Origin of the sequence: Rhizobium beringeri (assembly GCF_004306515.1) — a bacterium.
GTDB lineage: Bacteria > Pseudomonadota > Alphaproteobacteria > Rhizobiales > Rhizobiaceae > Rhizobium > Rhizobium beringeri.
Genome location: NZ_SILG01000002.1, coordinates 745,471 through 803,141, shown reverse-complemented (window position 1 = coordinate 803,141; position 57,671 = coordinate 745,471). Strand labels below are relative to the sequence as shown.

Annotated in this window: 47 protein-coding genes and 1 pseudogene (1 of these 48 running past the window's edge); 27 read left to right on the top strand and 21 right to left on the bottom strand. The window is 60.7% G+C overall.

The window, feature by feature from the left end; translation table 11 throughout:
- Nucleotides 1-290: 290 nt before the first annotated feature.
- Nucleotides 291-4,898 (top strand): Ti-type conjugative transfer relaxase TraA, encoded by a 4,608-nt coding sequence (traA, locus tag ELH03_RS27340; RefSeq protein WP_130806825.1) that lies wholly within the window; start codon nt 291-293, stop codon nt 4,896-4,898.
- 198 nt (nt 4,899-5,096) lie between these two features.
- Here traA and ELH03_RS38895 read toward each other — a convergent pair whose 3' ends face one another.
- Nucleotides 5,097-5,345: a Y4oE-related protein gene (locus ELH03_RS38895; RefSeq protein ID WP_497006780.1), complete on the bottom strand. Its 249-nt coding sequence runs from the start codon at nt 5,343-5,345 to the stop codon at nt 5,097-5,099.
- Between the two features lie 325 nt (nt 5,346-5,670).
- Here ELH03_RS38895 and ELH03_RS27330 point away from each other — a divergent pair, with 325 nt between their 5' ends.
- Nucleotides 5,671-6,354: a winged helix-turn-helix transcriptional regulator gene (locus ELH03_RS27330; RefSeq protein WP_105008848.1), complete on the top strand. Its 684-nt coding sequence runs from the start codon at nt 5,671-5,673 to the stop codon at nt 6,352-6,354.
- A 124-nt stretch (nt 6,355-6,478) separates the two neighbouring features.
- Nucleotides 6,479-7,720 carry an 8-amino-7-oxononanoate synthase family protein gene (locus ELH03_RS27325; RefSeq protein ID WP_128403447.1) on the top strand — a complete coding sequence of 414 codons (1,242 nt, stop codon included), beginning with the start codon at nt 6,479-6,481 and terminating at the stop codon, nt 7,718-7,720.
- 49 nt (nt 7,721-7,769) lie between these two features.
- Here ELH03_RS27325 and ELH03_RS27320 read toward each other — a convergent pair whose 3' ends face one another.
- The 4 genes from ELH03_RS27320 to ELH03_RS27305 form a co-directional block, all read right to left on the bottom strand.
- A complete protein-coding gene (locus ELH03_RS27320; protein ID WP_128403446.1) occupies nt 7,770-8,828 on the bottom strand; it encodes an extracellular solute-binding protein in 1,059 nt (352 codons plus the stop codon).
- Between the two features lie 33 nt (nt 8,829-8,861).
- Nucleotides 8,862-9,632, bottom strand: a complete 771-nt coding sequence (locus ELH03_RS27315; RefSeq protein WP_128403451.1) for an ABC transporter permease — start codon at nt 9,630-9,632, stop codon at nt 8,862-8,864.
- 70 nt (nt 9,633-9,702) lie between these two features.
- Nucleotides 9,703-10,611, bottom strand: a complete 909-nt coding sequence (locus ELH03_RS27310; protein ID WP_128403445.1) for an ABC transporter permease — start codon at nt 10,609-10,611, stop codon at nt 9,703-9,705.
- A gap of 1 nt (nt 10,612) precedes the next feature.
- Entirely contained in the window at nt 10,613-11,722 is a 1,110-nt protein-coding gene (locus tag ELH03_RS27305) for an ABC transporter ATP-binding protein (RefSeq protein ID WP_130766949.1), read from the bottom strand.
- A gap of 242 nt (nt 11,723-11,964) precedes the next feature.
- Between ELH03_RS27305 and ELH03_RS27300 the strand changes: the two genes are divergently transcribed.
- The 5 genes from ELH03_RS27300 to ELH03_RS27280 all read left to right on the top strand — a co-directional run bounded on the left by ELH03_RS27300 (nt 11,965) and on the right by ELH03_RS27280 (nt 17,336).
- Nucleotides 11,965-12,663 carry a GntR family transcriptional regulator gene (locus ELH03_RS27300; protein ID WP_128403443.1) on the top strand — a complete coding sequence of 233 codons (699 nt, stop codon included), beginning with the start codon at nt 11,965-11,967 and terminating at the stop codon, nt 12,661-12,663.
- A 104-nt stretch (nt 12,664-12,767) separates the two neighbouring features.
- A complete protein-coding gene (locus ELH03_RS27295) occupies nt 12,768-14,129 on the top strand; it encodes an aspartate aminotransferase family protein (protein ID WP_128403442.1) in 1,362 nt (453 codons plus the stop codon).
- Between the two features lie 2 nt (nt 14,130-14,131).
- Entirely contained in the window at nt 14,132-15,841 is a 1,710-nt protein-coding gene (locus ELH03_RS27290; RefSeq protein ID WP_128403441.1) for an acetolactate synthase catalytic subunit, read from the top strand.
- Nucleotides 15,838-16,614, top strand: coding sequence for a 3-oxoacyl-ACP reductase FabG (gene fabG, locus ELH03_RS27285; protein ID WP_128403440.1), 777 nt, complete (start codon nt 15,838-15,840; stop codon nt 16,612-16,614). Before ELH03_RS27290 ends, fabG begins: the two co-directional genes overlap by 4 nt.
- 38 nt (nt 16,615-16,652) lie before the next feature.
- The gene (locus ELH03_RS27280) at nt 16,653-17,336 is read left to right on the top strand and encodes a response regulator transcription factor (RefSeq protein ID WP_128403439.1); all 684 of its coding nucleotides are present in this window, start codon (nt 16,653-16,655) and stop codon (nt 17,334-17,336) included.
- Between the two features lie 129 nt (nt 17,337-17,465).
- Here ELH03_RS27280 and ELH03_RS38805 read toward each other — a convergent pair.
- Nucleotides 17,466-17,593, bottom strand: a pseudogene (locus ELH03_RS38805) (DUF4142 domain-containing protein); the annotation flags it as partial.
- 149 nt (nt 17,594-17,742) lie between these two features.
- Nucleotides 17,743-18,090 carry a DUF488 domain-containing protein gene (locus tag ELH03_RS27275; RefSeq protein WP_128403438.1) on the bottom strand — a complete coding sequence of 116 codons (348 nt, stop codon included), beginning with the start codon at nt 18,088-18,090 and terminating at the stop codon, nt 17,743-17,745.
- Between the two features lie 276 nt (nt 18,091-18,366).
- On the opposite strand from ELH03_RS27275, the gene ELH03_RS27270 reads away from it, so the two are divergent.
- Nucleotides 18,367-19,506 (top strand): polysaccharide biosynthesis/export family protein, encoded by a 1,140-nt coding sequence (locus ELH03_RS27270; protein ID WP_128403437.1) that lies wholly within the window; start codon nt 18,367-18,369, stop codon nt 19,504-19,506.
- Here ELH03_RS27270 and ELH03_RS27265 read toward each other — a convergent pair.
- The 14 genes from ELH03_RS27265 to tssA all read right to left on the bottom strand — a co-directional run bounded on the left by ELH03_RS27265 (nt 19,503) and on the right by tssA (nt 38,177).
- Complete coding sequence (locus tag ELH03_RS27265) at nt 19,503-20,414, bottom strand: serine/threonine-protein kinase (protein ID WP_128403436.1); 912 nt, start codon at nt 20,412-20,414, stop codon at nt 19,503-19,505. The two genes, ELH03_RS27270 and ELH03_RS27265, sit on opposite strands and share 4 nt — an antisense overlap.
- Nucleotides 20,404-21,777 carry a type VI secretion system-associated protein TagF gene (gene tagF / locus ELH03_RS27260; RefSeq protein ID WP_128403435.1) on the bottom strand — a complete coding sequence of 458 codons (1,374 nt, stop codon included), beginning with the start codon at nt 21,775-21,777 and terminating at the stop codon, nt 20,404-20,406. Before tagF ends, ELH03_RS27265 begins: the two co-directional genes overlap by 11 nt.
- 10 nt (nt 21,778-21,787) lie before the next feature.
- The gene (gene tssM / locus ELH03_RS27255; protein WP_130766948.1) at nt 21,788-25,264 is read right to left on the bottom strand and encodes a type VI secretion system membrane subunit TssM; all 3,477 of its coding nucleotides are present in this window, start codon (nt 25,262-25,264) and stop codon (nt 21,788-21,790) included.
- Nucleotides 25,261-26,796: a type VI secretion system protein TssL, long form gene (gene tssL, locus ELH03_RS27250; RefSeq protein ID WP_128403433.1), complete on the bottom strand. Its 1,536-nt coding sequence runs from the start codon at nt 26,794-26,796 to the stop codon at nt 25,261-25,263. The genes tssM and tssL overlap by 4 nt, the downstream gene beginning before the upstream one ends.
- On the bottom strand, nt 26,793-28,133 hold the full coding sequence (gene tssK, locus ELH03_RS27245; protein WP_128403432.1) for a type VI secretion system baseplate subunit TssK: 1,341 nt from the start codon (nt 28,131-28,133) through the stop codon (nt 26,793-26,795). Before tssK ends, tssL begins: the two co-directional genes overlap by 4 nt.
- On the bottom strand, nt 28,123-29,319 hold the full coding sequence (locus ELH03_RS27240; protein ID WP_128403431.1) for a type VI secretion system-associated FHA domain protein: 1,197 nt from the start codon (nt 29,317-29,319) through the stop codon (nt 28,123-28,125). The genes tssK and ELH03_RS27240 overlap by 11 nt, the downstream gene beginning before the upstream one ends.
- Nucleotides 29,320-29,329: 10 nt before the next feature.
- Entirely contained in the window at nt 29,330-30,331 is a 1,002-nt protein-coding gene (gene tssG, locus ELH03_RS27235; protein ID WP_128403430.1) for a type VI secretion system baseplate subunit TssG, read from the bottom strand.
- Nucleotides 30,332-30,351: 20 nt separating this feature from the next.
- On the bottom strand, nt 30,352-32,133 hold the full coding sequence (gene tssF / locus ELH03_RS27230; RefSeq protein WP_128411122.1) for a type VI secretion system baseplate subunit TssF: 1,782 nt from the start codon (nt 32,131-32,133) through the stop codon (nt 30,352-30,354).
- Nucleotides 32,126-32,635, bottom strand: a complete 510-nt coding sequence (gene tssE / locus ELH03_RS27225) for a type VI secretion system baseplate subunit TssE (protein WP_128403428.1) — start codon at nt 32,633-32,635, stop codon at nt 32,126-32,128. The genes tssF and tssE overlap by 8 nt, the downstream gene beginning before the upstream one ends.
- The gene (locus tag ELH03_RS27220; protein WP_128403427.1) at nt 32,628-33,458 is read right to left on the bottom strand and encodes a type VI secretion system accessory protein TagJ; all 831 of its coding nucleotides are present in this window, start codon (nt 33,456-33,458) and stop codon (nt 32,628-32,630) included. Before ELH03_RS27220 ends, tssE begins: the two co-directional genes overlap by 8 nt.
- Nucleotides 33,455-34,843, bottom strand: a complete 1,389-nt coding sequence (gene tssC, locus ELH03_RS27215; protein ID WP_128403426.1) for a type VI secretion system contractile sheath large subunit — start codon at nt 34,841-34,843, stop codon at nt 33,455-33,457. The genes ELH03_RS27220 and tssC (ELH03_RS27215) overlap by 4 nt, the downstream gene beginning before the upstream one ends.
- Before the next feature lie 75 nt (nt 34,844-34,918).
- Nucleotides 34,919-36,400 carry a type VI secretion system contractile sheath large subunit gene (tssC, locus tag ELH03_RS27210; protein WP_128411123.1) on the bottom strand — a complete coding sequence of 494 codons (1,482 nt, stop codon included), beginning with the start codon at nt 36,398-36,400 and terminating at the stop codon, nt 34,919-34,921.
- Between the two features lie 130 nt (nt 36,401-36,530).
- Complete coding sequence (tssB, locus tag ELH03_RS27205; protein WP_128403424.1) at nt 36,531-37,055, bottom strand: type VI secretion system contractile sheath small subunit; 525 nt, start codon at nt 37,053-37,055, stop codon at nt 36,531-36,533.
- A 57-nt stretch (nt 37,056-37,112) separates the two neighbouring features.
- On the bottom strand, nt 37,113-38,177 hold the full coding sequence (tssA, locus tag ELH03_RS27200) for a type VI secretion system protein TssA (RefSeq protein ID WP_128411124.1): 1,065 nt from the start codon (nt 38,175-38,177) through the stop codon (nt 37,113-37,115).
- Between the two features lie 230 nt (nt 38,178-38,407).
- On the opposite strand from tssA, the gene tssH reads away from it, so the two are divergent.
- The 18 genes from tssH to ELH03_RS27110 all read left to right on the top strand — a co-directional run.
- On the top strand, nt 38,408-41,170 hold the full coding sequence (tssH, locus tag ELH03_RS27195) for a type VI secretion system ATPase TssH (protein ID WP_130766947.1): 2,763 nt from the start codon (nt 38,408-38,410) through the stop codon (nt 41,168-41,170).
- A 41-nt stretch (nt 41,171-41,211) separates the two neighbouring features.
- Entirely contained in the window at nt 41,212-41,688 is a 477-nt protein-coding gene (locus ELH03_RS27190) for an Hcp family type VI secretion system effector (RefSeq protein ID WP_003575677.1), read from the top strand.
- Between the two features lie 147 nt (nt 41,689-41,835).
- On the top strand, nt 41,836-42,912 hold the full coding sequence (locus ELH03_RS27185) for a hypothetical protein (RefSeq protein WP_128403421.1): 1,077 nt from the start codon (nt 41,836-41,838) through the stop codon (nt 42,910-42,912).
- A gap of 9 nt (nt 42,913-42,921) precedes the next feature.
- On the top strand, nt 42,922-43,854 hold the full coding sequence (locus ELH03_RS27180) for a hypothetical protein (protein WP_245461730.1): 933 nt from the start codon (nt 42,922-42,924) through the stop codon (nt 43,852-43,854).
- A 28-nt stretch (nt 43,855-43,882) separates the two neighbouring features.
- Nucleotides 43,883-46,147: a type VI secretion system tip protein TssI/VgrG gene (gene tssI, locus ELH03_RS27175; RefSeq protein ID WP_128403420.1), complete on the top strand. Its 2,265-nt coding sequence runs from the start codon at nt 43,883-43,885 to the stop codon at nt 46,145-46,147.
- Between the two features lie 10 nt (nt 46,148-46,157).
- A complete protein-coding gene (locus ELH03_RS27170; RefSeq protein WP_128403419.1) occupies nt 46,158-47,267 on the top strand; it encodes a DUF2169 family type VI secretion system accessory protein in 1,110 nt (369 codons plus the stop codon).
- Nucleotides 47,264-48,769, top strand: a complete 1,506-nt coding sequence (locus ELH03_RS27165; RefSeq protein WP_233943409.1) for a DUF4150 domain-containing protein — start codon at nt 47,264-47,266, stop codon at nt 48,767-48,769. The genes ELH03_RS27170 and ELH03_RS27165 overlap by 4 nt, the downstream gene beginning before the upstream one ends.
- A 22-nt stretch (nt 48,770-48,791) precedes the next feature.
- Nucleotides 48,792-49,775, top strand: a complete 984-nt coding sequence (locus tag ELH03_RS27160; protein WP_245461731.1) for a type VI immunity family protein — start codon at nt 48,792-48,794, stop codon at nt 49,773-49,775.
- 37 nt (nt 49,776-49,812) lie between these two features.
- Complete coding sequence (locus ELH03_RS27155) at nt 49,813-50,199, top strand: sulfurtransferase TusA family protein (RefSeq protein WP_128403417.1); 387 nt, start codon at nt 49,813-49,815, stop codon at nt 50,197-50,199.
- A gap of 133 nt (nt 50,200-50,332) precedes the next feature.
- The gene (locus ELH03_RS27150; protein WP_130766946.1) at nt 50,333-51,835 is read left to right on the top strand and encodes a DUF4150 domain-containing protein; all 1,503 of its coding nucleotides are present in this window, start codon (nt 50,333-50,335) and stop codon (nt 51,833-51,835) included.
- Complete coding sequence (locus ELH03_RS27145; RefSeq protein WP_128403415.1) at nt 51,835-52,947, top strand: hypothetical protein; 1,113 nt, start codon at nt 51,835-51,837, stop codon at nt 52,945-52,947. The genes ELH03_RS27150 and ELH03_RS27145 overlap by 1 nt, the downstream gene beginning before the upstream one ends.
- A gap of 515 nt (nt 52,948-53,462) precedes the next feature.
- On the top strand, nt 53,463-54,128 hold the full coding sequence (locus tag ELH03_RS27135) for a GAD-like domain-containing protein (protein WP_128403414.1): 666 nt from the start codon (nt 53,463-53,465) through the stop codon (nt 54,126-54,128).
- Between the two features lie 24 nt (nt 54,129-54,152).
- Nucleotides 54,153-54,605 carry a hypothetical protein gene (locus tag ELH03_RS27130; protein WP_128403413.1) on the top strand — a complete coding sequence of 151 codons (453 nt, stop codon included), beginning with the start codon at nt 54,153-54,155 and terminating at the stop codon, nt 54,603-54,605.
- A 127-nt stretch (nt 54,606-54,732) separates the two neighbouring features.
- Nucleotides 54,733-55,038 carry a hypothetical protein gene (locus ELH03_RS27125; protein WP_128403412.1) on the top strand — a complete coding sequence of 102 codons (306 nt, stop codon included), beginning with the start codon at nt 54,733-54,735 and terminating at the stop codon, nt 55,036-55,038.
- A gap of 268 nt (nt 55,039-55,306) precedes the next feature.
- Nucleotides 55,307-55,906, top strand: a complete 600-nt coding sequence (locus tag ELH03_RS27120) for a hypothetical protein (RefSeq protein ID WP_128403411.1) — start codon at nt 55,307-55,309, stop codon at nt 55,904-55,906.
- Between the two features lie 70 nt (nt 55,907-55,976).
- On the top strand, nt 55,977-56,888 hold the full coding sequence (locus ELH03_RS27115; protein WP_128411127.1) for a hypothetical protein: 912 nt from the start codon (nt 55,977-55,979) through the stop codon (nt 56,886-56,888).
- 208 nt (nt 56,889-57,096) lie between these two features.
- Nucleotides 57,097-57,243, top strand: coding sequence for a hypothetical protein (locus ELH03_RS37550; protein WP_164902115.1), 147 nt, complete (start codon nt 57,097-57,099; stop codon nt 57,241-57,243).
- Between the two features lie 10 nt (nt 57,244-57,253).
- Nucleotides 57,254-57,671, top strand: partial view of a type VI immunity family protein gene (locus ELH03_RS27110; protein WP_128403409.1) — the start only. It continues 572 nt past the right edge of the window; 418 of the gene's 990 nt are visible here — the first part of the coding sequence; its start codon is at nt 57,254-57,256; its stop codon lies off the right edge, out of view.

The following is a 57,671-nucleotide window of genomic DNA, read 5'->3' as shown; positions in this document are numbered from 1 at the left end:
CCGATCAGCAGTCGGCGCGCAAGCTGACGCGCCGGCTTTCCCGCGTTCGACCGTTTCGGTTGCTCAGCTTAGATGGTGCGAGAAGCCTTCACCCTGGCCATGGAAGACCTCACACGCCTACTGTTCCTTTTGTTTTCGATGAGCGATGCCAGGAAGCATACTAACTAGAATAAAATAGTAAAATGCGCTAGCGTGCAGCGGCAAAAGCGGCATCGGCCCTTCGGTCCGATCGGTTTGAGGGCGCAATATACGTCGCTATCGCGACGTGCTCGGATGATCAGGAGACGGCAGTGGCGATCATGTTCGTCAGAGCGCAGGTGATCAGCAGGGGAGCAGGACGCAGCATCGTCTCGGCCGCCGCCTATCGTCATCGCACCCGGATGATGGACGAACAGGCCGGTACGTCCTTCAGCTACAGGGGCGGGGCCTCCGAACTCGTTCATGAGGAACTGGCCCTGCCGGACCAGATGCCGACCTGGCTGCGGACGGCGATCGACGGCCGTTCCGTTGCCGGCGCCAGCGAGGCGCTCTGGAATGCGGTCGACGCCTTTGAGAAACGGGCAGACGCGCAGCTGGCGCGTGAGCTTATCATCGCGCTGCCGGAGGAACTGACGCGGGCCGAGAACATCGCGCTGGTGCGCGAGTTCGTGCGCGACAATCTCACCTCGAAGGGAATGGTCGCAGATTGGGTCTATCACGACAAGGACGGCAATCCGCACATCCATTTGATGACGACGCTGAGGTCTTTGACGGAGGAAGGCTTCGGGCCGAAGAAGGTGGCGGTGGCCGGCGAGGACGGAAAGCCGCTGCGGGTCGTCACCCCTGATCGGCCAAAGGGCAGGATCGTTTACAAGCTCTGGGCTGGCGACAAGGAAACCATGAAGGCCTGGAAGGTCGCCTGGGCGGAGACGGCCAACCGGCATCTGGCGCTTGCCGGCCACGAGATCCGGCTCGATGGCCGTCCCTATGCCGATCAGGGCCTTGATGGCATCGCCCAAAGACATCTCGGCCCGGAGAAGGCAGCACTCTCCCGCAGGGGTGCCGAGATGTATTTTGCTCCGGCCGATCTTGCCCGTCGCCAGGAGATGGCCGACCGGCTGCTGGCAGATCCTGCGCTTCTGCTGAAGCAGTTGAGCAATGAACGCTCCACCTTCGATGAGCGCGACATCGCCAAGGCGCTGCATCGCACCGTCGACGATCCCGCCGTCTTCGCCAATATCCGCGCGCGGCTGATGGCGTCGGACGATCTCATCATGCTGAAGCCGCAGCAGCTCGATGCCGAAACGGGCAAGGCGAGCGAACCCGCCGTCTTCACCACGCGCGAAGTCCTTCGCATCGAATACGACATGGCGCGGTCGGCGCAACTTTTGGCGGAGTGCCGCGGTTTCGGCGTCTCCGATCGGGTGGTTGCGGCCGCGATCAGACACGTCGAGACCCGGGATACGGAAAAGTCATTCCGGCTCGATCCGGAGCAGGTCGACGCCGTCCGTCATGTCACCGGCGACAATGGCATCACAGCCGTGGTCGGCCTTGCCGGCGCCGGCAAGTCGACCTTGCTTGCCGCAGCCCGCGTCGCCTGGGAAAGTGATGGCCGCCGGGTGATTGGTGCGGCCCTTGCCGGCAAAGCCGCCGAAGGGCTGGAAGACAGTTCCGGCATCAGGTCGCGGACACTGGCCGCCTGGGAACTCGCCTGGGCCAATGGACGCGAATTGCCCGAACGCGGCAACGTGCTTGTCATCGACGAGGCCGGCATGGTGTCGTCGCAGCAGTTGGCCCGCGTGCTTGACATCGCCGAGCAAGCGGAGGTGAAAGTCGTGCTGGTCGGCGATGCGATGCAGCTCCAACCGATCCAGGCCGGTGCGGCGTTCCGGGCGATCACCGAGCGCATCGGTTTTGCCGAACTTGCCGGTGTGCGCCGCCAGCGCCACCAATGGGCGCGCGAGGCGTCACGGCTTTTTGCGCGCGGTGAGGTCGAACAAGGCCTCGACGCTTATGCCCGACATGGCCACCTGATCGAGGCAGGGACACGGGACGAAGTCATCGGACGGATTGTTGGCGACTGGACAGATGCACGCCGACAGGCGATCCGGAACTCAGCCTCGGCCGGCAATGACGGTCGTCTTCGCGGTGATGAGCTTCTCGTGCTCGCCCACACCAACGAGGACGTAAAGCGTCTGAACGAGGCGCTGCGATCGGTGATGTCGCAAGAGGGCGCGCTCAGTGAGAACCGCGCTTTCCGGACCGAACGTGGTGCGCGGGAATTTGCCGTCGGCGACCGCATCATCTTCCTGGAGAATGCCCGCTTCCTCGAGCCACGTGCTCCCCGTCTCGGTCCGCAACATGTCAAGAACGGCATGCTCGGCACGGTCGTTTCCACCGGCGACAAACGTGGCGACACACTGCTGTCGGTCCGTCTCGACAATGGGCGTGATGTCGTCATCAGCGAGGACAGCTATCGCAATGTCGATCACGGCTACGCCGCGACCATCCACAAATCACAAGGTGCCACCGTCGACCGGACCTTGGTGCTTGCCACCGGCATGATGGACCAGCACCTGACCTATGTGTCGATGACCCGGCATCGCGACCGCGTCGATCTCTATGCGGCAAAGGAAGACTTTGAGGCGAAGCCGGAATGGGGACGGAAGCCGCGTGTCGATCATGCCGCCGGCGTCACCGGCGCGCTTGTGGAGTCGGGACAAGCCAAGTTCCGGCCGAATGACGAGGATGCCGACGATAGCCCCTATGCCGACGTAAAGACCGATGACGGAACCATCCATCGACTTTGGGGCGTGAGCCTGCCGAAGGCGCTCGAGGAAGGTGGCGTCTCGCAAGGAGATACAGTCACGTTGCGCAAGGACGGAGTGGAGCGGGTGACGATCAAGGTTGCGATCGTCGACGAACAAACCGGCCAGAAGCGGTTCGAGGAAAGAGAGGTCGACCGCAACGTCTGGACCGCCAAACGGATCGAAACCAGCGAAGCTCGCCAGCAACGCATCGAGCGGGAAAGCCATCGGCCTGACCTGTTCAAGCAGTTGGTAGAGCGCCTGTCGCGCTCCGGCGCCAAGACGACGACGCTCGATTTTGAAAGCGAGGCCGGTTATCGCGCCCAGGCGCAAGATTTTGCGCGGCGCCGCGGTCTCGATCATCTTTCGCTTGCCGCAGCCGCGGTGGAAGAAAGCCTTTCCCGGCGGTGGGCCGGGATTGCCGAGAGGCGCGAGCAACTGGCGAAGCTTTGGGAGCGGGCGGGCGTGGCGTTCGGCTTCACGATCGAGCGGGAACGACGGGTCGCCTACAATGAGGAACGGGCTGAACCCCAACCCGTGGAGGCGGACGTTGTTGGTAGCCGATATCTGATCCCGCCCGCCACAGGCTTCGCCAGGAGCGCTGATGAAGATGCGCTGTTGGCGCAGCTTGCGTCGCCAGCCTGGAAGGAACGGGAGGCGATCCTGCGGCCGCTGCTCGCAAAGATCTATCGTGACCCGGATGCAGCACTTGTCGCCCTGAACGCGCTTTCATCGGATACAAGCATCGAACCGCGCAGGCTTGCAGACGATCTTGCCAATGCACCCGATCGGCTCGGCCGCCTGCGTGGTTCCGATCTGATCATCGATGGTCGTGCGGCACGCGACGAACGAAATGCCGCGATCACCGCCTTGACGGACCTACTGCCGCTGGCCCGCGCCCATGCCACCGAGTTCCGCCGGAATGGCGAACGCTTCGATCTCGGTGAGCAGCGCCGCCGCACCCATATGTCATTGCCAATCCCGGCGCTCTCCGAAAAGGCGATGGCACGTCTTACGGAGATCGAGGCAGTGCGCCGGCAAGGAGGTGACGACGCCTACAAGACCGCCTTTGCGCTTGCCACCGAAGACCGCTCGATCGTCCAGGAGGTCAAGGCGGTCAGCGAGGCGCTGAGCGCTCGCTTCGGCTGGAGCGCTTTTACCGCGAAGGCCGATGCGGTTGCCGAACGCAACATGATCGAGCGTATGCCGGAAGACTTGACGAGTATCAGCGGTGAGAAGCTGACCCGGCTGTTCGAGGCCGTGAAGCGCTTTGCCGACGAACAGCATCTTGTCGAGCGGTGGGATCGTTCGAAGATCGTCGCGGCGGCCAGTGTCGATCCGCAGAAGGAGAATGTCCCCATGCTTGCCGCTGTCACCGAGTTCAAGACCCCTGTCGACGAGGAGGCGAGATCTCGCGCTCTGGCCACACCACTGTATCGCCACCAGCGCGCCGCGCTGGCGGCGGTGGCATCAACGATCTGGCGCGATCCGGCCGGCGCCGTCGGCAAGATCGAAGAGCTGCTTCAGAAGGGTTTTGCTGGCGAGCGCATCGCAGCCGCGGTGACCAACGATCCGGCCGCCTACGGTGCCCTGCGCGGCTCCGATCGCCTCGTGGACCGGATGCTGGCCGCCGGCCGGGAGCGGAAAGAGGTGGTGCAGGCCGTGCCTGAAGCCGGGGCCCGCCTGCGGGCGCTCGGTTCGGCCTACGTCAATCTGCTCGATGCCGAACGCCAGGCTACTACTGAAGAACGGCGGCGCATGGCAGTCGCCATTCCCGGTCTGTCGACCGCGGCGGAGGACGTGCTCATGCGGCTGACGGCCGAGGCGAAGAAAAATGGCCGCAAGTTGAGCGGATCTGCCGCTTCGCTCGGTCCCGACATTCGCCGGGAGTTTGCCGCAGTCAGCAGCGCGCTCGACGAGCGCTTCGGCCGTAGTGCCATCATTCGCGGCGAGAAGGATCTCAGCAACCGTGTGCCACCGGCACAGCACCGCGCCTTCGAGGTGATGCAGGAAAAGCTGAAAGTTCTGCAGCAGACGGTCCGCAGGGAAAGCAGTGAGCAGATCATCTCGGAACGGCGCCAACGCACCACCAACCGCAGCATTGATCTCTGAAGCCGATGAAGGAGACAAAGGAGTGGTCATCGCTCAGCGGGAGACCTCTTGCGACGCTACGCGTCCTGTCCTCGATACGGCTTTCTATCGAGCGGCGTGCACGATCGATGCGAAACCGGCTGACCTAAAAGGCCGGCCAGATTCATAGGGGTCGGAATGCTGTCGGACCGAAAATGCGTCCGACATAACGTTCATCGTCTATGACCCTCGCCCTTGTTTTCGGATTTTCACAACTTCCTCTGTCCCCAGATGCTCGAATACCCGGACCCAAAATTTGAAATCGCCTGAGCGACCGTCGGAGCGCGCGCCTACGGCACACCAGGCCGCCGCTGTTTTCGCATGTCGTCCGTAAAGCGAACGGACAGCAATACTTATGTCCCCAACATCTGCATCACTCCAAAAATCCGGTGTGGCCGCGGCGCAGCCGGTTGAAAACCTTTCGAACATTTCGCGCATTAAAAAGCCCCGTTACCGTCCGGAAACAGGCCATCAAATTATGCCGGACGTCGATCCCACCGAGTGGGCCACGATCACGTGTCGTCCCTGGCAAACATGCGCTTCTGTGCGAAGTGCTTCTCACGCCCAACATTATGTTGTAACAAAACTGAAACGCAAGTTATAAAAATACCCGCAATGAGAGCGCTTTCGCGATTCCTTTTCGCGAAAAGTTACGAATCAGGCTTGAGGTGCCACCGACAATGAGGCAATCAGGTGAGAGTTTTGTCATATCAAACTCAGATATGATGGGGTCAGCAGCTGGCGGAGCGAGCCGATGAGCGCACTTCTGGCGATCGTATCCCAGGATGCCGACTATTATTTGATGCTGTCATACATATTGAAGGGTGCCGGATACAGAACGGTGCTCGTCGATATTCCAAACGAGGCGGTGGCGACCGCAGAGGAACGCGGCGCTGCAGCCATCATCGTCGACTGCCAGCCGGGTTCACAAATTCTGGCTGATATCGTGTCGGCTCTGAAGGAAAGGGGACTTGCCAGCGACGTCACGCTCATAGCGCTCGTTGCCGAAAGGGCCGCCTATCTCGACATCCTGAAAGCCAACGTGGATGAGAGCTTTACAAGGCCAATGCCGCCGGAGCGGCTCCTGTCCTACCTTCACGGTGCAATAGGCAATTCCTCTGGCGAGGCGACTAGCCGTCTCGTTCCAATATTTGACGATGTGAAGCTGGACGTCAGTAGCCGGCGTGTTCTGGTGCGAGGCACGCCGGTCAATCTGAGCCCGATCGAGTTTCGTCTGTTGAGTGCCCTTATGGGTGACGCGGGGCGCGTTCTCAGCCGTGCGGAACTGATAGCCGTTGCCTGGCCACAGACGGTATTCGTCGAGCCGCGAACAGTAGATGTTCATATCGGCCGCCTCCGGAGTGCATTGAAACGGGTCCTTGGCCGCGATGTGATCCGCACCGTGCCGAAGGAAGGATACGCATTCGACATCTCCTGAAGCATATGAACTTCGTCACGTTCACATCTTCACGGGAACGTCTCAAAAATTTGCTGTCGCCTTTGTTGTATAAACGACGATCACGCGCATAGCGTGAAGTCCGTTGAACATTTGGGAGCACAACATGCAAGAGGCAGCTTCGGGCGCCGGATCCGCGAAAACATCCCATAGAAACACCGCGGGCCTGATCAGCCACGCGAGTCCCCACTTTGCCGCCGCCCATCTCGACGGCTTGATGGCCCTCTATGTCCATCCGTCTGACGGTCGAGCGGTGGAGCTGCCGATTTCGGAGCACCGATCGGAACGCGTCGTCGACTTCGTCCGCTGCTCGTATCTCGGCCTCGACAATCACCCCTCAATCATCGAGGGCGCAATCGAGACCGTTCGGCGCTACGGAACACTGCACTGGTCCTGCGCCCGGACGCGGCTCAATTTTGCAGTCCTCGGAGACCTCGAGGATGCTCTTTCTGATCTCTTCGGCGCAAGGGTTATCACCTACACAACAGTGCTTGCCGCCAATTTAAGCGCGCTTCCGCTGATTGCGTCTGGTGTTCTGACCGGCGGCAAAAAGCCAGTCATGGTATTCGACCGTCTCGCGCATGCAACGCTCGCCTTCAACAAGCCCGTCGTTGCCGAGGAATGCGAGGTGCGCACCATAGGCCACAACGATCTTCAGGCGCTCGAAGAAATTTGCCGCCGGAACGAGACGGTCGCCTATGTTTGCGACGGTGTCTATTCCATGGGCGGCTGTGCCCCGATCGAGGAGTTGCGGGAGCTTCAGAAGCAATACGGCCTCTTCCTTTACATCGATGATGCTCACGGCATATCCATCTTCGGAGAAAGAGGCGAGGGGTTTGCCCGTTCACAAATGCCAGAAGGTCTCGGTGAACGAACGATCATCGCAGCCTCGCTCGGGAAAGGCTTCGGAGCGTCGGGCGGCATGCTGATGCTCGCAACGGCGTTCCAGGAAGAGATCTTCCGGCGCTTTGCTCTCGCGCACGCCTTCTCGGCCTCCATCAATGTTGCCGCGATCGGCGCAGCCCTCGCCTCTCAGTCGCTCCATCGCACACCGGAACTCGGCGTGCGGCAAAGGGCACTCGCAGAACACATCTCTCTTTTCGACGAACTGGTGCCGACCGCACAGGCAGGGTCCCGACTCCCGATCAGAACCGTCGTCGTCGGTGACGAGCTTGCGGCAATCGGCGCTGCCAGACTGGTGCTTGATTCCGGTTACTATACGTCGGCCATCTTTTTCCCGACAGTGGCCAAGGGAAGGGCAGGGCTGCGGATATGCCCGACTGCCGGCCACACGGCTTCCGAAGTGCGTGACGTCGCAACTGCCATCAACCGTGCACTCAAGGGATAAAGATCCGGCTCAACATCTCCGGGCGGCAAGGCCGCCCGGAGATGGATCGTCATCGGATCCAGGCATTCCAACGCTCGAGCATCATCGCGGCATTGTCGTTGATCCATTTGGCGTCAGGGATGACGATGTAATCCCGGACGTCCTCGTCGCTCGGCAGTGCCGCGCGTGCAGCCGGCGACATCAAATCGATCGCCTTGCGGCTCGGCGGCGTGCAAAGGAGTTCGTCGCACACCCCAGCCTGCGCCTCCGGATGATCAAGCCAGTAGCCGATCAGCTTCAACGCATTTCCGCGGTTCGGCGCATCCTTGATGATCGTCAAGCGATCGCCGACGAGGAACGACGCCTGCTTGGACCAGGCGATCTGGCGTCCTTCCGCCTTCAGTGTATTTGCGCGCGTCAGCCAGATCTGCCCGATGCTGTAGTCGCCGTTGCGAAACCCCTGAACGCTCTGATCACCGGTCTTCCACCAGAGCGATATCGCCGGGCGAATCTCGTCGAGCTTGTTGAGGGCGCGATCGACGTCGAGCGGAAAGAGTTTATCGCGCGGAACTCCATCGGCGAGGAGCGCGGCAGCCATGACCCGCCACGGATCGTCGAAATTTGGAAACGAGCGACCACCGGGAAATTTTGTCTGGTTCCACATATCGGCCCAGCTCAACGGATTCCCATCCTTGAAGGCAGTCGGGTCGTAGGCCATCAGCGTTGCGGTCGAAAAAAGCCTTGCCCCGGCACTGACGCAGGCATCCTCCACCAGGTCTGGCCGGCCCCGGAAAGACTTGCAGAACTCGGTGAGATCTTCAGATGTCAGCCGATGCGCTTCAGCGCTCGCCTGGATCTCGCCGTCCGGGTAAAGGTCCCAGGTCACGTTGCCGGTCTTGACCATGGCCGCAGCTTTCGCCCGCATCTCGGCATTCGTTGCCGCGACCGATACAACCTTGATGCCGGTCCTTTCCGTGAACGGCTCGAACCAGAACTTTCGAAGCGCCGCGTCGTAGGCGCCACCGGTGGTCGCAATGATCACCTGCTCTTCGGCTTGCGCCGCACCCGCGCCAGCAAGCATGAGGCAAGCCGCAAGCAGCAAAGGCTTGATCTTTTTTCGCTTTTTCATCGGTTGTTCCTCTGTCCGATTGATATGATCACGTTAATCCTCCCCGCGGCCGGTAAGGAGATGAATGGCCCCCATGAGCAGCAGTGATACCGCGACGAGCAGCGTCGAAACCGCCGCTATGACAGGGGTGAGATTGAAATCGATGTCCTCGAACATCTTGCGGCTGATCGTCTTTCCGCCGGTGTCGGAAATGAAGAAGGCGACTGTTGCCTCATCGAACGACGCCAGAAACGCAAAGACCGAAGCCGCAGCCACCGCCGGCGCGATGTTCGGAAGCACAATGCTGAAAAAGGCCCGGCTCCGGCTTGCTCCGCAATTCAGTGCGGCAAGCTCGAGGGATGTGTCGAAGCGCTCGAGTGCTGCCGACACTGTGATGATCACGTAGGGAACAGCAAGCACGGTGTGCGCGATCAAGAAACCAGCGAAATTGCCGGTCAGGCTGAGCGGGGAAAAAACCAGATAAAGGGCGACGCCAAAGACGACATGGGGAACGATCATTGGCCCCAGCGACAATGCCTGCAGAAGGGTCTTTCCCGGCAGATTGCCGCGAACGAGCCCGATGGCGGCCAATGTCCCGATAACCGTCGAAGCGACCGTCGTCGCCAGCGCAATCTGCAGACTGAAGATCGTTGCCGCGCGCCAGTCCGGATCAGATAGAAAGTCGATATACCAGCGAAGCGTCAGGCCCTTCGGCGGGAACTCGATATAGCTGCTGTCGTTCAGCGAAATCGGGATGACGAGCAACGTCGGCAGGACCAGGAAGAACAGGATTGCTCCGATCAGGAAACCCCCAAGGAGCCGCAATCCCGCTTTGCCGTAAGGCCGATGGGTGCTGTTGACGGGAGAGGGGGCGAATGAGGCGGTGACTGCGGGCTCAATTGACACTGTTCATTCCTTTGCTAATGGAAAGCGCCTTGCGGAACACAAGGACAAAGATCAGCGTCGTGGTCAGAAGGACGGTCGCGAGCGCTGCGGCAAACGGCCAGTCAAGCAGAACGGTGGTTTGCTGGCCGATGAGTGTTGCCATCATCAATGCTCCAGGCCCGCCGACGAGTGCCGGCGTGATATAAAAACCGATCGCCAGGATGAAGCACATGACGCATCCGGCAAAGATTCCAGGCAGGCTGAGCGGCAAGGTCACGCGCCAGAACGCGCCAATCGGGCCGGCGCCGAGATTGCGGGCGGCCTGGGCGTACTCAGCAGGAATAGTGCGAAGAACGTTGTAGACCGGCAGGATCATGAAGGGCATGAGAACATGCGTCATCGCAAGGATCACCGCGCCTTCGGTGTAGATAAGCTTCAACGGACTGCTAATGAGGCCGCTCTCGATCAGCAGACCGTTAACGATGCCGTTTCGCTGCAGCAGCACGATCCAGGCGTAGGATCGCACCAGCACTGAGGTCCATAGTGGCACGAACACCGCGGCCGATACGATCATCGCCATCTTGCCTTTGGCACGCGCCATGAGGAAGGCAACCGGATATCCAAGCAGCAGGCTCGCCACTGTTACGATTACACCCGTCTGCAACGTGCGAAGCAGGACTTCCATGTAGAGTGGCTCGGTGACGATCCGCTCGTAATGCTCCAGCGTGAATCCCGGCGCCATTAGGCTCAAAGAGACGAGTCGGCCGATTGGATAGATGAAGCCTCCGGCCAGCAAGAGCAGCAATGGCGCAATAAGCAGGAGCGTCAGCGCGTGCGAATACTGGCGCGCCGAGCGTGAGAAAAACCAGCTTGCTGGACGGGTTGGTGCAAGGGGTAGGTTATCGACGGTCATGGTCATTTCATGCCTCCGCGACCGCAAAGAGCCGTAGGCCGTCGCGTTCGGCGATGACATCCACGAGTGCCCCCATTGCAAAGGGCACCCTCTTTCCATCAGCAGGGATCTGGACCTGAATGATCTCTCCGCTTCCGAAATCGGAGCGAACGAGATGAAGGTCGAAGGAGCCCCCAAAGACCGACGTTTCGATCCGGCCGGGGAGGGCGTTCTGTCCCCCCGCGCCACGCGCTGCAAGGCCAAGGCGCTCAGGCCGTAGCGCGAGCCGAACGCGATCACCTATCTTTGCCGAACCCTCGAAACCATGGGTAGCACCGGGTGTATCAATGACCACGTCGTCACCCAGTCTGATCGTCTGGCGGCCAGCGGTCTCGCCCAGGAATTCTCCGGTCAGGAAGTTCATCTTGCCGATGAAATCGGCAACAAAGGCAGTCTGCGGATTACAGTAAAGGTCGGCCGGGGTTCCGAGCTGCGCGAGTTGCCCCTTTGCCATAACGGCGATCCGGTCGGACATCGTCAACGCCTCCTCCTGATCGTGCGTCACGTAAATAACCGTTGCACCGAGACGCCGCTGAAGCTGCTTGATCTCGATCTGCATGGATTCGCGCAGCTTCTTGTCCAGTGCCCCGAGTGGCTCGTCCATCAAGAGAACAGGCGGTTCGAATACGATTGCTCGCGCAACCGCCACCCGTTGCTGCTGGCCGCCGGAAAGTTCGTGGGGATAGCGCTTGGCATAGTCCGGGAGTTGGACGAGGTCGAGCGCCCGGCCAACCCGTTCTGCTCTGACGTCTTTGCGAATGCCGCGCATCTTCAGGGGAAAGGCAATATTTTCGGCGACGGTCAAATGCGGGAACAAGGCATACCGCTGGAAGACCATCCCAATATTGCGGCGATCGGGCGATACGGCGGTGACCTCGAGCCCGTCGATGATGATGCGTCCGGCAGACGGGCTTTCGAAACCGGCGATCATTGTCAGAAGCGTCGTCTTGCCCGATCCGGAGGGACCGAGGATCGACAGGAATTCGCCTGCCGGAACATCCAGGGTCACTGCGCCAACGGCAGTCTGGCTGCCGTAGATCTTGCCTATGCGATCGATGAAAACAGGCGCACCAATCAAAATGATATCTCCTCATTTGCGTGCTTTGCCACGCATTGAAACCTCCCGGCTCCGCTCGTGCGGCGCCAGGTGCTGTGAGTGTCATGCCGGCAAGACCGGCAGCTGTTCGGGCATGGCCGTCCGGGGCCAAGGCGTTGCTAATATTCACGATACCGTTATGATGTCACATTACGGTATCAGTTTTCGTGAATTCATTTTTGTTGCAACAAAAATGTGAAGATGTCAACGCGTGAGGGTCAATTTTGAACGAAAATACAACTGGAGAGGAATTGTCGGCGTCGGATTTGCAGTCTGGGCGCCTCAGCGACTTCGCCTATTCATCCATCAAGGAGCAGCTCGCGCGGGGTGCTTACAAGCCCGGTCACAAGTTACCGATCCGTTCGGTTGCCGAAATGCTGAACGTTGGTGCCACACCGGCGCGCGAGGCCATCAACCGCCTGGTCTTTGAGGGCGCGCTCGTCATGGTGGGTCCTAAAACCGTCATCGTTCCGCATCTCGATCTTGCGGCACTTTACGAAGTCACGCAAATGCGGCTTGCGCTCGAAGGGTTGGCGACGGAGAAAGGCGCGCTTCGCGCGACCAATGATATAGTAGACAAGCTCTTGGCGCTGCAGGAGAAAATCACACTGTCGCTCGACGAAAAGCGCTACGGTGATGCTCTTCACGATAATAAGGAATTCCACTTTACCATCTATCGGTTGTGCGAGATGTCGCACCTCCTTTCGACCATTGAGGCTCTGTGGTTAAGGGTCGGCGCTTCATTCCACGACCTCTATCCAGAGTTTGCGGAAGCAAAATACGGTGTCCACAACCACCTGGCCGCGATTGAGGGGCTGGTGGATAAAGACCCCTCTGCGGTCCGCGCCGCAATGGAAAACGATATTCGAGACGGCTATCGGCGCCTCAAGAAAGCAGCGCAGGAGCGGCTCAAGCGGCAATAACATCGCGGCCGGATTTTTTTGTTGCAACTTCTTCTGGTTCATGATTTTTGTTATAACAAAATTATGAAGGGTTGCGCCGCGACCCGTTTGCCGGAGAAGATCGAATGTTTCGCCCTGATATCTTGCGCAATGGCCGGGGATTTCCCCGGTCGCGGTCCGAACATTTCTTCAAAAAGGGTCGCCGCGTGTTTCCGACCGGGATCACGCGGGTCACGGTGGATCACGAGCCCAGCCCGCTTTACATTTCGCGCGGGGAGGGAGCCTACCTCATTGATGTCGACGGCAATCGCCTCCTCGACCTGAATAATAATTTCACGACGCTGATACACGGCCACGGCTTCCTTCCCGTTGCCGACGCGGTTGCGGATCTGCTTCATCGCGGAACGTGTTTCTCCAACCCGACTGAGCACGAGATCACTCTGGCCGAGCTGTTGATCGAGCGCATTCCGGCGATCGAACATATTCGTTTCGTCAACAGCGGGACCGAAGCGGTAATGTTTTCGATCAAGGCCGCCCGCGCCTTCACCTGCCGGCCGGGCATCGCACGGATAGAAGGTGCCTATCACGGCGCCTATGATTGGGCGGAAACGGGGCAGGCAGTGTCGCCGGCAATATGGAATGACCCACTGCGGTCGCCGGCCGTACCAGCCTATCGCGGTATGCCGTCTTCGGTAGGTGAGGAGGTGACGGTTATCCGCTTCAACGACATCGCGGATCTGGAGCGCCGGATTGCTTCGGCCGCCCCTTCACTGGCCTGTATCCTGATCGATCCGATGCCGAGCCGCGCCGGGCTGATAGCTCCCGAACCGAGCTTTTTTGCCGCTGTCGAGGCGATCGCGAAGCAATACGGGATTCTCATCGTTGCCGACGAGGTCCTCAATCTGCGGCAGTCATATATGGGGGCTTCGGCCCGCTATGGTCTCCACCCCGACCTGGTCGCCGCCGGTAAAATCATCGGCGGAGGTTTTCCCGTCGGGGCGATCGGCGGGCGCAAGGAGGTAATGCGGGTGTTCGCAAGCGACAGTGGCAAGCCGCTACTGCCGCAAGGCGGAACGTTTTCGGCAAACCCCGTGTCGATGGTCGCAGGCCGGGTCGCTATGGAAGCGATGACGGATGGCGCATTCGCTTCACTCGAGAGCCTCGGCGACCGTATCCGGGCTGGGCTTCGAAAGGAAATCGAGCGCCACGGCGCAGCCTTCAGCGTGACGGGGGCGGCGTCCTTATTTCGCATCCATCCGAAAGGAAGGCAGCCAACGGACTTCCGCGAAGCGTATCTCGCGCCGGAAGAGGCCGAGTTGATGGGCCGACTCTCCAGACATTTCCTCAATTGCGGCATCCTGCTTCCCAATGGCGCTGCGGCGTGCCTTTCGACGGCAATGACGACAGCTGACGGTGATGCGGTCATCGCAGTCTTCGCAGACTTCCTTTCAATCCTCGAAGCAACTCCAACCGAAGCAGGCATGTGACCATGGCAACTGATCATACAACCGTCGCCGAGCGGATCGCTCTTTCCCTGAAAAGGCACGACGTCACCCATATCTTTGCTCAGAGCCTGCCTTCGGCGGTTATCCTTGCGGCCGAAGCAATCGGCATCCGTCAAGTCGCCTACCGTCAGGAAAACATGGGAGGGACCATGGCTGACGGCTACGCGCGCCTATCCGGCAAGGTCGGTGTGGTAGCAGCGCAGAACGGACCAGCCGCAACGCTTCTCGTTCCGCCGCTGGCCGAAGCGCTGAAGGCTAGCGTTCCGCTCGTTGCTCTCGTCCAGGATGTCGAGCGAGACCAGGCCGATCGTAATGCATTCCAGGAACTCGATCATCTTACCCTATTCCAATCCTGCACGAAGTGGGTGCGAAAGGTGCTCGTAGGGGAGCGCATCGACGATTATGTCGATGCGGCCTTCACGGCAGCCGCCTCGGGCCGGCCAGGACCGGCAGCTCTCCTGCTCCCCGCCGACCTCTTGCGGGAGCAGATAGCCCCTTCGCCCTTTCGACGTGAGGCTGTGCTAGGCCACTGGCCGCTCGATCGGTTGCGTCCGCGCGATAGCGACATCGAGCGCGCGGCCTCGATGATCGCCGCAGCCCACGCACCCATCGTCATCGCTGGAGGAGGCGTCCACGCAAGCCATGCCGCCGGCGAGCTTTCTGCACTACAGGACGAAGCCTCGCTTGCCGTCCTGACGACCAATATGGGAAAGGGCGCGGTCGACGAATACCATCCGCTGTCAGCAGGCGTTCTCGGCGCTCTCGTCGGGCCGAGATCGCTTGGACGGCACACGCTTGCCCTTGTCGAGGAAGCCGATCTCGTCATTCTGGTCGGGACGCGAACCAACCAGAATGGCACCGATAGTTGGCGCCAAATTCCTCGGTCCGCGTCAGTCATCCACATCGATGTCGATCCCACCGAAATCGGACGCACCTACGAAGCGATCAGATTGGCAGGCGATGCGGCCGAAACTATAAGCGCGCTGCGTAGCACGCTTGCCCGACGCGATCTGTCGCACCGCGCATCGCAGCGCGATAAGTTGACGGCTCGTATCGCTGGATTTTGGCGCTCGTTTGACATGGAGCGCCAATCTGTTGCTCGTTCAGAGAAAAGTCCGATCCGTCCCGAGCGGGTCATGTCCGACCTGCAAAAAGTGCTGACGGCAGATACGACCGTTGTTTCCGATGCGAGCTATTCTTCGATGTGGATAGCCGGCCAGTTGCGGGCTCTTTCCCCCGGTATGCGCTTCCTGTCGCCGCGCGGCCTTGCTGGACTCGGGTGGGGCTTACCACTTGCGCTCGGCGCAAAAGCGGCGAAGCCGGACAAGCCAGTTGTCACCATCGTGGGGGATGGCGGCTTCGCGCATAGCTGGGCGGAGTTGGAGACCATGGTGCGGAGCAAGCTACCCATACTCATCGTCGTTTTGAACAACGGGGTCCTTGGCTTCCAACGTGATGCTGAAACTGCGAAGTTCGGCAGCTTCACGACTGCCTGCAGCTTCGCCGACGTCGATCATCGGCGGATTGCCGAAGCTTGCGGCTGCCCGGCAGTCCGCATCTCCGATCCCGCGGATCTTCCTCGATACCTCGAGCGCGGCCTGCATGAAGAAGGTCCCTTGCTGATCGAGGTAATAACAGAAGCGGCCGCCCATCCGCCCCTTTCGCTGTTTGCTGCAATGGATCAAGCGGCATGAGCCCTGGTTGCATCCCACGAGTTGCGGTCGTCAGCGGTGGCACGACCGGGATCGGTCTTGCCACTGCGTTTCGTCTGCTCAGAGCCGGTCACCGGGTTGCCGTCTTCAGCCATGGCGAAGCCAGCGTTATGGCCGCGGGCGCCGCGCTTGCCGAGGCTTTTGGACCAGAGCGCTCGCTTGCGAGAAAGGTTGATCTCCGCGAACCGGCGGCAGTCGATTCCTTTTTCGGCGAAGTCGCCCGTGTCTTGGGCGCACCTGGGATCCTCGTCTGCAACGCGGGGATCTCGCCGAAGGGTCCCGATGGCCCTCTTCACGTCGCCGACCTTACCCTTGAAGAGTGGAACGACGTGCTCGCCGTCAACCTGACAGGGACGATGTTGTGCTGCCGGGCCGTTCTGCCTGCCATGAAGGAAAGCGGCTATGGACGCGTCATCTTCGTTGGGTCTATTGCGGGCCGGACGAGACCGCGGATCGCCGGCGCGAGCTATGCGACGTCCAAAGCCGCACTTTCAGGATTGTCCCGTGTGCTTGTCTCTCAATATGGCTTTTACGGAATAACATCGAATGTCGTGGCGCCAGGTCGCATCCTGACGCCTCTGACAGGCTCCCCGCAAAGCAAGACCAACATCGACGCGCTCGCTCGCATTCCGGGCGGTCGGCTCGGTGCTCCGGACGATGTCGCTGCCGTGATCGCGTTCTTGGCGTCAGAGGATGCCGGGTTCGTCAATGGAGCCATCATCGATGTCAACGGCGGCGAGTTCGCACCGAGTTGAGGCCTGCCGCCTCATCAAGCGACAAAAAGGCTGTCGACATGCCTCTGATCATTCTCATTTGCTCGCAGGACGCCGAGCTTTATCTGCTCCTCACGCACATTTTGCATAGCGAGGGCTTTCAGGCTCGTCTTGCTACCTGTGACGCCGATGTCGTGGACGCCTGCACATCAGCAGAGGTTTCTGCCGTCGTCCTGGATTGTGCAGGGTGGCCGAGTGACATTGCGCCCTTGTGTGCGCTCTTGAAGGATTCAGGACTTCCTGTGGGAGCACTTGTTGGCGAGGACACACGTGCCCAGCACTTGCAATTGATCAAGGCCGGGCTGGACGAAGGCATCACGCGTCCTTTGTCGCCCTCAAAGCTTCTCGCCTTTCTCCACGGCATAAGCCCGCGGTCGGAGGCTTCGACTCTGCCAAACTTTGCTGCCGCCGCCGACATTGTCTTTGATGCGCAAGCCGTCGTGGTTTCAGGCAAGAGAATAGCTCTTGCGCCTATCGAGATGAGAATACTTAGATTCCTATTCGAAAAACAGGGGCAGATCAGTACCCGCGAGCAACTCATCGAAGGTGTTTGGCCCGATCCACACGCTGTAGAAAGCCGCACGGTTGACGTGCATATCGGTCGGCTGCGAAGAGCGTTTGCAGGACTCCGCAATCTGAGGATTCGCACCGCATACGGGGCGGGTTACGCTCTCGAGACCACCATTGACCTCCGGATGTCTTAGCCTCTGACGGGCGACATTGACACAGGCGACTGGACCGCCTGCGGATATAAAGGCGGGGTCCCAAAAGGATCAGCGATAAGAAGGAGCCGTCGGTATCGGCACGAGTTTTTAGTGCTCCCCCGGAAAGCCGACATCAATCTGTCCCGCCGTATAGGCGATGTTGGCGATCTGAGGATCGGTCGGCTTGGTATCGACCGCATCGAAGCCGTGCCCCGTGAGACCGCCATCAGAGTGGCGCCGAGAATTCGTTTCAACATGATCTGTCTCCCTTGTGTCGTGACTGAATACGCTCCGGCGGCAACAGTGATGTGCCTTCGGAAGCGAGCATCGGATGCAGCTCGGACGAAAAGGTTCCCGGAAATTTCGGACCAGAGAAACAGCTTGTCATCGCGTTGTTACCGACGCGTCAGTTTTTGCCGACGAAGCGCTGAAGAACGATAGCGTGGTTGTGGTCCACGTCTTTCGCAGCGTAGAGAAGCGTCGTGTCCGCTTGTCCGATCTGGCGTTTCAGCTCCTCGACGGCGGACGGATTCTTCTCCAGCTCGTCCCGATACCGGCGCTGGAACTCGGTCCATTTGGCGGGGTCGTGGCCAAACCAACGGCGCAGCGCCGAGCTTGGCGCGATATCCTTCAACCAGATATCGACTGCTGCATCCAGCTTGCTCAATCCGCGCGGCCATAGACGATCGACCAGGATGCGCGTGCCTTCCTTGTCGTCTTTCGGTTCGTAGATTCGTTTGATGTGCAAGGCCATTTTGTCCACTCGCCATAAGTTCGAAAGCCAATCTCGATCGAATACGCGTGACAAGGTTTTGGTTCCAAGCTGGAGCTCTCAGGGAGCAGATCGAGCAGGTTGGCGGAACCGTTCAAACAGCCATCCATCGACTCAACTTAAGGAGCATAGTTGCCAATTAGCCACAGCTGTCCGCCTCTGAGCTGTCATAATTGATTTTTCGCGCGCAACTGGTATTGCTCGCTCGTCCGTCGCTGATATTTTTCGATTCTCTCAATATTGCCAAAAGGATACCTAATGCGAAAGCTGGCGCCGTTGGTCCTTGTCGCAGTTCTCACCGCATGCGCCCGGCCTTCGGATGGCCCAACTGCCGGTGGTTTCTACAATGCCACCTCCCCGCAGACGAACGACCGGATTCCTGTTGTCAGGCTCTCGGAAGCGCCGATGGGTCCGGATACGGTCACGCCCCTAGCCTATGCGGCCACCGATCCCGGGCTTAGCCTCATGCGCTCGAGCGGATTTGCTGATACGAGGCTGCGACGCGGCGACGTCATCGAGGTAACGATCCTCGACACCGGCGAAGAGGGGCTTTTTTCTTCAACCCAAAGCAAGACCCTCAATCTCGGCCGCTTCACCGTCGATTCCACGGGCAACGTGACCCTTCCCTTCGTCGGCAAACAGCGCGTGGTGGATTCTTCGACCGAGGCTCTGCAGACGCGCATCGTCACCGGCTTGAAGGGGTCGGCAGTCAATCCGCAAGCCGTCGTCACCGTGGTCGACAGGCCCTCCAGCGGTATCACCGTCAATGGCGACGTGCGTTCCGCTGGTCGCTTCCCGCTCACCGCCCGCAAGGAGCGTGTGCTCGATGCGGTCGCACTTGCCGGCGGCGCATCGTCTGCTCCGGGCTCTGCGACCGTCACGCTGATGCGCGGCAAGCAGCGCGCCACGGTGCCGCTCCAGCGCGTCATCGACGACAATAAGCAGAATGTCTACCTGCTGCCGGACGACCAGATCTATGTCGACAAGGATTCACCCACTTTCACCGCTTTCGGCGCCTTCAAGAGTGTTGGCGAGTTCGAATTCGAGCCGGGCAGGCTGACGCTTGCCCAGGCGCTCGGGCGAGCCGGTGGCTTGCTCGACGATCGTGCCGATGCGCGCAATTTCTATGTGCTGCGCAACCAGCCGGTCTATACGCAGGTTGCTGCCGCAAACGCCAAGACCCCCGTGCCGGCTGTGGTGAGCACCAAGCCGGTGATCTATCGCGTCAATCTGAAGGACGTTTCCAATCTGGCACTGATGCAGCGGTTCCAGATGATGGATGGCGATATCATCTACGCCAGCAATGCCAGCCTGGTGGACTTTGCCAAGCTCTTTAACGTGTACCAGAAAAGCGTGCCGACGGCCGCGGCACCAATCCCCGGTTCGAGCGGCAATTAAGCGTCGACAGGACGTTTTGGGGAGCCGCCGAGCAGATGCAAGGCAGCTCTTGCATTTTCAGGCCTGTCTTGCACGTCCTGTTGGGACAGATGGTTCGTCAATGCCTTCAAGGTTTTGGTACCGTCGCTCTCCTCGTGGCAACGGCTAAGCAGCAAGGACAGCAGAAGCCCGGCTGCGTAAAGATCGGACCGTTCGTCGAGCGGTTCACCGGCCAGCTGTTCGGGGGATGCGAAATCCGGCTGGCCGGCAAAGGCAAGATCGAATTGGCTATGCCGGGATCCGCGCTTAAGCGCGATGCCGAAATCGGCGATCTTCAAACGGGAGAGATCGCCGTCGGCGAGAAGGTTGAGCGGCGACAGGTCGCAATGCACGAAACCTGCAGCATGGATGGCCTCCAGGCCTGAAAGCACCGAGGTCATGACTGAGGTGATCTCGCCGAGGGACAGTGGCCTTTGCTGCAAAAGCTCCGCAAGCCGGCTGCCGATCCATTCCGTCACAAGGGCAGGACGCCCATCGGAAAGACGCAGAACGGTCTGGGTCGCGGCAATGTGGGAATGGCGGAGCCCCATGCCGATTTCCGCCTCGCGCAGCATCAGTTTCCTGAGAACCGGATCGTCGGCGTGGTCGGGCCGCGGCATCTTGATGGCATGAAACGTTCCGAGATCGCGATGGCGGGCGCGATAGACTCGGGTGGCCGCGCCGTCATTGATCAGTGCCTCAAGCACAAAACTGTTGGCGACGATGTCGCAATCCGCATCGCGGAGCCGGGCCTCGCCCCGATCGAGCGCGTCCCGGACGCGGTCTACCAGGATTTTCCGGGTCCCGGGTGAACCCTCATTCAACGCCTGCCAGAGATGCGAAAAACGTCGCGCGATCTCTTCGAAATCCGCGGGATGATCACGTGTCATCGGTCTTCACATCGATCACGATCGCGCTGAGGTTTTCGCGGCAATTGGCAATCAGTCCTTCCTGGACGAGGATATCGGCCACCTTTTCGATTTCTGCGGAAAGGAGGATTTCAGCGATGCTCCGCTCGGGGACGACGCTCGGCAGCGGCGCGCTGCAGAGCAGCAGCCTGTCGCCGGCCTGCAATCCGCCGGAACGGACTTCGGGAATGAGATGCCCCCGCATGCCGATGGCGCGCGAAAGCGTGCGCCGCAGGCCGATCTCCACATGGTCGCGGGTCAGGCAGCGCATCATGCCGTCCCTCAGAAGATAGCAGCGGGCGTCACCGACCCAGAGAAGAGCGCAGCTCTCATTAAGCGTGGCCAGCACGACGATGCTCGCGGCCGACGGTTCACGATCAGAGGAAAAATAGGCGGATTGCAGCAGGCCGTGGGCTCGGCCAAGCTTGCCTTTGATGTCCTGCACGAGAGCTTCGATCGTCTGTTGCGGGGCGGTTTCAGCCAGTACGTGGACGGCGATCCTGCCAACTTCGGCGGCAGCGTTGCCGTCGCCGACGCCATCGGCGACGGCAAAGAGCGAAGGGGTTTCCGAAACGAGCAGTGCATCGGCGTTGACGCTCAGCCGTGTGCCGGCATGCGTGGCATGGCTGTGGCGGATCACCAGAGGATGATGCTGTTCGACGATAACAGGGCGCGGCGTCTCTGATGTTTCGGGCTGCGGCCGTGCCGAAGCCGCGGGAGAATCGTTGTGCAGCAGCTTCGGAAAATCCTCGGGGTCCGGGGCGCCGCTGACGCGAAACCCCTTGGCTCGCCGATCCTCAGAATTAATCCGCCACCAGAGCGTGCCTCGGCCGGAAACGTTGTCCTGCAGCGTCTCGTTTTCCGCAAGATCGGCCGGGCGCAGGGTCCGCAGCCGCTTCAGACTAGCCGTGAAATGATTGATGTCGAAATCCCGCTTGGCCGAGCTTTCGCCGATCGCTTCGGCTGCCGTGAACCAGGTGTCGTCGAGGTAGAGTTGACGCGGATGCTCGGCAAAGCCGTGAAGCTGCGCGGCGATGACAAGCGGAAAACTACGCCCGACGCGGTCGAGGCTTGGAAGCAGAACGCCGGCAATGGTGGCCGATCCCCAAAGACCGCGTTCGACGATAAAACGCCATGCCGGCATCATACGAAACCGGCGTTCCCAATCCTCGCCGAGGTCCCGCTGCGCCGCTTGCAACCCCGACTGCAGCCAGGCGTCGAGTGCGGCCTGCAGGTTGCGGCCCAGTCCCATCGAAACAAAATCGCCGTGGCTCGGCAGCTTGCCGAAGAAGCCGATCCTGTCGGCTTCGGTCGGGCTTCGGTCCAGGGCGGCGCGCTCGTTCATGGCGGACCGGTCAGAATTGTGCCGGGCATGAGAAGGCGCCGAGCGCCTCCAGCCGGAATGGATTGAGCACCGAACCGAACTGCACGTCGAACTCCGCCGCCTGGCCGTTCTGCTGGAACTTTGCCCGGAAGAGGTCGTCGCCCTGTATGGCGAGGTCGGCATCGTCGAACAGCCGGAAGGGCGACCAGTCTCCGTTCTCCGTCAGCGCCTGCTGCCAGCCGCCCGGCTGGAAGGCGAGGCGCGAAACGTTACTGGCTTCCGCCGACGGCCAGGTGATCGATTTCGATTGGATCGGGCCGTGGAAATAGACCACCCGTTCACCCTCGATCTCCAGCATCACGGCGCTGGCCGCCTCGGTCAGCGATACCGGCTTGACGTTGATTGATATCGACGGGTTCTCGCTGCCGGCTGGGAAAAAGGCGCGGTTGATCTTGTCGGCATTCTCGAACTGGGCGATCGCCGCACTCGGAATGCTCGCTGCGCCGAATGTTCCCTTCCAGCCCCATGGCGAGGCGCTGGTGTCGACGAAAGCTTCGAGCTTTTCCTTGAAGAAGGTCTTGAACAGCCCCTCCGGTCCGAAGAGCCGGATGAAATCGCTCATCGCCACGTCGCGTGGAGATTTCCGGTCGAAGGGATAACGACCGGCGACAACATTCGAGCAGAAACCCGCGCCTTCGGCCGCCCAGGCGTCGCTGATACGCGAACGGGCGGATTTGACCGCCAGCGACCCGACATCCGCGGCCAGCCCCGCCATCCAGGTATCGACCGGCGCCGGCAGCTTGCGAGCCTGTTGCAACAGGTCCTGGTTGGCGTCCGTGAGCTGGCTGTCGACGTCGAAGACTTTCGCGACTTCGGCGGTCGACGTCGTGGCGCGCGAAAGCTGCTCCTGGACCTTCTGCAGGATCGGCTCGAGGTGCCCTATCTCGGATCGCGGTGCATCCTTCGGCTGGTCGGCTGGCGACGACTGGCTGGCCGGCGCCTTCAGGGCTTCGCGAAGACGGCCGAAGGGATCGGGCGCATTCGCTGCGCTGGCAAGTGCCGTGGTCGAGGCGGGCAGGCTGTCGCCGGCGGCCGAGGCGATTTCCGCCCCAGGCGCGCGCAGATCGGTGGCCGCGACGATCGATTTGGTGATCCTCTCGACCGGACCGGGCTTGCCCGCCAGGATGCGGGTGGTTTCCGCCGCATCGCCGATCGTCTGGGAGGGCTTCACCCTGATATCGGTGAGAATCGTCGACCAGCGCTGCTCGAAAGCGTCGAAATAAAGCTGCAGCGTCGCCTGGGCGATGGTGTCGACCGTGACGCCGGCGGGATTGGGATCGCCGCGGACCCATTGCTCGTCGAGCGCCTCGCGCGCGGCGTTGGTGATCCCAGGCAGGACGACGGTGCGATAGCCGGTCGCGGAGAAGAGGCCGGCAATGCCTTCGTTGAGCGGCGCCTTCGATTTCCGCTCGAAAGCCTGTTCGCCAAGCGGCCCCAGCGCGCCTGCGGGGCTCCAGGCGGGAAGCGCACGGGACTCGCGATATTCCGCCAGGATGTCATAGGCGCGGTTGGCGATGTTCTGCGAACGGATGACCTCGCGCGCCTTGGCGATCAGCGCCTTGTCCAGCTCGATCGGTGGCAGCGCGCCGCGCGCCATGACATCGGCATGGGCAATCAGCGCCTGCCGGGCCGCGGCCCTGCCTTCGTCTGGATAGAGCCTCGTGAACATGTCTTCTGCTTCCAGCGCGGCGAAGTCCGCATTCACCGGGCCGAGCCCGCCGAGCATGCCGCAGAGCTTCAACGCGTCGAAGGTTCGGGTGACATCTGTGGTCTCGGTGATTTCCTTCTGGAGCTGGACCAGCATGCGCGGCAGGAGCAGCGTGTTCAGCGCCCGCTGATAGGCCTCGCGCTGCCGGCTGGCGACCTTGTCTTCCTGGTCGAGGCCAAGGCTTATCGGCCAGACGCGGGTCTTCGAGAAGTCGGTGGTGACGGCGGCGAGATTGTCGAGCGCCGGCAGGATGCGCAGGAAGTCCGCATCCGAAACGTCGCGAACCGGCACGCCACGCACCAGTTGTTCGTAGGCGTCTATGCGTCTTTCCGCGCCGGCCAGCGCCGTGGTGTTCTGGATGTAGGTGGCCGTCCAGCTCGTCAGGACCACGGCAAGCAGCAGGACCGTGGCGGCATAGGCCGCGCGGCGGAAGAGCAACTGCCGCCCCGAAAGCCGCTTGTCGCGGGCGACCAGCGAGGCTTCGCCGAAGATCACCTCCTTAAAGAGGCGCGAAAGGAAATAGCTGCGGCGCATGCGGGGAACGGCGACCGTCTCCTCCCGCTGCGTGCCGGAGGCGAAATAGATGCCGCGCAGCAGCGGCGCCTCCACCAGCTTCGAACCCGAGCAAAGCTCGGTGACGACCTCGTGCAGACGCTCCTTCAAAGAGGTGAGCTCGGCCGGAAAGCGGAAGATGCGGCCGCGCAATTCCGGATTGGGCTCCTGCTGCAGGCGTTCGATCAGCATGGTATCGACGCGCTGCTGCAGCAGGGTGAATTCCTCCATGAAGCGTTCCGGCAGATTTGTCGCCTTGTAGCTCTCGTCGAGGCCGAACGTCGTGCCCCAGACCTGTTCGCGGTCGCTTTTGTTGAAGCCGTCGAAAAACTCCACGAAGCCGGTCAGCAGATCGGCCTTGGTCAGCAGCAGATAGACCGGCACACGCGCATGCAGGAGTTCATCGAGCTCGGAAAGCCGCTGGCGGATCGCCCTGATCTCCTCGCGCTGCGCCTCCGGATCCCGCGTCAGGAGATCGCCGATCGACAGCGTCACCAGCGCGCCGTTGATCGGCTGCGAACGCCGGTACTTGCGCAGCAGGCCGAGAAATCCTTCCCAGCCGGCTTTGGCGGTGCCGTTCAGATCGTCCTGGGTCGTATAGCGGCCGGCCGTATCGATGAGGATGGCCTCGTCGGTGAACCACCAATTGCAGTTGCGCGTGCCGCCGATCCCCTGCACCGAATTGCTGCCAAGCGCATCGCCGAGCGGGAATTTGAGGCCGGAATTGGTGAGTGCCGTCGTCTTGCCGGAACCCGGCGCGCCGAAGATGACGTACCATGGCAGCTCGTAGATATAGCCGAAGCGCTTCTTGGTGATGCGGCGGAGCAGTTGCAGCGCTTCCTTGAGCCGACCGTGGATCTCGCCGACCTCAGCCTGCTGGCTGGCCGCCGCTTCTGCTTCGGCGTCCCGCTCGATACCTTCGACGAGCTGTTTGTCGCGGCGGCGGTCGCGGATGGTCGTGAAGACGAGATAAACGAGCCAGGCGGCGAGGATGATGCCGATCAGCGTCAGCCGCGTGCTGGCGCTCGCCAGCGGCTTGAAATCGCCATAGGCGGCAAGATAGCCGTAAAACCAGATGACGACACAGATTGCCGCCACCCAGATGATCGAGATGAAGCGTCGGCCGATGAGGCCGGCATAGGCCTCTACATAGGAGCGGAGCGTATAGAAGTAACTGAGCGGGTTCATCGCGAACCACCTCCTGCGGCGGGCGCCGTCGGTTCATCCCGCATTTCGGCCTGACGCGGCGTCGTCAAACCCGCATCGTTCAGTCGCTCGCTTGGATCGGTCAGCACCAGGATCTCGGTGCGGCGGTTCATCTCCCGGCCCTCCGGCGTATCGTTGGCGGCGATCGGATCGGTGTCGGCACGCCCCTCGGTCAGGATCGCACCCGGCCCGGTGAAGGAGCCCAGGATTTCGCCGACCGCCTTGGCGCGGGCTTCGGAAAGGTGCCAATTGGAGGGGAACTGCACGGTGCGGATCGGCATATTGTCGGTATAACCCACCACCACGGCGCGGAAGTTCTCTGCGGCCAGCGCCCCGCCGATCCGCTGGAGAAGATCGTGGAATTTCTGGCTGACCTCCGCACTGCCGGTGGCAAACAGGCCGGAATTGCTGATCCGCACCAGCAACCTGCCATTCGAATCCGAGAGAGTGACGAGCTTCTTCTCGACCTCCGGCTGCAGGAAGGTGAGCAGATTGTCGAGCCGGCTCGGCGGCTTCACTTGCGGCTGCGGCGGGGGCGGTGGCGGCGTTTCGGCGACGACAACAGGCGGGCCCTGCCGAGGAGGCTCCGGTACCTTGACCAGCACGCTCGGCATATCGCGCGGCGGCAGCTTCGCAAGTCGCTCGAACGTTCCGTCGGAGGCGCGATTGAGCGAGAGCGTGAAGAACAGGTAGCCGAACGCCAGGATCAGCGTCAGAAGGGAAAGAAGCGTCCAGATCGCGGCGGCGGTGCGCAGCGGCTGGTGCCGGGCCGAAACACCCTTCCAATGCGGAGAAAGCTCTCGTTCGAAGACGCCGTACTGGCCAAGCAGGGTCTTGTAGAGACTGTCGCGGATGCGGCCGAGCTCCAGCCCGCCGCGCGGTGAAACGCGGGTGCGGCCCTCGAAGGCAAGCGACAGGCAGAGATAGATGAGGAGAAGCAGGTCCTTGTTGGCGCCGGGACTCTGGTGGAAATGGTCGAGCAGGTCGAACACCCGTTCGCCGCCGGTCACGTCCATATGGAAGGTGGAAACGAGCCCCGAGCGGGCCCAGCCGGCACGAACGCCCCAGGCCTTGCTGAGCACGACATCGTCGACCGTCGCACAGACGACGTAATGGGCGGCACGTGCGCGTTCGGGGCTGATGCGGGCGCTCGCCAGATCGCGCTCATAGCGGCCGACGGCTTCGATCGCCACCTGGCGCAACTCGTCGATCTCAGGCTGCTCCTCCGTGTAGCGCAGGGCGTGGGCCAGGTTGAGGAGGGGGGCGGCCGAGCGCACCAGCGTCGGCACGTCATCGGCCCCGAAGCGAAAATCCCGGACGAGCGTTTCGACGGAGGCTGCGCTCTTCGGACTCGATCCGACCGGCGCCTTTCCTCCCTCGCTTTCGGGAAAGTCGAGCACGTCGTCCAGCATCTCAGCCATCTTGCGGGCGGATCGTTTTTTCCTAGTGCCGTCCTCGGTGAGTTCGACGATGGTCGGCAGGTTCTGCCAGGTGGAGGCGGGTTCGGTCTTCATTCTCTAAGGGCCCACAATTCTATTTCGAGCCCGGGGAAATCGCCGGCGAGATGCACGGCGATGGCGCCCGAAGTATCGAGTTGTTTCCAAAGCGGATTCTTGGTGTCGAGTTCGAAATAGATGGTGCCGGAGCGATAGGGGAGCTGGCGCGGCAGCACCGGCAGCGGCCGCACAGGGATGCCCGGCAGCGCCACGTTGACGAGATCGGCGATGCGCTCGACAGGGCCGATCTTGATCTGTGCCGGCAGCTTGCGGCGCACATCTTCGGCCGGCATCTCGGCCCGGACCGCCAGCACGAAGCCGGCATCCCTCAGCAGCGAACGGTCGTTGATCGTGCCGATCCTGACGCCATGCCGGCGTTCGGCAAGCTCGATCGCCACCGCCGCCTGTTCGAGTACGGACGACAGCGAGGCGCGCAGATCGTCAAAGACGGCCGCGAACGTCGCCTTGAGGTCGTCGTGGCGGTAAGGCGGGAAGTCGCTCGCGCGCTTGCGGTCGGTCGTGAAGGTGGCGAGCTCGCCGGCAAGCTGGATGCAGGTCTCATAAAAGACCATGGGGTGAATCCGTGACGCATTCGCCGAAATGTGTTTCAGCATCGGATCCGCGCGGTTGAGCATCTGTAGCAGCAGGTAGTCGCCGACTTCCGCGGTCCCTCGAATGGTGGGATCGCCGATCCGTTCGGCGATGGCCTCGGCGCGATGGCGCACGATGCCGAGCAGCTCGGTGATCAGCTCGCCCAGCCGTGCTGCAGCCGTACAGTTGAGGCTCGGCACGATATAGTCCGGATCGAGGATCACCGCCCTGTCGGAACGCACTTCGATGATACGGGCAAGTCCGATAAGCTCGTAGCCGGCGAGCTCATCTCCGGTCCTGAGATAACGCAGGCTGAGACGGCCGACGTCGATCGGTGCCATGAAGTCGGTCTCGACGTTGGCATCCGGCGCTTCATAGGGCGAAGCGACGAGCCGGACGCTGTTGCGCGCGGCACCGCCGTTCAACGCCACGTCGGCCTTGCCCGGCTGGCGGGCGGGAAGCGCTAAATAGACGATTGCATTCTTGGTGTTTTCGTCGAGATCGAGCGGCGGCGGCAGGTCCGTATCGATCGGGGCTTCAAACGGCGTCCCGTCCGGCAATACGCCGCGCAGGTTCGACAGCGCGAATTGGCCGATCGCCAGTGCGCCGCGGTCAATGCCGATCTCCGCCACCCCCCAGGGATAGGGCGACAGGCCGTGCGTCGCGGTGCGCACGAGCCGCTCCGTCCAGCGGTCCGCCTGCTGGAAATGCTGCACGCGAAGGAACATGCCTTCGCTCCAGGCCACCCGGTTTTCATTCCTCATGATGCGCGTCTTTTCCTTCCTGCCCGTCTTGCGGACGAGACCCTGCCTGCGTGCCGTTCACCGCCGTCGTCATCGCGTGGCGGAAAACGTCATGAATCGATCGGCTCTTGCCGTCCTTTTCGAATTGTGCCCGGTAAGCCCGCCAATAAGCTTGGTCCCGGCGCCAGGGCAGGCGCCAGGCGCCCGTCTCCACCCGCGCCTCAAGGATGCGCGGCTCCAGCCGGCCTGCCGCCTGAACGAGAGCCTCGAGCGCGGAATTGAGCTTGAGCTGTTGCCCGAGCAGGGCCTCGATGCGGGCAAGAAGCGCTTCCTCTCTGCCGCCGGCCAGGAAATCCGGCTCGCTGGCGGAGGACGGCGCATTCAGCTCGAAAACGGCATAGCTATTCTCGACAGCCTCCTCGAGCCGGGCAAGTAACGGCTCCAGGCGATCGGCGAAGGCTTCGGGCCGGCCGATCGTCAGCGTCGGAAACTCCTCCAGCTCCGGCTCCGGCTGTGGATCGTTATCGGCGACGATCTCGATCAGTGGCGCCGGCTGGCGTTGAGCGAGAGGCACGGAAACATGAGTGGCGGAACCATGTTCCAGGTGGCTGCCGTATTCGGTCTCCTCGGAATTCCAGTCCTCCGGCAGAAGCTGGGTGACTGAACGGATCTCCGGAGGGCCACTCCAGCCGATCTCGACATTGCGGGATGAGGCCGTCGCTTTCTTGCCGCCCGTTTCGGGAAAAGCCCAGTCGTCGCTCGTACGCTCGCCAAGGATACCGTTTGCAGTGCGACCGCCCGGAGCGATATCGGCCAGGATTGCGGAAATGGTCAGCGGTTCGTCGCTCAGCACGAGATCGGCATCGGGATCCTCGATCTCGCGGTCTTTCTCGCCCGATATGTGGACGGAAAAGGCAAGTCCGCCCATCTCCAGCCGCGACCTGTCGGAAAGCCGCACGATCTGGCCCTCATGCACGGCGACGCCGTCGACCCGGGAGCCGTTTGCGCTCTGGTCGCGCAACAGGAAGCCTTCGCGGTCGCGCTCGATGATGCAATGGAGCTTCGAAACGGAGCGTCGATCCTCCGGCAGCCGCCAGTCGCAATCCGGTGCCCGGCCGAGCGTTCGCCGGCCGCGTTCGAAGAACCATTTCGACTGGCCCGATGGCGCGCTCGCGTCACTGGTGATCTCTTTCAGTTCAAGCCGCATCCTCGCCTCCTCACAGCGCCTGAACCGACAGGCGCTCGACGATCACCGCATCGCCGCTGTCGCTTGCAGCCGGCGCGACCCTCGCCCAACTGTTCCAGCCGAGGCGCGGCGGATCGCCAGCCTGTCCGAGCTGGCAGAAGGGAACATCCTCCTTCTTCAGGATGGCCTGTATGTCGAATTCGAGCGCCGCGCCGACATAGAGCCGCGTCAGGGCGAAGAGCTCGGTGATGGCGCGGCCGCCCGGCGCGAGCGAGAGGTAATCGGCATAGCCGAGCGGACCGATGACGATGCGAAAGCCGCCGCTGAAATCGTGGATCGCAGCACCTGCCGTCGCATTGACGCCAAGCTGGACGCCCTGCGGCTGGCCCATGCGGCTGCGCTCCACCTCCGGGATGGTCAGCCAGCGACCGCGGAACAATTCGATCTCCACCGGCAGGCCGCTGAATTCGCAGAGCATGGCGCGGAGATTGACGGCGTTTCGGTTGCGTGCGGCGAAGAAGCCCGAGAAACGCAGGATCAGTTCCTCGTCGACGCCGCTCTTTTCGACGAGACGCTTGGTGCCGAAGCCGGTGAGTGACAGAAGCGTGGTGACGAAGGCGTTGTTTGCCCATCTGCCGCCCCAGCGCAGCCGCCTGGCAATGCGGTATTTCTCGCAGGCGTCAGTGAAGAGTTCCGCCATCCGCGCGCTGAACAGGTCGAAGAAGCCCGCCAGCGCCCGCGACCTGTTCCGCTCCTCGCGCATGACGAGTTCGTTGTAGGCCGACGGCATGGAGCCGATCGCCCCGATGAGACCGGCAAGCGCACTGCGGACGGCGGCACCGCCGCCCTTGCGCTTGTATCCGCTGACGGCAAGAGGCGCCGGCGAGACGCCGACATGGGAGGCGACATCAAGCCGTCCTTCCTCCACCGAAGCCTGCGCGACGCGAAAGGCCGTCACCGGCTCGAAGCGGCCGGGGTCGCGTTCGAGCAGATCGGCAAGGGCGTCTGGCTTGCGGGCGACGGGGAGATCCATGGTTGGCTAGCGATCCTTCCTCAGAGAAGCGGGCGTTCGGCGGCGCGTGCCGGCCACCGGGCGATCGGCCTCGATTGCCCCTTCATCCCAATGGTGAGCCGGGTGAAGCTGTTGACCGAGGTGTAGAGACTGAAGAAGCGGTCGAGCACGCTGCTGAACAGGAAGGCCGAGGGCCGGTCGATGGCGGCCGGATCGAATTCAAGCGCGATCTCGGTGCCGGGCACCATGCCGCCGCTGCCGAGACGGGCGGTCGAATTGCCCGCCTTGATCCTAACGAGCGCATCGACGAATTGTTTGGTCTCGGGGCTGTCCCGAAAGGCGTAGAGCGACAGGATATCCTTTAGCGCCGCACCGTCATTGTCGAAGAGCGACAGGTGGTTGAGGATGAGATGCGACATCAGCCGCCAGTTCCGGCCCTCCTGATCGTTCATCCTGACCGACGGCGTTGGCGGGATCAGGGCTTCGACACTCGCGACCGCCTCATGACCGGAGGCGAGCTGCAGAAAAGGATGGCCGCCGCCGAAGGGAAGCTGTTCCGGCAGGTCGCGGTTCAGGCAGAGCGTATCGACGCTTGCGACCGCTTCGACAGGACCTGAAGAACGGCGCTGCCTGTCGACGAAAGCGATGTCCATATCGCTGGTTCGGTCGTCTTCGTCGAAACGGCGATAGGCCTGCCAGTAGGTCGCGCTCGTGCCTGCCCGTTGCGACCGTCCGAAGAACGGCTGGCAGAATTCCTCCTGGCCGCGCGATCCGGTCAGCAGAACCCGGTCGATCGAATAGATCTCGCGGGTCTTCTGGCGCCGCGCATCAGGCAGGAGACGGTATTCGGTGCGGGTGCCGTCGATGGCAATCGGCTCGCAGACCTGGCGAAAGAGGTTGACGACGGGCGTTGCGTTGAGCGCGAAGTCGCGGACCGAGACCGCGCGTTCGAGCTTGGCGTCGCTTTCCCCGAGGTAGACGAAGAGCTCCAGCGTCTCCCCCCGCCACGCATCGAGCCCTTCGATATCGAGAAAAAGAAACTTCTGCGGCAAAGCGAAAAATTCGGTCAGCAGCCGGTAGCCGGTGAAGCTCGGCGCCGGATAGGGCAGCATGGCCTCTTCAGGCTCGAAGCCGACCGGTTTGAGATTGCCCGCCGGCAGGAAGACCGGCGAACGGTCGTCCGCATGTTTGGCAAGCGCGATGCCGAGCGTGTGATTTGCAAGCAGCTCGTAGATCGCCACCGCCTGTTGCCAGGGAGACGGAATGTGCAGGCGCAGCCGGCTCATGCCAAGGCCGCCAAGCGGCTTTCGGGCATCGAGAGAGCGGATGGACAGCCTGAGGCAACCGGCAACGCCGGCATAGGGCGAAAGCGGCGCATTGATCGGCTGGCCGGAGAGATTAGCACCGGTGATTTCGATCGGCGCGATCTCGACATCCTGCGTGGTGCGGAAGCGGCAGGCTTCCCCTCGCACCGGCTCGGCCAGGATTTCCGTATGGCGCGGCACGGTCTGGACCGAGGCGAGCGTGTCGCTCGGGCGGAACTTGACGATGCTCATCGAGGGCAGCGGCGCCAGATAATGGGGGTAGAGCGTTTCGAGGAGGCCGTCGGTCAGCTCGGGAAACTCGTCGTCCAGCTTCTGGCGGACGCGGGCGGCCGAATAGGCGAAACTCTGGATCAGGCGTTCCACATGCGGGTCGTCGGCGACGTCGCCGGTCATGCGCAGGCGGCCGGCGATCTTCGGGAAGGCATCGGCAAAGCGCGCGGCCCGGCGGCGGAGCGCCAGCAATTCCTCATTGTAACGGTGCAGGAAACCTTCAGCCATGCGCTGTCTCCACGAGGAAGCGCTGGGTCGAGGGATCGATGGTCGACTCGAAGCTGATCGGCGGCATGCCTTCATGCAGGCGGAAGGTCGCCTGGATGCGCATGCGCAGCGCCCGTTCGGTCATCGTCCGGCTCTTGAGGATCGTCACTCGCACATCGGAAAGCCGGGTTTCGAAAAGCGCAATCCGCCTCTCGATCGCTTGCGCCAGCTTGAGCTTGGCCTGGTCGGTCATCAGATTTGCCGAGACGATGCCGTCGACGCCATAGCTCACCAGCGCGTCCTTGAGTTCAGAAAGCGCCGCCGGCGGCGTTGCCGGGCAGCGCCGCGTGTTGAGCAGCGCTTCGAGATCGCGGCGGATCGCCTCCCTGACGTCGCGGACCTGATCGACGAAGCTCATCGGCGGATCGGCGCTGCGATCCGGAGCCTCGTCGATCAACCTGTCGAGGATCGAGCGGGCAAGGACGCGGTCGCGCGACCGGTAGCGTTCGAGCGGGTCAACCATGCGCAACCTGCCTGCCGGCAGCCGTTGCCGGCACGATCTCCAGACTTTTGGTGTCATGGAAGGAAACCAGTTCGTCGCCGGCGAGGTAGCAGCGCTGGCCACGGCCGCTGGTGATGCCGGTCGTCTCCTCGATCCATTCGGTCTCGCGGCCAAGCCTGAGCGTCTCATCCTTGCCGGTGCCATGATAGACCGCCGGGAGAAGCACCGACGCGGCTGCGCCGTCGATCAGGGAGAGCTCGGCGCGGCGGAAGGCCAGATCGCGCGGCCGGGCAATCGGCTCTATCGAGAGGGCTGCGATCTTGGAAAAATCGATCCAGAGATAGCCGCCGCCGGTCATGATGACTTCGAGAGCGTGCGGTGTCCGGTCGTCGAGGTCGCGGAAATCGGAGACGGCCCTGCCGTTCCAGATCAACGGACGTTCGCCCCTCAGCTTCTCGAGCGCATCGAGCGTGGTCCTCGCCTCATCCGCATCCCCGCTGCGATGGGCGATGCCAAGGCGGACGGCAAGCTTGTCGAGTTCGCTCGGCCCCTGTGGAAATTCCGGCAGGGCGCCGCTCTCGAACCATGCGTCGCGCGCCGCCATCGCCCGAAGCTCATTGCGCAGCAAGGCGAAGCCCATTGTCGCGTCGGGAGAGAGGGTGGCAGCAAGGCTGCACTGATTGTCCGCCCGCTGGTAGTCGCCGGCAAGCACGAGAAGGTCGATATAGAGATGCCGCGCCTCCTGATCCGAAGGCTTGACCTTTAGATGCGCCTTAACCTGCTCGATCGCGTCATCGAGGGCGTCGTCGCTGAGCGATTGGGCGATGCTGGCGGAAAGCGTCATGCGGACATCCTCTCGGGTATGGCAAAGGGGCGGCTCAGGATCTGACCCGTGGTCGCGGTCTCGGCGATGAGATGGAAGCTCGTGGCAACGTCATCGAGCTGGAAATGCGGCTGCAGCCGCACCGTGCAGGAGAAGCTGCCGGGCTTGCCCGGAATCTCGGCGACGCCGATGCCGGCAGAGCGCAAGGGAAAGCGTGTGCGCAGCGCGACGTCGGCGTCGTCGTTGCCGAGCGTATAGGCTGTCAGCCAGTCCGCCAGCTTCCGCTCGATCGAGATCGCATCGGCAAGCTGGCCGATTTCGTCGCGCATGATGACCTTGAGATAATGCGAGAAGCGCGACGCGCAGAGCACATATTGCAGCATGGCGGCGAGGCGGGCGTTCTGGCGCGCATGTTCGTTGGAATAGTGCGGCGGCGCATGCAGCGACTGGTTGGAATTGAAAATCGCCGAAGAGGAGAGATAGGTGGTCGCGGCAGGGATGATGCCGAGCTCGCAGAGCTGCTGCTCCTGGCCGCTGGTCAAATGGATTTCCACCGGTGCCTGGGCTGATAGTCCGTTGCTTTCGGTGCCGAAATCGTAGGGCGGCAGCTCGGCTGCGCTCAGCAGGCCACCGTCGATGGCGTCCTGCGTGACGCCGCGGATATCCGCGAACCAGCCGGAATCGATGAAATTTCGGATGACGACGGTCGCAAAAGCGAAAGCGGCGTTGCCCCAGAGAAGCGAACTGCCGTCGGCGGCAATGCTTTCACGGAAGGGAAAGCCGTCGTTGCGATTGCGCGCATGAGGCGTCAGCGGCGAACGCATCAGGATGCGCGGCGCGACAAGTCCGAGGAAACGCGAATCCTCACGCGCGCGGAGACCGTTCCAACGGATGCGGGCCGTCTCATTGGCAAGCCAGGAAAAGTCGTTGACCCGGTTCAGCTCGTGAAAATCTTCAAGCCCGATCGCCAGCGGTGAGGCGCCTGCGACGAAGGGGCAGAAGGCGGCGGCCGCCACCATGCCGATCTGCGACAGCGTGCTGACTGGATCGCCGCCGGCCGGATCGGCCGGAGAAAGATAATAGTCGCCGACCAGCAGACCGAAGGGTTCGCCGCCCGGCATGCCGAACTCGCGGCTATAGATCAGTTCGAAGAGGTGGCTTTGGTCGAAGTCGCTGGCACGCTCCATGCTCCTCGTGAGCTCGCTCCAGCTGACGCCGAGAAGCTTGACTTTGACCTCGCCGCTGCGGCTTGCCTCGCGCACGAGCATGGCAAGGCCACGCCATCTCGCCTCCATCGCCTGAAAATCGGGATGGTGGAGGATGGCATTGACTTGCTTGTTCAGCGCTTCGTCGATCAGCGTAATCAGCTGATCCGCCCGGCGCCGCCATTCAGTGCTGGAACCCATCGTCAACCTGACACAGATGTTTCGAATGCAAGGGCCAAGCGCGGCGGCAACCCACCGCGCTTGGCCCCGCTTTCATCAGTTCTTCGAGGGAATCCGGGCGACCATGCGCAGCGAGGTGGTCAATTCCTCCATCTGCAGCCACGGGCGCATCCAGGCCACGGCGTTGTAGGCGCCCGGCCTGCCGGGGATTTCCTGTACGGTGACTTTTGCCTCACGCAGCGGATATTTCGCCCGCGACTCTTCGCCGGCGTCGTCATTGGCGTTGACATAGTTGGAGATCCAGCGATTGAGCCAGGCCTCGCAATCTTCCGCTTCCATGAAGGAGCCGATCTTATCGCGGCCCATGACCTTGAGATAATGGGCGAAGCGCGAGGTCGCCATCATATAGGGCAGACGGGCTGAAACGGCCGCATTGGCAGTGGCTTCGGGCCGGTCGTAGAGCTTCGGCTTATGCGCGGTCTGCGCCCCGAAGAACACGGCATAGTCGGTATTCTTGTAGTGGCAGAGCGGCAGGAAGCCAAGCTTGCCGAGTTCGGCGTCGCGGCGATCGGTGATACCGACTTCCGTCGGGCACTTCAGGTCCAGATCGCCGTCGTCGCTCGAGAAGATGTGCATCGGCAGCCCTTCGACCTTGCCGCCGTTTTCCGCCCCTCGAATGGCGGTGCACCAGCCGTTCTTGGAGAAGGCCTCGGTGAGACGCGTGCCCATCACATAGGCTGCGTTCATCCAGCAGTAGGAACCGTGCGACAGCTCGCCGGTCTTGGAGCCGCCGGTTTCGTCGAAGTTGAACTCCTCGATCGGGCTGGTCTTCGGGCCATAGGGCATGCGGGCGAGCACACGCGGCATGGCGAGCGTCACGAAGCGGGAATCATCGCTGTCGCGCAGGCTGCGCCACTTGGCGTATTCAACCGTCTCGAAGATCTTCTCGAGATCGCGGGGTTTTGCGAGCTCGCGGAAATCCTCGAAGCCGAACATGCGCGGGCTGGCGGCCGAGATGAACGGGGCGAAAGCAGCTGCAGCGATCATCGAGACGCCCTGCAGAAGCTGGACGTCGTCGAAGGAATTGTCGAATTCGTAATCGCCGATCAGCGCGCCCATCGGTTCGCCGCCCGGCGTGCCGAATTCGTCTTCATAGACCGACTTGAAGAGCCGCGACTGGTCGAATTCGACGGCCTTTGCCAGATCCTTGGCGACATCGCGCTTGGATGCATTGAGCACGCGGATCTTCAGATTGGCGCTGGTCTCGGTGTTCTTGACGAGATAGTTCAGGCCGCGCCAGGCTCCTTCGAGCTTGGTGAACTCAGGCGACTGCATGATCGCCGCAAGCTGGCTGGAAATTGCCTTGTCGATTTCAGCGATGGCATTGTTCAAGGTGATCGTCAGGTTGCGATCATAGGTGACGGTGCCCTTCAGGGCTTGATCGGTGAGGGTGCGCAGAAGGTCCTGCGCACGGTCGGGCTCGGTCTGGCGGGTTGCCGCAACGACCTTCGAGAGCAGGTTCTCATCAGGTGCGAACCCGGCTTCTTCCTTTGTCTGCAATTGCGTTTCAGCGGTCATCTATCGATCCTTTTTACGAAAGCGGCGGCCCTCGAAGCATGAGGGGTTCCCTTCAAAAGGGGCCGCTGCCGGACAACGACTCTTCGGGAATTGAGCGCGCGGGCCGCTATCGGCCCGCGATCCCAGGCACTCAGTTCAACACGTCCTTCGCGTCTTCGGCTTTGTCGCCGCCAAGCTGGGCCACCAGCTGCGAGAGATCAGCCTTGTTCTGCAGGATGTCCTCGAGCAGACGCTCGAGCTCTTCGGAGCGGTCCGCCTTGCTCATCAGGTCGCGCAGCTGGTTGCGTGCGTTGAGCAAGGCCTTCAGCACCGGCACCTGATCGACGACCGCTCCGGGTTCGAAATCGGCCATGCTTTCGAATTTCAGCGAAACGGGAAGCTCGGTTCCGTTTTTCTCGAGGGTGTTCTCGACAGAAATGGTGAGGCCCGGCGTCATGCGGCGCATGACATCGTCGAAGTTGTCGCGGTCGACCTGCACGAACTTGCGCTCGCCGAAAGGCTTGAGCTGCTGCGTGGGATTTCCGGAGAAATCGCCAAGCACGCCGACGACGAAGGGCAGTTCCTTCACCACCATCGCGCCTTCGGTTTCCACTTCGTATTTGATGTGGACCCGCGGTTTGCGAACCCGTTCCAGTTTTTCATGCACACTTGCCATCGAGATTCTCCTTCGTCTCATCGGCGGATTGTCAATTGAGGATGCTGCGGCGTGCCGTTAGCCTCCCTTGTCGGCTACGGGCTGGATGCCGGCTGCCGTCAGCACCGCGTTGCGCGTCTGCTGTTCCGGCAGGAGCTCGGCAAGAAGCTCGAAAAAGTCCATACGGCCGCGACGCACCAGCGTTTCGATCGACATGGAGATCGGTGAATGGGGCTCCGTGCGGCGGAAATAGCGCGCAACGGCGATCAGAAGTTCGAAGGCCTCTTCCCGCGAACGAATCATCTCGGCGCTGACAGGCTGCAGGCCGATGGCCTCGGCCTCGTCGGTTTCGCTTGCCTGCTGTGGCTCGGATCCTTGCGAGGCAAGGGCTTGTGGAGCGGCGAGCGGCGCTTCGATTCCGGCGAGCATCCGGATTGCAGATGCCGCCTCCTGCAACACATTGCGTGTATTCGAACTCGGCGGCGCCTGGTCGCCGCAGTGTATGTCAAGTATTTCGACCATGCGATCGAATGCGGCGATGCACCCGGTCAGCACGCCGAGATAGGCTGACATCTGAGCGACACCGGCTTCCGCCGCCGCCTGCTGCAATTCCTTGCGCCGTTCGGTTTCGTTCGGCCGTTGCGAAAGCTGGAAATCCCAAAGCGAAAACTGGGCGAACTTTCCGCCCGGGATCAACGATGTCAAACGAATAGCCTGGATGAGCGTCCCTTCGCCGCCAACACCGTTGAGACCCGCAAATGGCGCAAACCGTTCCTCGACATCACCATCTCCGATCGAATGCAAAGCGTCGAAATGCTTGTCTAAAAGCGACACGGTTGCGACATAGACGTCATGCAATCCAGAGAAGCCGCGCAGCCGCAGCTGTGCTTCTGCCAGCCATGCCAATACTTCGATGTCCTTGCTCTTCGAAGAAAGGATCTGCAATCCAAGATTGCTAACATCGTGCCAAGCAGGTGCAATCGTAATAGTCTCACCCGGGATAATACTACGTTCGGCTGTACGTGCGGCGTTTCTCGCGTCCTTAATTCTATAGTATATTTCACGAGATACAGTATTACTCCGCACGTTTTCTCCGCACGGATGATTTTGTTCAAGTGGATCTATAATTTCGCGAACATTCACGCGGTTAAATTCCTCAAAAACCAGAGCATAATGCGAATAATGGTCATTTTGGGCGGCTCATATTGGCTTGTCAACCATTGAAGAATGATGACGGATTTATGACGACTTTCGATATGCTCATTTTTCAAAATAGAGTCGTTTTTCTTCTGGACAAGGGTTTATGAGCGCCCTAGTTGTTTCTTCGCATCGGGAGAGCGTACTGAATTTCGACGTAAAGACAGGACTTACGGATGTCCCATATCGATCTCAATCGTCTGATAAGAACGCTTGAGCCCAATCTACGTGTCGGTCTTGAGACAGCGGCGTCGCTAGCCGTGCGTCATCAGCATGGCGTCGTGGATATCGCCCATTGGCTTCGCTCCCTTCTTGATATCGCAGGCTTTTCAGCCGTTTTCGAAGAGCTCAAGCTCTCCTCCGAGATACTGAGGACGGAGCTCGACGCGGCGATCGCCGACCTGCCGCGGGAGGATGGCGCCTCACTCGCGCTCTCCCCGAACCTGCTTGCCCTTGGGAGGGAATCTTTTCTGGTTGCATCGCTGCAATGCGGGCGGAATGTCGTGCTGCTGGCCGATCTGCTTGCCGCACTGATCAACGAGCCGGCGTTGCGGGCGGTGACGCGCGGCATTGCCCCGTCTATGCGCAATCTGGACAGAGCGGTGCTCGACAGCTTGCTGGAGAAGGCGCCGCCAGGCGCGTCGGAACAGCTTTCCGTGTCCGCCGCCCCGTCCGGAGACAATGAATTCCTGCGGCTCTACACCCACGACATGACCGCGGACGCCCGCGCGGGCCGCACCGACCCGGTCATCGGTCGCGATCGCGAGCTGCGACAGTTGATCGATATTCTGATGCGCCGGCGGCAGAACAATCCGATCCTCGTCGGCGAGGCGGGCGTCGGCAAGACGGCGGTGGCGGAAGCCCTTGCGCTGGAGATCGCCTCCGGCAACGTGCCGGCCCGGTTGAAGGACGTGAAGCTGCTGCTCTTGGACCTGAGCCTGCTGCAGGCCGGTGCCGGCGTCAAAGGCGAGTTCGAACGGCGGCTGCATGGCGTAGTCGATGCGGTGAAGACGTCACCGGAGCCGATCATTCTGTTCATTGACGAAGCGCATGGGCTGATCGGCGCCGGCGGACAGGCAGGGCAGGGCGATGCCGCCAATATCCTCAAGCCCGCTTTGGCGCGCGGGGAACTGCGGACGATCGCGGCGACGACCTGGAGCGAATACAAGCGCTTCATCGAAAAAGATGCCGCACTCACCCGCCGCTTCCAGACCGTGCATGTCCGCGAGCCGGACGAAGAAGCCGCCATCCGCATGCTGCGCGGCGTTGCGGAAGGCCTGAAAACCCACCACAAGGTCCGCATCCGCGACGAGGCGATCGTCGCCGCCGTCCGGCTTTCGGCGAGATATTTGCCGGACCGGCAGCTGCCCGACAAGGCGATCAGCCTGATCGACACGGCAGCCGCTGCGGTGGCGCTGGCGCGCCAGACGACGCCGGAGGCGCTGAAGCTGCTCGCCGACGAGCGCGATCTTCTGGAAACCGAGGCGAACTGGCTCGCACGCGAACCGGAGACGCCGGAAAAGCGCGCCCGGCTCGGCGAAATCGCAGGCAAGCAGCAGGAAATCATCCTGGAGATCGAGGCGCTCCGGTCGAAATTCGATGAAGAAAATCGGCTCGTCCGGGAGGCCGACCGGCTGGAGGAATTCTTCTCGCCCGACGACGCCGTCGTCCCGCTGGCGCCGGCCGACAAGACCGGCGACGGCACGAATGTGGCGCCTTTCCCGTCGCAGGCGATGACGGCGGAAAGCGCACGCGCTGCTCTTGCGGTCACCGAACGGAGCCTGGCGACAGTCGCGGACCAAACGCCGCTCCTGCCGCGCATCGTCGACAAGGAAATCGTTGCCGCCGTAGTTGCCCGCTGGACCGGAATTCCCGTCGGCAAGCTGCTGTCGGACCAGATCGAGACCGTCAAGACGCTCGATGCCCGCCTGAAGGAGAGGGTGCTTGGCCAGGACGCGGCGATCGAGCGGATCGCTTCGGCCATGCGGGCCGCCCGCGCCGGGCTTTCCGATCCGCGCCGGCCGCCGGCCGTCTTCCTGCTGGTCGGCATGTCCGGCACCGGCAAGACCGAAACTGCGCTTTCGCTCGCAGATATGCTCTATGGCGGCAGCCGGTACCTCACGACCATCAACATGTCCGAGTTCAAGGAGGAGCATAAGATTTCCATGCTCCTCGGCTCGCCCCCCGGTTATGTCGGTTACGGCGAAGGCGGCGTGCTCACCGAAGCGGTGAGGCGCAGGCCCTATGGGGTGCTGCTGCTCGACGAGATCGACAAGGCGCATCCGGGTGTCCAGGAGATCTTCTATCAGGTGTTCGACAAGGGAACGTTGCGCGACGGCGAAGGCCGGGACATCGATTTCAAGAATACCACCATCGTCATGACGGCAAACACCGGTTCGGAGATGATCGCCGCACTTGCCGCCGATCCTGACACGATGCCGGAGGCAGAGGCGCTCGAAGCGCTGCTGGCGCCGGAATTGCAGAAGCATTTCAAGCCGGCCTTCCTTGGCCGCACGACCGTGCTGCCCTTCATGCCGCTCGGCAACGAGACCCTTTCGGGCATCGTCGATATCCAGATCGGCCGTATCCGCGAGCGGGTCGAGGCGACCTACGGCACCAAGCTTTCATTGTCGCCGGAAGCCCGCGACGCGCTGATTTCGCGCGCCCGCACCAGCGAGGTGGGCGCCCGCGCCATCGAGATCATGATCGCCCGCGACCTCTTGCCTGATCTTTCGACCTTTTTCCTCGATGCCGTTGGCCAGGGGAAGAAAGTTACCGGGGTCGCCATCGGATACGACGGCCATCGCTTCGGCCTCGATGCCGAAGAGGCCGCCCCACAGGAATTCGACACGCCGGGGGAAAACCGGTTGTCGGATGAAGTAGCCCCGAACCGCAGGCGCACTCGGGGAGCAGCGAGAAGAAAGGCAACTACGCCTTAGACGCAACTAGGCACTCAACCGCCAACAGGAGAGCTGACAGCATGCCGATTTATCTTCAGATCGACGGTATCCAGGGGGATGCTACCCACGAGCAGCATCGCAAATGGATGGATATCGAAGCCATCCACTGGAATGTAGCCCGCAACATGAACACGTCCGCTGGTTCGGCGGCGAACCGTGAAGCTTCCGAGCCGACCGTTTCGGAAGTGATCCTCACCAAGGTCAGCGACTCCTCGTCGACCAAGCTTTTCCAGGAGGCCTGCTCGGGCCGTACCGGCAAGCGCTCCGTCATCCATCTCGTCACCACGGGCAATCCTGGCGACACCTATATCGAGTACTCCCTCGAAAATACGCTGATCGCCAGCTACTCGATCGATTCCAACGGCGACCGCCCGGTCGAGACGATCAAGCTGAACTTCACCAAGATGGAAGTGAAGTACACGCCGTACGACGACAAGCACTCGCCGCAGTCGCCGATGATCGCCTCTTACGATCTCGCGACCACCAAGGCCGCTTAAGGTTTCCTGACATCGGCAGTGCCAGCCATGGCTGGCACTGCACCTCATGTTTTCGGTTGCCTTTCTCATCTCGGGGAAGGGCAATCAACAGCTGTTTTCGCAGATGAGTTGAGAGACATCCTTGCGCTTTAGACAATGGAGATGATCGTGTCGGCTGCAACTGATCGTTTGAACGATATTCTTGTAGAATTGCCCAAGTACAAATCCCAATGGGAGACGAATGTCGCCAATCCCTATGTGCGGGCTTACGATCTCGCCATCGACAATTACCAGAAAACCACAAAGGCGCAGGAAGCCCGCGACCGGATGCTGGCCGAGCTCTTCGTATTTTCTGCCTCGGTCCTGACGGGCAGCATCATGATGGCCGCCTTCGCCACGACCTCGGTGCGTGTGCTGGCGGGGCGCACGGCGCTGCGCGTGATCTGCAACAACAATCTCAACCGCACCTTCGACCTGATGCATGCGGCAGCCACCAGCAAGCCGGTGATGTTTGCGCTCGGTGGCGTGCTCGACGAGGCCAAGAAGCTCGCCAACAAGCAGGTGACCAGCGCTGCGGAAAAGCTGACCAGCAGCGCGCCGATCGCCTCTGCGCCGACCGCCCTCAATTTCATGACGCGGATCGCCGATTTCATCGACACCAACCACATCTGCGTGCATGATTTCGTCAGGGGCGTGCAGCAGGACAATTCGATCAGCGAGGCCAACAAATCCAGGCTTGCCGATCTGGTCGGCAAGACGCCGTTCTGCAATCCGCCGGAGAGCCGACGCGTCGACGAAAACCGCCTGTCCCAGAAGATGGAGCTCTTGTTCTACATGAGCGCGGTTCTGGATTCCGACAAGCTCGTGACCTATGTGCCGGCCACCGGCGGCACCGTCGGAGGCATGGGCCGGGATATCGAATACAGCAAGAACGCCATTCCGCAGCTGCCTTCGGCATCGGATTATCCGAAGGCCACTTCGCCCCGCTTTATCGGCCGGCCGCTCCAGCCTTTCGAACCCGGTCAGCGTGTCGAATACGACAATATCGGATCGGTCGTGCGGGATCGCATCAATACGCTCAGCCGTCTTACCGGCAATTCATCCTTCTATCCCGAGCAGAATTTTGCCGAAAAGCTGCTGATCGACCCCACAGGCAGCGCGCAACTCGCGAAGGCGGAGCAGATCATCAACCGTCTGTCCACCGAAGCGCGGCCCAAGCAGCTCACCGACGTCAGAATGATCTGAGGGGTGTCGATGCTGTTGACGGATCTCCTGAAGCCGCACGGATTGATGGGTCGCATGCGCTGGCCGCTGGTTGCGGCCGCTCTCGTCTGCGCCATGGCCGCAAGTGCTGCCGGCATGGTTGGCGCGTCTGATACCACCGATCAATCCCTGCTTCAGATCGAGCAGGTGGCGTCGCGCCTTTCCGGCACGCCTGCCGCTGTCGAAAATGTTGCGAAGGCTGCCACCGATCGGGGCATTTCGGCGACTTCGGATGCGCAGCCGCTGCTTGAAACGGCGGCGCGGTCTTCCTTCAAGGCCGACAGCATGCTTGCCGAAGTATCGAAGGCCGTCGGTGAGGCAGGCGACGATGCCGTCGATCCGAAAGCCTTCGCCAAAGCGGCAACGGCGTTGGAAGAGGGGCAGGCGAAGACTGCGCGCATGTACGACGCGCAGGATCAATCGGCGGCGAAAGACATCGAAACGCGTCTTGCCGACCCGGACAACGGTCCGCGTATCAGTCGACTTGTCGATTTGATGGCCGGCCCGGATCTCGCCGTGGACACCGCTTTCACCGCACAGCTCATGTATCTCTGCCTTGAGGCTCTTTCCAATTCCGGTGTCGAGACACTGGCGTCCGCTCCAAAGAACAAGCTGCAATCCGAAATGCAGAGCGTGATCTCGTCGCTGCGTTCGAAGAGCGAAAACGAGAAGCCGGTTCCCAAGGCAATAGCGCGGGCGAACGAAAAGACGCGCCTGACCTTTGTGCTGGCCACTCTGTCTCCGGAAGACGTCTCGGTGCTCACGGATTTCTACGAGAGCTCAGGTGGAAAGGCCAAGCGCGACGCGCTCGTCGAAAGTTACAGGCAGGCGTCCGACCAAGCCAATTCCGAAATGCTGGGGCAGTATTTTTCGGCGCTGGCGGATTTTCTCAAAACCCATCCTCGGCCGCAACAGCAGCAGTAATTCGGCTCCCAAGACGGAACGTGATGTTATGGACGATTTGCAATCCCTCGCCGCCGATTTCATCCAGGCGAACCGTATTCTGAAGATCGTCTCGCCGCTCGGCGAGGACCAGCTTCTGCCGGAGCGAGTGACGATCGAGGAAGGTATTTCCTCGCTCTTTGAAATCAGACTTTCGGCCCGCGCCAAGAAGCCATCCGTCAAGCCGGAGGAGCTGATCGGCCGGCTGATGGATGTCTCCGTCGAGGTGCAGCAGGGCGAGGATGGCGGCGGCGTGCGCCGGCCGTTCAACGGCCTGGTGACCGAACTCAACGAGGGGCCGCCCATTACCCGCGGCCTCAGATCCTATTCCATGGTGCTGCGGCCGCAAATGTGGCTGCTGTCGCGCCGTTCCGACTGCCGCATCTGGATGGACAAGACCTCGGTCGATATCGTCGAGACGCTGTTCTCCGAGCACGGCATCCCGGCGCCCGATACATCAGGCGTGATTACGCCACCGCCGCCCCAGCATTATTCGGTGCAGTGGAACGAAACGGACCTTGCCTATCTCACGCGCCGTTTCGAGGAAGACGGCCTGTTCTACTGGTTCTCCCATGAGGACGGCAAACACAAGCTGCATGTGGCCGATGGCGCAAGATCTTGGCTCGGCCCGTCGCCCTCGGCGCAGGGCGAAGGGCGGGTTCGCCTGGCGCAGGGCTCGGCCGATCGCAACCACATCACCGAGTGGAGCCGGCGCTATTCCTATGTGCCGGGCCAGCGCGCCGGCGCCGACTGGAATTTCGAGACGCCGCGCATGGTGCCCGGCACCACGACCCCGTCGCTGGTGCAGATGCCGGAAGCGACCAGGCGCGAGCTTTACGAATATCCGGCGCGCATTTCGTCGGTGGCCGAGGCGGAGCGGGCGGAAAAACTCAGGATGCAGGCCTCCGAAGCCGATCACGACCGGGTCTTCGGCGGCTCCACATCCCGCATCCTGGAGGCAGGGCGCCGCTTCACCCCCTATGAAGTCGCCCATCCTGATCACGTCTATGAGGAACATGTGGTGGTCAAGGCGGTGCATACCGTCGTCGACCGCTCCTACGAGACGAACAGCAACGAGCCGGAATACACGAACACATTCGAGGCGGTGCCGTCGCGGGTGGCGATGACGCCGCATCGCGAGACGAAACGACCGCGGATTGAGGGCACCCAGGTGGCGATCGTCGCCGGCCCTTCCGGGGAAGAGATCCATCCCGACCAGTACGGTCGCATCAAGCTGTGGTTTCCCTGGGACCGCAAGGCCAAGAAAGACGGGTCCGACACCTGCTGGGTGCGCGTCAGCCAGGTCTGGGGCGGCGGGACCTGGGGTGCGCAGGTCATCCCGCGCATCGGCATGGAGGTGATGGTCGCCTTCGTCGACGGCGACCCCGACCGGCCGCTGGTCACCGGCGTGGTGCCCAATCCTTCCAATGCGGTCCCCTACGACCTGCCGGCCAACAAGACACGCATGGTCATGCGCTCCAATACCCATAAGGGCACCGGCTTCAACGAAATGACGTTCGAAGACGAGGCCGGCAGCGAGAACATGTTCTTCCATGCGCAGAAGGACCAGACGACACGCGTGCTGAACGACCGCACCAAGCGCATCGACCGGCACGAGGTTTCGGCGATCGGCGCCAACCGAACGGTCGAAGTGGGCGGCAACCAGAAACATGAAGTCGGCGGTTCGGTAAACACCGTCGTCGGCGGCACGGGGCCGATGGCCATGGCGCTGATGGGGGCGGTCAGCGGTCTCTCCGGACATACGGCCGGGCTGCTGGCGCAGGCCGGGCAAATTGCAGGCGGCGGTGGGCCGGGGCTCGCGGCCTTTGCCGGTACGCTTGCGTCGTCAGCGCTCGGTTTCCTTGGCGCAGGCGGACTGGGAAGCCGCGAGGGCGTTGTGTCCGGGCCGTCGCCCAGAGCGGATGCGGGCACGGCGCTGGCCGGCTCCGGCACGGGTGTCGGCGACGCGGCTTCAGGCCTCTTCCCTCTGCCCGGCATCATGAACACCATCGTCGGCTCGTTCAAATCGGACACGATCGGCATCGCTCGCGCTGAGCAGATCGGCATGAGCAAGGTGACCAATGTCGGCCAGACATCACTGGAGAGCGTCGGCAAGTTCAAGAAGATCGCGGTCGGCGAAGAATTCGTCATCGAATGCGGCGATTCCAAATTCATCATGAAGGCCAATGGCGAAGTGATCATCCTCGGCAAGACGTTCAACTTCGTCGCCACCGAACACTTCCAGATGCGCGGCAAGCCGATTGATCTGAACTGAGGAGGTTCGCTTGGAACTGATCAACCGGCTTCCCTTTCCGGCCATGGCCTTCCGGCAATTCGACGCGAACGGGGATTTGGATTGTGTGGTCTCGGTTCGCGGCACGTTCGAACACGTTCAAAACGGCAGATTGCGGTTGTGTCGCGAGCAGGAAGACTTCCAGTGGGAGGACGCCTATGACGGCGATCCCCATGCCGCGCCCCTGTTGCGCCAGTCCGACCTCACGCCGGAGAAGGCTGGAACCGACATTGCGTTTTTAGGCAATGCCTATGCGCCGAGTGGCGTTCCCGCATTGTCATGGCAGGTCGCCCTGCGCGTCGGGCAGCTCTCTAAAAGGCTCGAAGTCCATGGCGCGCGCTTTTGGCGCCCAGTGATCAAGGAAAAGTGGGCGGGCTTCTCGGCAAAGGAAGCCAAGCGAGTGCTGACGGATTGGCAGTTGAGCGAAGCCGAACAGGCATTGTCGGTACCGATGTGCTGGAGCAAGGCCTATGGTGGCCGAATTCCCGGTACGGGCGATCCGGAGACCGAAACGCCCGCCGATGTTGAAGCGCGCAATCCGCTCGGCTGCGGCGTCGTCAATCTCGACATGCCGACGAATCATGCAGCTGTCGCAGCACCGCAAATTACGTTGCCGGGACGGACGCTGAATTGGCGCGAGCCGGCCGAGCCCCAGGGACTGGGCTTGGTGTCGCCTTGGTGGCGATCTCGCCAGCAATATGCCGGGACCTATGACGATGCTTGGCTCAACGACCGTCACCCGCTTCTGCCGGAGGATTTCGACGAACGCTTCTGGCAATGCGCTCATCCGGATCTCATCGCCACGCCGTGGTTGGAGGGGAACGAGGAATATCTGTTGGAGAATCTGCACCCCAAGCTTTCCGTCGCCAAAGGGGCGCTGCCTGATGTGAAGCTTGGTGTTCATTGCCGGCGCGAAGACTGCGATGAATGGAATCTCCTCAATCTTGACGGCGTGCTTTTCGACTGGCGTAGCGACAGCCGAGTGGTTTTGACCTGGCGCACACGCTTTCCGCTGCCTGATGCAGGAGAAACGGTGCTGACGCTAAGCCGTGTTGTCCTGAAAAGTGACAAAAGCGGAGAAGCTGGAAGGGCGGCTGCATGAGCCTGCCTTCACCCCAGGACATCTATGCAGGAGAGCCGCAATACCCGTCTCCCTGGACGACACGTAAGCCGCGAGAGGGGCTTCGTGACAACGATTCCGCCCGCGTCATCTGCCTGGCACCGGATGTCTGTAAGACGCCCATAGGGTCCTCGATCGTCCCGATCCCTTATCAAGTCGTCGATTATTGCGGACATGACGCGCTTTATACTGACAGCGTGCGCTTTACCTCGCAGAAAGTCATGGTTTTGCGAGCGCACACGACCCATGTCCACGGCGACAAACCGGGGACGGCACGCGGAATAAAATCAGGAACCGTCGAGGACATATGCGAGCCGATAGGCCATGCGGCTCACGTTCGCGCCGAAGGTTCGCCCGTCATTCGTCATCTCGATCGTTTCAAGATGAACAACGGAAATACCGAAGGCGAGGCGATTTTCATTCGTGACACCGGAGTTTACACAGCGCCGTTTGACACCGATCCGGTGCGGGGATCATTGGCTTTTGCAAGCGCCGAATATGCGTCTCTCCCGGGATCGATGGACAATCCGCGTGCGTTGCCTCCCGGTTCCTACCAAGTCGCACAGAATTCCGGAAGCAGTGTCATCGATGCAGGCGGTGGCCTTTTCGACGGCGCATCTCGACGGGGCGCAACAACAACGAGCAGACCGCTCCAGGTGCCGTCGATGCGACGCACCGGAATCTGGGCTGCGATTGTCGATGCGCTGACCTCGGGTGGGGTCACACGCGCGCAAATAGGAACAATGCTGTCCGAGCTGGACTATTATGCCACCACCCCCGGAAAAGGTTTGACCTCGGCTCAGATGTCAGTGCTGGGTGCCGCTGCGGGCGAAATCCGCGGAACAGCGCTTCCCGCTGGAGACTACGACGCCGCGCAGGCGATCAAGGATCGAGCGTGGAACCGCGTCTTTGCAATGGCCAACAATCAGGATGCGGCGACGACTTCGGCGGAGAATGTACGCGTCACAGGCGCGAGGGCCGAGTGTGATGACATCTGCAAGCTCGCGTGCGAATGCATGCAAGACCGCGGTAGCGCGGCAACCTACACCGAATGTGTCGCGCGAAAGCTCCGCGAAAAACACTATGATCCGAACGGGCCACGACTCCCGGATGGAACGCCTCGCTATCCGAAAAGCCCGAACGCTGACGGACCGCGTCCCGAGGTCAGCTATGATCCGGCAAATGGCTACCGGCCAAACCCCAGCAACAATGTCGCGGGTATGCCATCCTCTCAATATCCCGTCAGAGGCATGCCCCGACCCGATATTTCCTGGTGGAAGGACGGTAAACTTTGGAAAATATTCGAACTGAAGTTTCCGACATCGAGCGGCGGCGTTGACGGCAATACACCAATGCAGGCAGCAGGCGAATACCTTAAGATTGCAGAGGAAAACGGTCTCGATCCAGACGAAGATTTGATTGACATCGATGTAGGTAAAGACTGCGATTGCGATACGGGCGCCGCAAAGCCGGGCCGATGCTGAGAACGGATGGAGTGTGGCGCAGATGGATTTTCCTCATGATCTTAAACTCGACCCGACCGACATAGAAAGGCGAGGCGTTCTGCGCGATCAGGAGACGAACCTGATCCGTTCGCGTGTCGGCATTCTTCTGTCTCTTTATTTTAAAGACGGCTATCTCCGGGAGAAGCGAAAGGAGCTCGTCGCAGCGCTTGGCGAATATATGGATGTTTTTGGAGAGCAGATCACCCATTTCAAGCATGGAGAAGATGGACGGCTACATAAGTATTCCGGAGACGGCATACCGGATGCCTATCTGCGTGATGTGGATCTTCCCGAGAACGAGATGTTCTATCTCCATGTCCGACATTACGATCCACGCGAGCAGAACGATCCATCGCTGTACATGTTCATGGCATTCGGGCACCAACGGGGCGACCAATGGCCATTGTCAGGCTTGAAGGTCCATATTCCGCCGAGTTTCGTTTTCGAACAGACTGAACGTTTTATGAAGCTTATCGCCCGGTGGTGCGATCGGCTTGATGTTGTTCACGGTTCCGGCGGGCTTGGCACCCTGTCTAATCCAGGGTCCGAGACATCAGGGGACGCCTATTATTACCCATGGTTAGCCGAATACCCCGCCCTAGAGTATGACGCTATGGGCAACTACTTTGCGACAACGTACAAAGGTGGTTTTGACAGGCCGCGCTCATCCAACTGGTTGACCATTTTGGGCGACGATAACGTTGCCAAGCTGGGAGGGGAAGCCGCTATAGCTGCGCAGCTTTCCGAGGATATATCGGTCATTCGCTTTAAATCGGGGATTATAATTCGCGCGGGCGCCCTCCCTGTATTGGGAAGTGCTGCTACGGGCGGAGTGCCGGAGGCCTATCGAATCGTTGCCCGAATCGTCAAACCGATCCGCTTCGAAGAATATCGATTCAGCATCTTCAAATTGCCAGCTCACCTCAATTCCGGAAAGGAGGCGAGGCTCGCAGAAAACCTCAAGTGGATCAGACGGTTTGATTGAAGAGGCGAGACCGGTGCCCTGCCACGGAGATCCGAAAATGAAGGAATTTGTTCCCGTTGAATTCGACGCTATTCCGGAACTGGTGAGTGACAATGAATTTCGTAGCCTAGTGGAGACTTACACTTCCGAAGGTTTGGAAGATTTCGCTGGCGATCTGGCTGAAGGCATCGTTCAGGGTGTCGCCGACGTGCGCGGTCGCCGCTGCCCCTATCCCGTGAGACGTATGAACAAAATGCTTAACTCGCTGCAGCAAGGAGAGCGGCTTCTGGTTCTCACCGATGATCCAGTTGCAAAGATTGACGTTCGGCACGCAGTGCGAACGAACGGCGATTATCTTAGGTGCGCGGTCTATGTCGGCAGTTTTGATGCATTCCTCGTGGAAAAGGGCGGAGCCCACATGCCGGATAGGGAAGCGCTGTCGTGAAGTGCGGGTTGAGGCAGTCTGCTCGATCAAAACTCGCCCCGTTCGTGCCCCCGCTGTTAGTGTCTGGTAATCTCTGGCTTGCGCGGGCGGAGATCAAAGTAGCGGCTGACGCTCCCGCGGGCAGAGCAGTGACATGAGCATCCCACGCGACAACTATGTCGGGGAGCCCGACTATCCAGCGCCCTGGACGACGAAGCAGCCGCGCGAAGGTTTGCGTGATCTTGACGAGGCAAAGATCGTCTCGCTGTCGCCGGATGTTTGCCTGACGCCGGTCGGCTCTTCGATCGTTCCTATTCCATACCCGATCGTCGACTATTGCGGGCATGACTCGGGATATACGCCTTCCGTCCGCTTCACCGGCAAGAAGGCCATGGTCATGCGATCCCGGACGACGCACGTCCATGGCGATGCGCCGGGAACGAGAAAGGGTGTCAAATCCGGCACCGTCGAAGATGTTTGCGAGCCGATCGGTCATGCCGACCAGGTGCGCGCCGAGAGTTCTCATGTTATCCGGCATCTCGACCGCTTCTGGATGAACAATCGGAATACGCAGGGCGAAGCGATCTTCGTGCGTGGGACGCAGACATATGCGCCGCTGGAAGACGACGATCCTGTGCGGGGATCGCTGCGCTGGAACGGCAGCGATGAAGGCAAGATCATGAGCGATGCCTCGCCGGAGCCGCTGGTGATGGGCGCACAATATGCGCAGGCAGCACCGGCGACGGTACCTCAAACGGTTCCTGCGCCAGTTCGACCCGCCCCGGTGCCGCGACCACCGGGGCAGGTCATCCGGCCGAATGTTCCACAGTGGAATAGGCCTCCACCCCGGCCGACCATCAAAGTCGGTAAATGGGTCGGAAGGCTCGGCCGATTTGGTAGGGCAATGACTGGTATCGGAGCTTTTATCGAGGGTATGTGGCCAACCTCGACGGCAATGCCGTGGTATGATGAAATGCCACAAGATGATTTCGAACGGGCGCTTTTCCGGAAGGCACGCGAACTTGAGGAGCAAGGCGTCGACGTTGATGACGTTCAGGAGTGGTTCCGATCCGAGCGCGCAGAGAACGCACGACGCCGGAGGCAGCAGGAGACAGAAGAACGGCAGCAACCGCAACCTCTACCCCAGACGCAGGGTGCGCGCGTTGATGAGGAAGGCTCACAACGTCGATGCATTGTTGGCCCCTACGAGGAGATCGAGCCGATATGTCGAGGCAATGCTCACCATATCGTTCCTGATATGGCCTATCGATTAGGGCGGCGACCTGCCAAATCCGAATATGATTCCACAGAGAATCGTATTCCCAACGCACCGACGCTTAACCAGGGGATGTCGATTTGTTTGCTAAGTCGGCAGCACGGAAGCGATAGCGAAGGATTGCATGGAATACTTCGACAACGGTTTGCAGAACTCGCAAGCCCTGTACCGGGGACAGCGCCTATGGGGGCAATATTAGCTGAAAGTATCAAAGTGATCGAGGATATTCCGGATTTGCCGGAAGAATGCAAAGCGCTAGCTACAGCCATGGCAACAGGCCAGGTCGCGTCAAAAACCGGATTTGCCGCTCCTGGGCGAACGAGGGAACGGCCACTTCCGTCCGGCGATGCCGAAACAGTACTGAGAAGGGGACATTATTGATGAACGGCAGTGACTGGAAGGCAACAATTCAAGCCGCTGTGGCATTTGATGTCGACCGCTTTGCGATATGTCTTGGCGAGCTTGAATACGATGATCCATTTACTGCGATCATTTCCTATGATGGGCGATTTTCTCAGCCGTGGAGCAGAACGGATGTTCAGCGCGAGATCGTCGATATCAGCTATATGGAAGCCGATCCTACGGAAGGCCATGTACCGGTAGCGCTCAGCAACGAGGGCGACGTCTATGTGTTGAAGGACGAGCATGCGGAGCGATCGAAGATCCCCGGAGCTGGGATTCTCAGCGAAGATGCTGAGGGGTTTGGGGCAGTCCATACGCTGGTCGTAGATGGACATAGCCAATATGTCGTCGGGGATAGCCGTCAACTCTATCGCAGAGAGGGCTTTGGAACATGGCAACGGCTTTCTGCGAACAAATCCCGCGAGGACGGTTATGAGGCCGAACATTTTGGAAAGGCGATTTCCTTGGACGGTTCGCTCATCGTCGAAAGTGTTCAAAGACCTTATTCTGCACCAAGCGCTGCGCAGCTCGATCCCAAAAGCTGGGAAAATGTCAGCCCGGAGCAGTTCCTGAAGATGATGAAGGAGCAACGGTCCGAGCGCGTTACAAGGCCACGCATCCAACGCGTCTATCATTATCTCGACGGCGGTTTCTCACGATTATCCCTCCCCGAAGATTGCGTGATTAGAGGGCTATACCGCGACCCGGAGCAGCGCATTTGGCTTTTGGGCGTGGCAGGTCTGATCCTGCAGGGAACCATCGAAGGAGGATTTGAGAAGGTCGGCTTCCTCGGGGATACGGAAACGTTGTTCAGCGCCGCGTGGTGTCGTTCCGAGCTGTTTGCGGCCACAGACGACGGTCTTCGCCGATTTGACGGCCATAAGCTTGGCATCGTGAAACCCAAACTAAATTCCGCAGCTATAAACCGAAATATTCCTGCACCTCTGAAAATTCAATCTTTCGATAACACGCTGATATATTTCGACAGGAAGCATGGCGTGTGCAGGTGGGACGGGCAATCCTGGGATTGGTACGAGATCCCGCCGTCACTTCTCCAACGCGAGTTCAAAGGCTTGCCTGCCAGACAATAGGGCTCGTCTATCGTATCCTTGCAGCCATACCTGTTCATGGGCGGAAATCGTCAGTACAGCCACCGGGATGCGGAGAAGTCCCTGATCGCGATTTGAAGGAGGTACGACTGATCGCAGCGGTGTTTTTTGAGGCGCGAGGCAAACCCCACGAGGCCAGGAGGATTTCCGAGGCCGAAGCGGAAATTACCGCCACTGACGACGAAGATTTCGAGGAGCTTTACGGAGCATGGGAGCCGACGCTTTACGCTGCGGCTATGGCCGATGACCGATATTTTGCGCTTCTGGTCGGCGGCCCGCGCTGGGATGACCATGCCGCTCGTTGGCAGCGGCGGCGGGCGCGTTGCCAGCAAGAAGAAGTAGATGCGAGTGGAAGAGATTGAGCCTATCAGGAAAGTCTAGAGGTAGTGATAGCCAAGTTCATTGCCGGTGGGACCGAGGAGGAGCGAGTTGATCCCGGCAATGCTCCGATGTCATAATATTGCCCAGTGCATCTGTCGGTTCTAAATGGAGGCACCGTGAAGGATTATCAGGTAAGGCTTGCTTCAATCGTCGAGGATTTCGGTACTCCGCAGGGCGGGGAAGCGGCCGTCGATGTGGAGCGATACCGCGGCAGGGTTCCCGATGCGGTGATCGAGTTCTGGCAGCAGAACGGGACCGGGATCATATTGAATGGTTATTTCCAGTTCTGCGATCCCGACGCCTATGCATCGATCATGAAGTTCGTCTTTAGCGGCGATTCGCAGATTGACGCCGAGCAGACGCATGTGCTGGGCTTTGGCGCATTCGGAACGATCATCGCGTGGAACGAAGTTCATCAGAATGTGACCATCGATCTTGTGAATGGGCAGGTATCGTGCCAGGCGCTGGTCAACGGCAAGACCTACGATCCCAATGTTGCCGTTACCAGCGAGTTGATGTTGCTCGATAGCCCGACAATCGATGAATACGATGCAGAGGCTGAAAAGCTTTTCAAGCCGGCGCGTTCAAAGCTGGGAAAGCTCGGCGTAGGGCAGATCTACGGGTTCAGGCCCATCCTCGCGCTCGGCGGGAACAGGGCTCTGGCCAGCCTGACGATCTACGAAGCATCGCCGCATATGGCGATCCTGGCGCAGGCGCATGAGCTGCAATTGATGGACAATGCTCCTTTCCCGCCGCAGCCGGTACGCGTGATTGGAAGCTGATGCGAGCCGCAAAGTGAGTTGCTTATGAACCGGAAAAAGCAAATCGAGCCCACCATCAGGAAGCGCATCGACGAACTACTGGAGGCATCTGGCAAGAAGTTCTCGTCCGGTGACCTCAGAGGGTCGCTGGATGTCGCTTTGCAAGCTTGGGACCTAATTCCCGAGCCCAAGTCGGACTGGGACTATTGTCCCCAAAGCCTCTCGGTGGGATTTGTTCAAGATTTCGCTGATTTGGGAGACAAGGAGAGCGTATCCAAGTGGTCGCAGATTATGGCGGAGATGTATGGCGATCCGAATCACGAGGACCAATTGGTGCTCATGACAGAAGGTGAGGCTATGTACAAACTAGGCGACAAGGATCGTGCCTATTACATTTTCGGACGGATTCACGAGATCTACGGTCAACGCGGCTTCTCGGGCGACCAATCAGTGTATTTTGAGTTCTACAGGAAAGAAAAGGCTGCTCGCGGTGAATAGCTGAGAAGAAGAACTTCCCGAGGCCATCTACGACCGCGTCACGCTGCTCTCTGAGCAGGGGAACGATTTCCTTGATCGCGGAGATGCAAAAGCGGCAATTTCGACATGGCGCTCGGCTCTAAAGTTATTGCCTGAACCGCGGCGTAAATGGGACGCGGCGATCTGGCTTCATGCTTCCATTGGTGACGCGCAAAGAGAAGACGGCGATCTCATCGGAGCGCTAGAATCCTTTCAGCAAGCTGCGGCTAGCAGCGACGGCTATGCCAACAGCTTCGTCCAACTTGGTATAGGCACATGCCTTTACGATCTTGGCCGTCAGGAGGAAAGCACTGACCCGTTGTTGCGAGCCTATATGGGGGAAGGTGAGGAAATCTTCGAGGAATCCAACCCAGAGTATCTCGACCATTTGCGCGAGCGGAAGCTGATTGGCTGAGCCGTCACAGACTTAGCTTGAGGGTGCGCCGGCCTTGGCCATCTGAAAGCGCCTCTTTCAGCAAGTGCTGGGTGAATTCGCGCCGCTCAAAGATGGTACGACGGTCAGCTACGGGCTGAGAGCTATTGTGGAAAACTGCTGACGCCATGATAGATTTCTGGATCGAATATAGTCGCGGGGTGGCGCAGGGAGCTGGTTGGCGGTGCCGCCGGAGTTGCTGTTGAAGGCGCCATAGGGGCGGGGGACGTCGCGGAATGGGGATTGGAAAATGAATGAATCCCAACATTGGCGGATCGAGCCAAAAATCGGCCTTGGCAAGTTGAGGTTTGGGATGAGCCGGTCACAGGTCGATCGCTTCAGTTCCATCTACGGAACCTCGAAAGGGATTTCTTCCGACAAAATTCCAGATGATATACTTCAGTCTACCTTAGCTGAATTGGGAGAGGGTCTGACTGCTGAAGAAAAGCAGGAAATTCTTTCTGTCTATCAAGAAAGTGGACCTTCCGCCGCCGGCGAAACGGAAGTGCGTGGGGATAATAATCCACTTGTTCTGACCTACGACTCTGATCGTCTGGTGGAAATATTGGTGGACACAAAAGTGCGGAGCTTGAAATACCGCGGTATCTCTGTGTTCGAGGAAAGGCCCCGCGATGTGATTAAACATATTGCGGAGACTCTGGGAGAGAACCCCCTTATCCTGAACGAAGAAGTCGCCTTTCCAGCCAATTTCATATTCCTGTTCGAATTCGTACGGGAAGCTGGAAGCGCATACGCGGAGGGCAGTCGAACCGATCGGTCCATCATATGGCGATCCGGACCGCGAGAAGGCGGGGTTGATCTCTCCGAGTATAAACCGATGAAAATTTGAGGATGGCGGGGCTCCCCGCCCCGATACAATGGACATGTTTTGACAGCGAAATTTTTGTAAGAGATTGAAAATGCCATCGGTCGCGCAGACGATTACAGCAAACCTGAACCAAGAGAAGCGCAACATCCGGGACTGGGTCGAGGATTCCTTCAACAAGGAAATTCTCTACGACGAACCGCTTTCTGAAACGATCGAGCCATTCATTCGTGACGGGAAGAGCGAAAAGAAGCTGGTTCCGGATGCGCTCGGTTCCATCGCAAGCTGGCATATGCGGATGGCGATGAACAAGAGCCTTAACGAAGCCCTTTATCCTGCCGACGAGATTGCGCGGTCCGGCATTTACCGGTTCTGGCACTACGAATGTGCGCATGCGGTCATGGAATCGGACGATCCGGCCGGCTACAAATTTCCAATGCGGCCGTTCACCGAAGTTTCCACCATGCTGGCGCTTGGTTGGCTGAGCCATGCAAACCGCCTGGCCGAGACGATTTTCGACCGGTGGGACGCACAGACCGACGGTAACGGCGCTGTCGCGTGGAAAGGTCTGCCGCAATATCTGCCATGGCTTTCAGTCAAACTCTACAAGGCGTGGCGGGGGAGCGACGAGGCCTATGATCTGGAGCCGGATGACGGAGAAATGGGTGAATTTTCCCCATTGCTCGAAACGCTCTTCGATCCGCGACCCCATACATTCGGCGAGGCATTGGCAAAAGCTGCGGACTTCCATGCATCGGGGTGTGGGACGGATGACTACGACGTCGTCAACGAAGAAGAATTGTGGTTCTTCCCGGTCGAATTGCTAGCCGCATGCCGGCTCCGCCAGCAACGTGGCCTGGATCTGCCGCCGCTGGATTACCCCCTGTTCAACGCCACGCCGCTTTGCCGCTTCCAGAATGCGCTGCCGGTTCCGTTTGACGAAACCTTGGCAAAACTTCTGCCGGCTTACGCAGCCGCGACCAACAAGTTCGATCTGAAAGTCTGAACGGGCAGTGGTATGCGATGCCGAATACAATGCGGAATTCGATGGACATGCCGAGTGTCGACTTCCTCGTGGATGGCTAGATTACCGCGCCGGAGGAGCAATCGGTCAACAAGGATCACGTGGGCTGTGAACTCGCCGGCCATGCCAAGTGTGCCGTGGCATTCGGTGCGCAGCAAACTCAACCTGTAACAGCCCCCAGGAGGAAGGTATGAGTAACTGGCAAAAGGCCGGTGTTGCGCTCGGCGTAACAGTAGCAGGCATCGGCGCTGTCGCTTGCGCGATTCTGGAGCCATGCGGCGCGGTCGCGCTCGGAGCTTTGGGACTCGGAACAGCAACAACGCTTGCAACGCAGTGAGGGTATTTCCTTGAGTGACGCAATGCATTTAACCAAGGAACTCGCCGCTCAGATCGACGGCTTCTCATTTGCCAATGGCCATGGTTTTGTGGAGACCCGCATCGGTTTTGCGGTGGAGCTGTTCTTTCTGGGCGGAAGCGAAAGCCGAACTAGACTGATACTCTGCGACATGCTCCGTCAATATCATGCGCTGTTTACGGATGCGCTGTCGCATTTTCTCAAGCTGAATACGAGCCGCCTTACGAAAATCACTGGCAGCGATTACTTGGACTATTATGAAAATATCGCGCGGAAGCTGAGTTCAACCGAACCCATGGACGCAATGGTGTTCGGATATCCTGGCAAAAAAGTTGTCGATGAGCCGACGCCTTTAAGCATTTCTTTCAAGTGTGCCGGCCCCGATCCCATGAGCCTGCTTGGAAGATCGA

What these genes read in the sequence shown, in the direction of transcription:
- ELH03_RS38895 (WP_497006780.1), bottom strand. Translation starts at nt 5,345, where the DNA reads ATGTTCGAAAGGTTTTCAACCGGCTGCGCCGCGGCCACACCGGATTTT.
- ELH03_RS27330 (WP_105008848.1), top strand. Translation starts at nt 5,671, where the DNA reads ATGAGCGCACTTCTGGCGATCGTATCCCAGGATGCCGACTATTATTTG.
- ELH03_RS27325 (WP_128403447.1), top strand. Translation starts at nt 6,479, where the DNA reads ATGCAAGAGGCAGCTTCGGGCGCCGGATCCGCGAAAACATCCCATAGA.
- ELH03_RS27320 (WP_128403446.1), bottom strand. Translation starts at nt 8,828, where the DNA reads ATGAAAAAGCGAAAAAAGATCAAGCCTTTGCTGCTTGCGGCTTGCCTC.
- ELH03_RS27310 (WP_128403445.1), bottom strand. Translation starts at nt 10,611, where the DNA reads ATGACCATGACCGTCGATAACCTACCCCTTGCACCAACCCGTCCAGCA.
- ELH03_RS27295 (WP_128403442.1), top strand. Translation starts at nt 12,768, where the DNA reads ATGTTTCGCCCTGATATCTTGCGCAATGGCCGGGGATTTCCCCGGTCG.
- ELH03_RS27290 (WP_128403441.1), top strand. Translation starts at nt 14,132, where the DNA reads ATGGCAACTGATCATACAACCGTCGCCGAGCGGATCGCTCTTTCCCTG.
- fabG (WP_128403440.1), top strand. Translation starts at nt 15,838, where the DNA reads ATGAGCCCTGGTTGCATCCCACGAGTTGCGGTCGTCAGCGGTGGCACG.
- ELH03_RS27280 (WP_128403439.1), top strand. Translation starts at nt 16,653, where the DNA reads ATGCCTCTGATCATTCTCATTTGCTCGCAGGACGCCGAGCTTTATCTG.
- ELH03_RS27275 (WP_128403438.1), bottom strand. Translation starts at nt 18,090, where the DNA reads ATGGCCTTGCACATCAAACGAATCTACGAACCGAAAGACGACAAGGAA.
- ELH03_RS27270 (WP_128403437.1), top strand. Translation starts at nt 18,367, where the DNA reads ATGCGAAAGCTGGCGCCGTTGGTCCTTGTCGCAGTTCTCACCGCATGC.
- ELH03_RS27265 (WP_128403436.1), bottom strand. Translation starts at nt 20,414, where the DNA reads ATGACACGTGATCATCCCGCGGATTTCGAAGAGATCGCGCGACGTTTT.
- tagF (WP_128403435.1), bottom strand. Translation starts at nt 21,777, where the DNA reads ATGAACGAGCGCGCCGCCCTGGACCGAAGCCCGACCGAAGCCGACAGG.
- tssM (WP_130766948.1), bottom strand. Translation starts at nt 25,264, where the DNA reads ATGAACCCGCTCAGTTACTTCTATACGCTCCGCTCCTATGTAGAGGCC.
- tssL (WP_128403433.1), bottom strand. Translation starts at nt 26,796, where the DNA reads ATGAAGACCGAACCCGCCTCCACCTGGCAGAACCTGCCGACCATCGTC.
- tssK (WP_128403432.1), bottom strand. Translation starts at nt 28,133, where the DNA reads ATGAGGAATGAAAACCGGGTGGCCTGGAGCGAAGGCATGTTCCTTCGC.
- ELH03_RS27240 (WP_128403431.1), bottom strand. Translation starts at nt 29,319, where the DNA reads ATGCGGCTTGAACTGAAAGAGATCACCAGTGACGCGAGCGCGCCATCG.
- tssG (WP_128403430.1), bottom strand. Translation starts at nt 30,331, where the DNA reads ATGGATCTCCCCGTCGCCCGCAAGCCAGACGCCCTTGCCGATCTGCTC.
- tssF (WP_128411122.1), bottom strand. Translation starts at nt 32,133, where the DNA reads ATGGCTGAAGGTTTCCTGCACCGTTACAATGAGGAATTGCTGGCGCTC.
- tssE (WP_128403428.1), bottom strand. Translation starts at nt 32,635, where the DNA reads ATGGTTGACCCGCTCGAACGCTACCGGTCGCGCGACCGCGTCCTTGCC.
- ELH03_RS27220 (WP_128403427.1), bottom strand. Translation starts at nt 33,458, where the DNA reads ATGACGCTTTCCGCCAGCATCGCCCAATCGCTCAGCGACGACGCCCTC.
- tssC (WP_128403426.1), bottom strand. Translation starts at nt 34,843, where the DNA reads ATGGGTTCCAGCACTGAATGGCGGCGCCGGGCGGATCAGCTGATTACG.
- tssC (WP_128411123.1), bottom strand. Translation starts at nt 36,400, where the DNA reads ATGACCGCTGAAACGCAATTGCAGACAAAGGAAGAAGCCGGGTTCGCA.
- tssB (WP_128403424.1), bottom strand. Translation starts at nt 37,055, where the DNA reads ATGGCAAGTGTGCATGAAAAACTGGAACGGGTTCGCAAACCGCGGGTC.
- tssH (WP_130766947.1), top strand. Translation starts at nt 38,408, where the DNA reads ATGTCCCATATCGATCTCAATCGTCTGATAAGAACGCTTGAGCCCAAT.
- ELH03_RS27190 (WP_003575677.1), top strand. Translation starts at nt 41,212, where the DNA reads ATGCCGATTTATCTTCAGATCGACGGTATCCAGGGGGATGCTACCCAC.
- ELH03_RS27180 (WP_245461730.1), top strand. Translation starts at nt 42,922, where the DNA reads ATGCTGTTGACGGATCTCCTGAAGCCGCACGGATTGATGGGTCGCATG.
- tssI (WP_128403420.1), top strand. Translation starts at nt 43,883, where the DNA reads ATGGACGATTTGCAATCCCTCGCCGCCGATTTCATCCAGGCGAACCGT.
- ELH03_RS27165 (WP_233943409.1), top strand. Translation starts at nt 47,264, where the DNA reads ATGAGCCTGCCTTCACCCCAGGACATCTATGCAGGAGAGCCGCAATAC.
- ELH03_RS27160 (WP_245461731.1), top strand. Translation starts at nt 48,792, where the DNA reads ATGGATTTTCCTCATGATCTTAAACTCGACCCGACCGACATAGAAAGG.
- ELH03_RS27155 (WP_128403417.1), top strand. Translation starts at nt 49,813, where the DNA reads ATGAAGGAATTTGTTCCCGTTGAATTCGACGCTATTCCGGAACTGGTG.
- ELH03_RS27150 (WP_130766946.1), top strand. Translation starts at nt 50,333, where the DNA reads ATGAGCATCCCACGCGACAACTATGTCGGGGAGCCCGACTATCCAGCG.
- ELH03_RS27145 (WP_128403415.1), top strand. Translation starts at nt 51,835, where the DNA reads ATGAACGGCAGTGACTGGAAGGCAACAATTCAAGCCGCTGTGGCATTT.
- ELH03_RS27130 (WP_128403413.1), top strand. Translation starts at nt 54,153, where the DNA reads ATGAACCGGAAAAAGCAAATCGAGCCCACCATCAGGAAGCGCATCGAC.
- ELH03_RS27120 (WP_128403411.1), top strand. Translation starts at nt 55,307, where the DNA reads ATGAATGAATCCCAACATTGGCGGATCGAGCCAAAAATCGGCCTTGGC.
- ELH03_RS27115 (WP_128411127.1), top strand. Translation starts at nt 55,977, where the DNA reads ATGCCATCGGTCGCGCAGACGATTACAGCAAACCTGAACCAAGAGAAG.
- ELH03_RS37550 (WP_164902115.1), top strand. Translation starts at nt 57,097, where the DNA reads ATGAGTAACTGGCAAAAGGCCGGTGTTGCGCTCGGCGTAACAGTAGCA.